Source organism: Halorubrum miltondacostae (assembly GCF_041379815.1).
In the GTDB taxonomy this organism is placed as follows: Archaea; Halobacteriota; Halobacteria; order Halobacteriales; family Haloferacaceae; genus Halorubrum; species Halorubrum miltondacostae.
In genome coordinates this window covers 56000-111804 of the sequence record NZ_JBEDNY010000001.1, presented here as the reverse complement: position 1 = coordinate 111804, position 55805 = coordinate 56000, and the positions used below count along the sequence as shown (strand labels likewise).

Genomic DNA, 55805 nt, shown 5'->3' with positions numbered 1-55805 from the left:
GGGTCGCGGGCGTGGACGCCGATCCGGTCCTCGAGGTAGTCGTACTTGCGCCGGATCGTCTCCGCGACGCTCTCGTCGGTCGCGGGGTCGGTCTCCGCGGGCGCGTGGACGGGGAGGCCGTCGACGAGCCGGTAGACGTTCCCCAGCCCGTCGAGGTGGTCGAAGTGGATGTGCGTCACGAGGCCGGCGTCCGGCAGCGGGACGTCGGCCGCGAGGAACTGCTGTCTGAAGTCGGGGCTGAAGTCGACGAGCAGCGACTCGCCGGTGCGCTCGTTGGTGACGTGGACGGAGAAGCGCGACCGCGACACCCCGCGCTCGCGGGCCGCGACGCAGGTGTCGCAGTCGCAGCCGACCGTCGGCGTCCCCGTCGTGTCGCCCGTCCCGAGCAGGGTGACCCGCATGGAACGTCGTGCGCGGGCCACGGCCTTAGCGTCCGCGGTCGTGGCGGTCGGGACCGAGGGGGGTCGCCCCGCGGACGTCCGGGGACACACCCCCGACGTATAACCCCGAGCCGACCCGACCCGCACGCATGTACACCAGTCGCAGCCTCACCCTCGCGCGGCTTCCCTCCGGCGTGCCGATCCGGACGACCGTCCACGCGTACGGCGAGGGCGAACTCGTCGACGGCGACGACGGCCCCGAGCTCGACGCCCCCGACGACGCCCCCGTGATCTACGCGCAGGCGGCCCAGCACGGCCGAGAGGTGAACGGGACCGCGGTCCTCCGGCGGCTCCACGACCGGCTCGTCGGCGACGAGGCGGCGGACGGGGGCGAATCCGGTCCGACGGCCGCCGACCTCGCCGGGACGCTCGTGACGGTGCCGGTCGCCGACCCGCTCACCTTCGACCGCGTCTCGTACACGACGCCGGAGTCGCTCGACTCGCGCCAGCCGAACATGAACCGTTGCTGGCCCGGCGACCCGGAGGGGTCGCTCCACGAGCGGATGGCCGCCCGGCTCTGGGCGTTCGCGAGCGAGGCGGACGCCGTCGTCGACCTCCACACCGGCTCGCCGTCGATGGCGACGCACGCGGTGTACATGCGCGGCGACGAGGACTGTCGCGGGCTCGCGGAGGCGTTCGGCACCGACCTCCTGCTCGCGGAGGCGGCCGGAGACGACGCCGACACCGAGTGGGACGAGCGTGGGTTCGCCGGGAAGTTCCGCGTCGCCGCCACCCGCGAGGGCATCCCGACGATCACGCCCGAGCTCGCCCACAGCCGGGAGGTCGTCCCGGCAGCAGTCGAGACCGGCGTGGCCGGGATGGTCGGCGCGCTGCGATACGAGGGCCTCCTCGACGGCGAGCCCGAGCCGTGGGGCGGCGTCGTCGCGCGGAACCACCTCGGGCGGGTGACCGCGGCCGATTCCGGGCTGTTCGTCCCCGATCCCGACCTCGGCGTCGGCGACCGGGTGACGGACGGCGAGCGCGTCGGCGAGGTGTTCGACCCGACGACGTTCGAGACGCTTCAAATCGCGCGCGTCGACCGCGACGGTATCGCGTACTCCGTCGCGCGTGAGTCGACCGTCACCGCGGGCGCGACGCTCGTCGGCGTCGCGGAGCGGATCGACGGGGAGTGAGAAGCGGCGGAAGCCGGCGCGCGGTGCGAGCCTACGGTCGCCGGACGCGGATCTGTCCGTCGGCGCCGACCGTGACGAACAGCCGGCTGCGGACCTCGCGGCCGTGGACCGCGTCGCCCGCGCGGTCGCCGATCGCTTTCATCAGCTCGGGGGCGGTCTGGTTCACCTTGACGCCCGCCTCGTCGCAGGCGTCGTACACCCGCTTCGGGGCGTCATAGAGGTCGGTTCCAGCCTCGATCTCGACGCGGACCGGCGCGGACAGCGCCTCCGCGAACGCGACCGTCTCGCGGGCGCGCTCGACGTTGTCGCGCGCACTCGCCTCGACACTGGAGACATTGGCGCGGGAGGTGCCGAGCCGGTCGGCGATGTCCGACTGTCGGAGCCCGCGCTCGCGGAGCGCCAACACCTCGGCCTGCCGGCGCGTGAGCACGCTCTTGTCGGCGTCGAACCCGGCCCCTTCGAGGATCGAGTCGGCGTCGACGTCGGCCGGCTCCGGCTGCTCGTCGTCTGCCACCATGTGGGCACCGACGGGCCGGTCGGTCAAAAAACGGCGGTTTCGGGAACGAGCGTCCGTGGAGTCGGTCGGCGGAGAATCGCGCGACGGATCGACGGCGTCCGGACTGTCCGTGGGGCGGGGCTCCCCCGAGACGCCGTTACTTGCCCCAGAAGTTCTCGCGGCTGCCGAGCCGTTCGCGGTCCGGGCGGTCGCGGCGACTGCGCCCCTCGTCGTCCTCCTCCTCGTCGTCTCCCTCAGCCTCGGCGTCCGCGTCGTCGTCGGACTCCTCGGCGTCCGGGTCGTCGGGGAGGCGCTCGATCACGTCTTGGGCCGTCGCGTGACTGGACTTCACGCGGTGGATCTTTACCTCGGCGCGCGCCGGGGGGAGGAGCCCGTCGACGAGGACGATGAACCCGTCGTCGGTGCGGCCAACGCCGGCACCGCTCTCGTGGATGTCGTCGACCTCGACGACGACCGCCTCGCCGGGCTGGACCGGCTGCTGTTTCAGCTCGTAGATCGGCATGTCGTAGTGGTTACACCACTCCGCGCCGCCTTTGTTGCCGTAGTGTTGACACCCCATCCCCTGGATCCGTTCGTCGAAGCTGGGGCAGTCGTCGGCGAGTGGACAGTCCGCCATACCGTAGGGGAGACCGGCCGCTGTTGTAAACGTTTTCGACTCTCAGACCGAAGTTCGGGAAAAACGTCGCCTCACGCGGGCGAACGGCGGCTGTTTCGGTGGGAGGGCTGACGGCGCAAGCGGCGGCGGCAGCGACGCTCGGCGGCGCGGGCGGCGGCCTCAGAGGAACTCCCGGACCTCGGAGTACCACATTTCGTGGTGGTCGACGGCGTCGAGTCCGTCCGCGACGTCGACCGCGATGGCGTGCCAGCAGCGCTCGTCGGGGTCGTCGGCGTCGAGGTTGTACGTCGCGTCCGCGCAGGTACACTCCCCGTCCTCGACCACGTACTCGTCCTCGTGGCCGACGACGACGGTGAAGTCGCGGTAGCGCTTCACGCGCCCCTCGCCGACGGCCTCGATCGCGCGCTGGCCGCGGTCGCCGTGGGCCTCGACGATGGCCGCGGCGATCGGGCCGGTCAGCTCGCCGGCCTCGGCGATCGCCGACCGCCAGTCGTCGACCGGTTCCATATCCTCTCGTTCTCGGGCGGTCGGTTAAACAGCGTCGGTCAGATCGGCCCGACCGACGTCGCGCTCGCCCCGCTCCGACTCGGGTGCGGCCCTACGCGGCCGCGTCGAACTCGAACCGCGCGCCGCCGTCGCTCCCCTCCGCCACGGAGACCGTCCAGCCGCCCGACGGTCACCGCGACGGTCCGCCCGCCGTGTTCGACCGCGTTCCGGAAGAGGTTCTCGAAGAGCTGCGTCAGACGCCCCGGATCGCCGGTAACCGTCGGGACGCCGTCGGCGACCGCGAGCGCCTGGTGTTCGCGCCGCTCCGCCTCCCGCTCCGTCACGTCCTGGAACACGCCGCGAAGCGCCGCGTCGCCGCGCCGCGCGTCTTCGACGTGCTCTCCCCACGCTCGGACGTCGCGCAGCTCGCCGTCCGCCCGCTCGATCCGGAGGTCGAGGTCGTACCGCTCTCTGTCCTCCACCGCGGTCTCGACCGCGTCGGTGATCGTCGCGCGGTCGTCCGGGTGGTAGAACTCGATCGCGTGGTCGATCGACGGCTCGTACCCCGCGTCGACGCCGTGGATCCGGCGCGTCCCGTCCGACCACGTGAGCTCCTCTCGCGACGGGAAGTACTCCCAGACGCCGATGTCCGCGATGTCCTGGACGCGGTCGAAGAGGAACTCCTGGCGCTCCAGTTCGGCGCGGTCTCGCGCCCGGGAGAGCTCGGCGCTCACGAGCTCGGCCAACAGTTCGACGAACGTCTCTTCGAGCGGCCCGAACGGGGCCACCCGCGTCGTCGGGCTCGAGAAGTTGACCGTCCCGTAGCGGGCGTCGTCGACGACGAGCGGCACGCCGATGTACGACTCGAGTCCGAGGTCGCGGTACGCGGGGCGGGTCGCCTTCCCGGCGCCGCCCGCGTCGGCGAACGAGCAGACGGAGTCGGACCCGACCACGTCCGCGCAGTACGTCGTCTCGAGGTCGAACCGGTCGCCGGCCTCGATGTCGGCGTCCGGCGCGTGAACCGCTTCGACGGTGTAGTCGTCGTCGCGGACCCGCGAGACGATACCGATCTCGAGCCCGAGCGTTCGACAGCCGACTCGGAGGAGGTCCCGGAGGCGGGCCGCGGCCGAGATGTCGTTTTTTCCCATGACGGTCTGGAGCTCCCGGAGCGCGTCTCGTTCCCGTTCCAGCTGGCGTTTCACCCCGTTCTGTTCAGTCACGTCGCGGGCGACGACGAGCACCTGATTGGTCGATCGGCGCTGAAACGGCGTCAGCCGAATGTCGAACGTCCGCTGGCCGTCTCCGACGGCGACGTCCAGCTGGAGGTCGGCGTCGTAGAACCCGGCGGTCCCACCGTCGCTCTCCATCTCGTCGAGCGTCAGGTCGACCGTCTCGGAGAACGCGCCGGCGTCCGACTCGCTGACGCGGTCGCCGACGAGGTCGGAGAGCCGCTCCCCCGTGAGGTCCGCCGACCGATCGTCCGACAGCAGTCGGCCCGCGGCCGCGTTTGCGAAGACGACGGACCGGTCCTCGTCGACGACCGTCACCGCGTCGTGGACGTTCTCCAGTACCGCTTCGCTGCGCTCCAGTTCCAGCTCGCGCTCCCGCTCGTCAGTGATCTCCCGCGAGAAGACGGTGAGGCCGTCCTCGTCCGGGAACGCCCGCACTTCGACCCAGTAGTCGAACAGCTCACCGAGTCGCTGTTCGAACGACGCCGGTTCGCCGGTGGCCATCGCCGTGCGATACCGCTCTTCGAGCTCCGTCCCCACGATCCACGGGAACGCCTCCCAGATCGTGTTCCCGACGATGCGCTCCGGGTCGCAGTCGACCCGCTCGGCCATCGTGTCGTTCAGGTACTCCACGCGCCAGTCGTCGTCGACCGCGTAGATCGCGTCGGTGGCGCGTTCGAGCGTCCGCTAGAAGCGGTCCGACAGCCGCTAGGCGGCCGCCTGCTTGCGCGCCGCGTCGACCAGCGTTCGGATCCGCCCGGCGAGCAGTTCGAAGCTGTCCTGGGTCCCGTGGATCGGGATGTAGTCCGACACGCCGGCCTGGGTCGCCTCGCTGGCGACCCGTTCGCTACCCCGCCCGGTAAAGAGGACCGTCGGCAGGTCGGGGCGCTCGGTCTCGACCCGCGAGACGAGGTCGATCCCGGTCCCCTCCGGCAGCGAGTACGAGGTGACGAGGCAGTCGGCGGAGCCCTCGATCGCCCGATCGAGGGCGGCCCGCGCGTCGCCGACGGTCGTCACCGTGACTCGCGGGGCGATTCGTTCGAGTTTCGCCCGGGCCAGTTCGGCGAAGTCGGCGTCGCCGTTCACGTACAGCACGCGAATCCGCTCCGGGTGTTCGTCGCTCGGGTGTTTCATTACGGCCCCTCGGCGGCGCGGTTGTATCAATCGTTCCCACCGATTATTTCCAGTGATAGAGCCACCGAGAGAGCCGTGAGAGACGTGTTCGTCACCGAGGAGGCGCGCGAAGCGACTCGCGGGGATGGGAGTCCGACTACTCCAACACGATCAGCACGTCGCCCATGTCGACGCTGTCGCCCTCGCCGACGTGGACGCCCGCGACGGTGCCGCCGCGCTCGGCGACCACGTCGTTCTCCATCTTCATCGCCTCGAGGACGCAGACCACGTCGCCAGCGGCGACCTCGTCGCCCTCCGCGACGTCGACCGAGAGGATCGTCCCCTGCATCTCCGCGTCGATGGACTCGCCGCCCTCCGCGACATCGACCGAGCCGTCGCCGCCGTCGTCGGTCGCCTGCGGCGGGCGCTCTTGACCGCCGCCGCTCCCGCCACTTTCGGGGACCGGGATCGCGGGCGCGCCGCGCTCCTCAAGCTCCACGTCGAAGCGCTTGCCGTTCACCTCGACGGTGAACTCGCGTTCGGTCACCTCCTCGTCGTCGTCCGCGGCGCCGACCGTCTCGGAGCCCCAGCGCTCCTGCGCGTCGGCGACGAGGTCCCGGTCGAGCTCCTCGTCGAGGTACTTCGTCGTGTGCGTCCCGTCGACGAAGCGCTCGTCGTCGAGCATGAGCCGGTGGAACGGGACGATGGTGACGACGCCGTCGATGTCGTACTCCGCGAGCGCACGCTTCGAGCGCGCGAGGCAGGTCTCGCGGTCGCCGGCACGCACGATCAGCTTGGCGATCATCGAGTCGTAGTCGGTGACCAGCTCGTCGCCCTGCCGGAGCGCGTCGTCGACGCGGACGCCGATCCCGCCCGGCGGGTCGTACGTCTCCAGCGACCCCTCGTTGGCCGGCTGGAACTCGTTGGCGGCGTTCTCGGCGTTGATCCGGAACTCGATGGCGTGGCCCTCCAGCTCGACGTCGCCTTGCGACACCGAGAGGCCCTCGCCGCTGGCGACCCGGAGCTGCTCTTGGACGATGTCGATCCCCGTCAGCTCCTCCGTGACTGTGTGTTCGACTTGGATCCGCGTGTTCACTTCGAGGAAGTAGAACGGCGTGTCGGGGCCGAGCGGTTCGGCCGGGTCGCGGTCGGGGTCCTCCTCGACGAGGAACTCGACCGTCCCGGCATTTGTGTAGTCGGCGGCGGCGACGCCCCGGCGGGCGGCCTCGCCGATCTTCTCGCGCAGCTCGTCGGAGAGCGCGGGCGAGGGGCCCTCCTCGATCACCTTCTGGTGGCGGCGCTGGAGCGAGCAGTCGCGCTCGCCGAGGTGGACCACGTCGCCCTCGGTCACCGACCCGTCCGGGTCGTCCGCGACGATCTGGACCTCCACGTGGCGGGGGGTCTGGAGGTAGCGTTCGAGGTACACCGAGTCGTTCGAGAAGTACGCCTCGCCCTCTCGCTTCGCCGATTCGAGGGCCTCCTCGGCCTCGTCGGCGCTCTCGACGACCTTCATCCCGCGACCGCCGCCGCCGCCCTCGGCCTTGATCGCGACGGGGTAGCCGTACTCGTCGCCGAACTCCGTGACGGCCTCGACGTCGGTCACGGGCTCCGTCGTCCCAGGGACGATGGGCACGTCGGCGTCGTCCATCACGCGACGCGCGTGGGTCTTCTCGCCGAGCCGCTCCATCGCGTCGCTTGCGGGGCCGACCCACGTGATCCCGTCGGCCGCCTCGACGCGGGCCGCGAAGTCGGCGTTCTCGGCGAGGAACCCGTAGCCGGGGTGTATCGCGTCGGCCCCTGCCGACCGCGCCGCCTCGACGACCGCCTCGCCGTCGAGGTACGAGTCCGCCGCGCGGGCGGGCCCGACGTTGTACGCCTCGTCCGCGTACCGGACGTGGCCGCCGTGTTTGTCGGCGTCGCTGTAGACGGCGACGGTGTCGACGCCGAGTTCCTCACAGGCGCGCATCACGCGGACCGCGATCTCGCCGCGGTTCGCCACGAGAACCTTATCGAACATTCCTGTCGGTTCTTCCACCAACTGCTACCAAACTCTGTCGGTCCGTGCCGGGACGATTAAGGGGACCGCGGGTACCACGTTGAGGCATGCTCGACGCGGGAAACCCGTACGTGCTGCCGTCGGTCCTCGTCGGCGCCGCCGTCTACCTCGGGCTGACGGTCGCCACCGACGCATCGCTCCCGATCCGGGTCGGCGCGCTCCTCGCGTTCGTGGCCGTCGTCCCGGTGATCCTCAACCGCCTGCTCGGCGACCGCGGCGGGTCGGCGGGCCTCGCCGACGGCGACGACCCGGCCGGCGCGACCGCGGGCGAGGAGGCCGCCGACGAGGAGACCCGCTGAGCGACCGCGAGAGCGGTTACCATAGGTATATATGTCAGCGAACGAAGCATCGAACGCGCCCTGCGGTGGGGCCGGGTCGACGGTGCGACGGGTCGCCGCCGCGCAGTCGGGGGAATGTACGCGACCGGACGCCCCGGCGTCCGGGGATTCGGTTCGACGTGTCGACCGCCCGATGAGCGGCGAGTCTCGCTCGCGAGCGTCGCCGGCGTCCGCCGCACCGGGTCAGAACCGGTCGCTGCGACCGGCGGCGGTCCACGGGTCCGCGGGCGCGTCGGCGTGGACGCGCACTCGACGGCGGTGGAGTCGATCGATCCGGCCGGCGAGCGCCCAGCGGTCCTCGTCGCGGCCGTCGTCCGCGTCGCCCGCCGCGGCCGCGGCGGCGAGTTCGCCGTCTCGAAGGTGCGCCGCGACCGCGGCGGCGATGGCGGCCGCCTCGTCGTCGCGCGCGTCGTCGGGAATTGAGAGGCCGGCGAGCGCGGCCGCCGGGTCGGCGACCGCCGCGTCGTCGGCCGGTCCCTCGCCGACCGCGTCGTCGTCGACCGCCATCAGATCGGGATGTTGCCGTGCTTCTTCGCGGGTTGGTCCGAACGCTTCCCCTTCAGCATCTTCAAGTCCTCGACGAGGCGGGCGCGCGTCTCCGTCGGCTCGATGACGTCGTCGACGAAGCCGCGGTCCGCGGCGGTGTAGGGGTTCGCGAACTCCTCGCGATACTCGTCGATGAGCTCCTGCCTACGTGCGTCGGGGTCGTCCGCCTTGGCCAGCTCCTCGCGGTAGAGGACGTTGACCGCGCCCTTCGGCCCCATCACCGCGATCTCGGCGGTGGGCCACGCGTAGTTGACGTCGCCGCCGATGTGTTTCGACGACATCACACAGTAGGCGCCGCCGTACGCCTTCCGGGTGATGACGGTGAGCAGCGGGACGGTCGCCTCAGAGAAGGCGTACAGCAGCTTCGCGCCGTGCCGGATGATCCCGTTGTGCTCCTGGTCGGTGCCGGGCATGAAGCCGGGCACGTCCTCGAACGTGACGATGGGGATGTTGAACGCGTCGCAGAAGCGGACGAACCGCGCCCCCTTCTGACTCGACTCGATGTCGAGGGTGCCGGCGTTCACGCGGGGGTTGTTCGCGACGACGCCGACGGAGTGGCCGTCGAGCCGGGCGAAGCCGACGACGATGTTCTTCGCGAAGTTCTCCTGGACCTCGAAGAAGGAGCCCTCGTCGGTGACGCTACCGATGACGTCTTTCATGTCGTACGGCTTCCGGGGGGCGTCGGGGACGATCTCCGCGAGCTCATCGTCGGCGCGTTCGGGGTCGTCCCACGGCTCGACGCGCGGCGGGTCCTCCACGTTGTTCGCGGGGAGGTACGAGAGCAGCCGCGCGATGTCGTCTAAGGCGTCCTCCTCGCTCTCCTCGGCGAAGTGCGCGACGCCCGAGGTCGACGAGTGGGTGACCGCGCCGCCCAGCTCCTCGAAGCTCACCTCCTCGCCGGTGACCGTCTCGATGACGTCCGGCCCGGTGATGAACATGTGCGAGGTGTCCTTCACCATGAAGGTGAAGTCCGTGATGGCGGGCGAGTACACCGCGCCGCCGGCGCACGGCCCCATGATCGCCGAGATCTGGGGGATCACGCCCGACGCCTCCGTGTTGCGCCGGAAGATCTCCGCGAAGCCGCCGAGCGAGGCGACCCCCTCCTGGATCCGCGCGCCCGCGGAGTCGTTGAGGCCGACGACGGGCGCCCCGACGTCCATCGCCTTGTCCATCACCTTACACACCTTCTCGGCGAACACCTCGCCGAGCGACCCGCCGAAGACGGTGAAGTCGTGCGCGAAGACGAACGTCTTCCGACCGTTCACCTCGCCGTAGCCGGTCACCACGCCGTCGCCCGGGATCTGCTTCTCCTCCATCCCGAACGTGTGGTTGCGGTGGGTGCGGAACCGGTCGAACTCGTGGAAGGTCCCGTCGTCGAGGAAGTAGTCGATCCGCTCGCGGGCGGTCATTTTCCCCTTGTCGTGTTGCGACTGGATCCGATCTTCACCGCCGCCCTTTGCCGCCCGCTCGCGGCGCTCGCGGAGGTCTTCGATGCGGTCGTCCATCGTCACGGCGGACCACCCTGCGTCATTACCTCGTGGGTCGGCGAGCGCCGTCAAAAGGGTTCCCCTATGCGACGTTTCGCCGTTCGACGACTGTCGAATCTCGGTCCGGCGGCCCGGCGACGCGGGTATGAGCGCGTGACCGCCGGCGAGCGGCCCTGTCTCGGTTTCACACGGCGGCGAGCGCTTCGACGCTTTTAAACCTCCGATGAACCACTCTCCGATGAGACAGGCTTCGCCTGTTTCACTGACCCGTAGGAGCGACCTGCGTACTACGGAGGTGAAAATGGCAGACACAATACAAGAGGCCGTAACCCTCGCACTCGACGATGCGCCCGAGCGGAACTTCCGCGAGACCGTGGACATCGCGATCAACCTGCGAGATCTCGACCTCAACGATCCGTCGAACCGTATCGACGAGTCCGTCGTGCTGCCGGCTGGAACGGGGCAGGAGACACAGATCGTCGTCTTCGCGGAGGGCGAAACCGCCGTCCGCGCAGAGGACGTCGCTGACGAAGTGCTCGACAGCGACGACCTCGAAGACTTAGGAGACGACGACGACCGCGCAAAGGACCTCGCCGACGAGACCGACTTCTTCGTCGCGGAGGCCAACATCATGCAGGACATCGGTCGGTACCTCGGTACCGTCCTCGGTCCGCGCGGGAAGATGCCTACCCCACTACAGCCGGACGACGACGTCGTCGACACAGTCAACCGGATGAAGAACACGGTGCAGCTCCGGTCGCGCGACCGGCGCACGTTCCACACCCGCGTCGGTGCCGAGGACATGGGTGCGGACGATATCTCGGACAACATCGACGTCATCATCCGGCGGCTCGAAGCGAACCTCGAGAAGGGCCCGCTCAACATCGACGGGATCTACGTGAAGACCACGATGGGTCCCGCCAGGGAGGTGCCCGTATGAGCTCGGTCCGGAAGACCGAGACGATCCCCGAGTGGAAGCGCGAGGAGGTCGACGAGCTCGTCGAGTTCATCGACTCGTACGCGTCCGTCGGGATCGTCGGCGTCGCCGGCATCCCGAGCCGACAGCTCCAGGCCATGCGCCGGGAGCTTCACGGCTCGGCCGGCGTCCGCATGAGCCGCAACACGCTCACGACCCGAGCGCTCGAGGAGGTCGGCGACGGCGTCGAGGCGCTGACGGAGTACGTCAACGGCCAGGTGGCGCTCGTCGGCACCAACGACAACCCGTTCGGCCTCTTCAAACAGCTCGAAGCCTCGAAGACCCCCGCCCCGATCAACGAGGGCGAGGTGGCCCCCAACGACATCGTGATCCCCGAGGGCGACACCGGCGTCGACCCGGGACCGTTCGTCGGCGAGCTCCAGACGGTCGGCGCGTCCGCCCGCATCATGGACGGCTCGATCAAGGTGACCGAGGACTCGACCGTCCTAACGGAGGGCGAGGTCGTCGACAACGACCTCGCGAACGTCCTCGTCGAGCTCGGCATCGAGCCCAAGGAGGTCGGTCTGGACCTGCGGGCCGTCTACTCCGAGGGCGTCCTGTTCGAGCCGGAAGAGCTCGAACTCGACGTCGACGAGTACCAGGCGGACATTCAGTCCGCCGCGGCCGCCGCGCGCAACCTCTCCGTCAACGCCGCGTACCCGACGGCCGCCACCGCCGGCACCCTTCTCGCGAAGGCGTCCGGCGAGGCGAAGTCCGTCGGACTGTTCGCGGAGATCGAGAGTCCGGACGTCGTGCCCGACCTGATCGGGAAGGCCGACGCCCAGCTGCGCGCGCTCGCGGCGCAGATCGACGACGAGGAGGCGCTCCCCGAGGAGCTCCAAGGCGTCGAGGCCGCGCCGGCGACTGAGCCGGCGACCGACGACGCCGACGAGGAGGAACAGGCTGACGAAGAGACGGAAGACGCCGAGGAGGCCGACGCCGACGACGCCGACGACGACGACGGCGACGACGGCGGCGACGGTCTCGGCGCGATGTTCGGATAATACGAGGTACACACCAATGGAATACGTTTACGCTGCGCTCATCCTGAACGAGACTGGCGAAGAGATCAACGAAGACAACGTCACCGGCGTGCTGGAAGCCGCCGGCGTCGACGTCGAGGAGTCCCGCGTCAAGGCGCTCGTCGCCGCGCTGGAGGACGTCGACATCGAGGAGGCCATCGAGACGGCCGCCGCGGCCCCGGCCGCCGGCGCGTCCGCCGGTGGCGCCGCCGACGCCGACGCGGCCGCCGACGAGGCGGACGACGAGGAGGAAGAGGAGGAGGCCGAGGCCGCCGACGAGGCGGACGACGACGACGAGGAGGACGGCGACGGCGGCGAGGGCCTCGGCGAGCTCTTCGGCTAACGCCGGACCGCCCGCGCCCCCAACCGCGTCGACCGACGCTCGACCACGAATTTTTTTCGACCCGCTATCCGAAGTGATAACGCCGTCCGCGAGTTTATGTGTCAATCGTGGGAACCGAGGACCGATGAAGATCGTCGACGGCGACAAGGCGGAGTGCGATCGCTGCGAGTCGGTGTTCCCGCTCGAAGACGTCTTGCTGCTCGAGAAGGAGACCAATCGCGACTACGAGCGGGTGCTGTGCGAGGAGTGCGTCGGGGTCGTAGGCGTCCCGCAGGGGTACACGCTCCGCCGAGACGTCACCTTCCTCGCGCGGTGAGCCGCGAGGCGCCAGCCTCGATCCGAACGAAAACGGGCGGCCGGGACTGGTAACCGCACCGCCGACCCGTCCGAAACCGGGCGTCTGGCGTCTCGCGGCCGCCCGAATCCGGGGGGGTGCCGCCTTCATCGAAGTCCTTTTTTAGTGGCGACGGAAAATCGCAGGCATGGAAATCGACGCGGAACTCCGTCGGCAGATCACCGTCTCGCTGGCGGCGGCCGCGGTGTTCATCGTCGGGTTGATCGGGATCGGCGTCACCTTCGGCGGGTCGACGGTCCTCCCGCAGGCCGGGGCGATCGCCCTTATCGCGCTGCTCGCCGGGTTCGTCCTGCTGATGGCCGGCGTCGGGACGTTCCTGATGCGCGCGGACGACGAGTCGTAGTCGGCCGGACCGTCTCGCGGCTGTTACTTCTGCCGCCCCGTCGCGTTCACGCCTCTCCCGTCCCGTCCGCCTCTCTCCCGTCCCGCCAGTCCGTCACCTCGTCGGCGGCCGCCACCCGCTTCTCGTAGTAGGAGAGCGGGTCGGCCGCGACCTGCATGTGGTCGTCTTCGTTGTGGCAGATCCCGTAGTTCGCGAGCGTCTCGCAGGTCGGCGGCGGGTACTGGGTCCCTCGGTCGTCGGTCAGGAACTCGGTCTGGTAGCGGATCCCCTCGGCGTCGAGGCTCGTGTCGGCGCAGAACGCCACCACCTCGTCGGGCGTCATCCCGATGCCGACGAGGAACGCCATCAGCGCGAACGACTCGGCGGCGGAGAGCGTCACGTCGCGCTCGGCCTTCTCGATCAGGTTGGTCATACACGGCGGGAACAGCGCGGGGGCGACGACGTCCGGCGGCTCGGTGTACGTCCGCTCGGAGAGCAGCCGCCGGAGGTCGGCCACGCGCGGTTCGAGCGCCTCGGCGAGCGACTCCCCGAGGTCCTCGAACGGGAGCCCCTCGGCGACGCGCGCCTCGACGGCGGCCTCCAGCGCCGCGAGCAGCTCCTCGCGGGAGACGCGCACCGCGCCGTCGGCGAGCACGCGGTTGACGAGCCGCCACGAGTCCCCCCACTCGGGCGCGGTCAGCCGGAGGTACGGGCCGACGTCGATCCGGTAGCCGTCCGGGTCGCGGCCGGTCCCGCCCGTGCCGGCGGCGACGCCGCCCCGAGCGCCCGCCGGCGCGGTCGCGTCGGGACGCACGGCGTCGGCGAGGTCGAACTCGGCGAGCAGGTCGTCGAGCGCGACCGTCGCCGACGACACCGACCGCAGCTCGTCGTCGGCCTCGAGGTCGCGGCGGACCCGCTCCATGGCGGTCGCGGCCTCGGCCGCGGCGTACTTCTCAATGGCGGGGTCGGAGTCGAGCAGCGAGACGAGGATCCGCGCGATGGGGTACGAGAGCAGCTCGGCCTGTACGTCGTACGCGGACTCGCCGGGGAACCCGCCGCTCTCGGAGGCGACCGTCCCTTCGAGGAGCGCGCGCTCGACGCGCTCGCGGGCGCGCTCGACGGCGGGGGCGTCGGCCGCGACGAGGTCGGGCAGCGACACCCCGGCCGACGCGACCGCCTCGCGGGCGCTCGCGAAGAACGGGTACTTGGCGTCGAGCGCGTCCATGTCGGCCAGACGTAGTGAAGGCCGGCGAATAAGCGGTGCGGTCCGCGGTCGGGCGAGCGGGCCGCGGGCGAGTCGCGACCTACTCCTCGGGCTCTTCGACGGCCGCGCCCGGCGCGTTGGACTTGACGCTGCGGAGCCCCTGTTTCGCCTTCTGTTTGGAGGCGTACCCCTGCCCGCCGTCGGCGATGATGTTGCCGTTGTCGTGGCGGAGCCGCCAGCGGTACTCGTCCGCCTTGTCGCGGAACAGCTCGAACGTCGCGTCGCTGCCGCCGTCGTCGGGCGCCTCCTCGTCGCGCGAGACGTCGACGACGTGCGCGCCCGGCGCGTTCCGCTGGACGCTCTCGATCCCCGAGCTGGCGTCGCGCTTGTCCGTGTATCCCTCACTGCCGTCGGCGATGATGTTGCCGTTGTCGTGGCGGAGCCGCCAGCGGTACTCGTCCGCGCTGTCGGCGTACAGCTCGAACGTCGCCTTGCTCGCGGCCGCGGTCTCGTCGACCTCGGTCGCTTCCTCCGGCCATTCCATCTCGACCTCGAAGTGGACCGTCCCGTCCTCGCGCTCGAGCTCGACCTCGACGTCGCCGGTCCCGGCCGCGTCGACGGTCACCGTCCCCTCGTCGTCGACCGGCACCGGCTCGCCGCGTCCCAGCGCCCGGGCGATCCGCCGGAGGTAGGTCGCCAGGCCCTGTCGGCTCCGCGACTGCGTCGACTCGTGGATGGTCTTCCCTGACATACAGGTATCGGTCACCACCGCGAAACAAAAGCGTATGCCCGAACCAGGGGGGCGCGCCGGCGAGTCCGGCGCTAGGCCTCGGCGGCCGACGCTTCCGGGGTGTCCGACTTTTCCGTGCCGTCCGACTCGTCCGCGGCGGTCGACCGCTCCGCGACAATGGTCTCGCCCGCGCGGACGCTGTCGCCCTCGGTGACGAGCAGCTCCTCGCGAGTCACGTCTGCGGGCAGCACCACATCCGCGCGCGAGCCGAACGAGACGTGGCCGACGCGGTCGCCGCGCTCGACCCGGTCGCCCGCCTCGACCGACGGGTGGATCCGGCGGGCGAACCAGCCGGCGATGACGAGCAGCTCGTAGTCGCCGAAGTCGATCGCGACCTGCTCGTTGCGGTCCGACTCCTTGTCGAACGCGGGGCGGTTCGCGCCCGGGCGGTGCCGGACCTCGCGGACCTCTCCCGCGATCGGCGCGCGGTTGACGTGGACGTCGGTGACGTTCATGAACACGCCGACGCGGAGCCGCGACCCCTCCTCGCGCACGACGGAGACAGTGCCGTCGGCCGGGGAGACGACCGTCCCCTCGACGTCCGGCGGGTCGCGGTCCGGGTCGCGGTGGAACCAGAGGATCCCGACGGCGAGCGCGACGAGCGCGACGCCGACCGGCGGCAGGAGGGGCAGCGCGACGGCCCCCGCGAGCGCCGGGACGAGCGCGAGGTCCCAGGCGGCGTCGACCACCGGGAACGGGAGGAGCCGGGAGAGCGGCGGCGCGCGGCTCACGGGGCCACCTCCGCGTCGCGCAGTTCGGGCGAGAGCTCGGTTCGCCCCGCCGCCCACGCCGCGAGCAGGTGAACGAGGTGGGTCGCGTCGTCGAGCCCGTCCGAGAGGTCGAGGTCGGCCTCGCCCGCGAGGGCGTGGAGCCGCGCCAGGTCGTCGCCGCCGTACTCGGAGCCGGCGCGCGCGACGCGGAGCGCCTCGCGGAGCAGCTCCTGCCCGTCGTACCCTTCGTCGAGGAGGTCGTCGAGCGTCGAGCGCGCGCCCTTCAGGTCGCCGTCGCGGGCGGCGGCGAGCGCCTCGCGGAGCGCGTCGTCGTCGCCCACGTCGCCGAGCGTCTCGTAGGCGGTCGACATCGTGATCGCGTCGCCCTCGACCGCGGTCGCCTGCGCCGAGAGGGTCGCCTCGCGGAGGTCGCCGCCCGCCGCGCTGGCGACGAACTCCAGCCCGTCGCCGTCGTACTCGACGCCCTCGCGGTCGCAGATCGTCTCGAGGACGTCGATCGTCTCGTCCGTGGTCGGGGAGCGCACGCGGACCGGGAAGCAGCGCGACCGGATCGGGGCGATGAGCTTCGAGGGCTGGCGGGTCGCGATCACGAACTGCGTGGTCCGGTGGTGCTTCTCCATCACGCGGCGCAGCGCCTGCTGGAAGTCCTCGCGGATCGCCTCCGCGTTGTCCAACAGGACCGTCTTGTACTCGCCGGACATCGGCGCGTACGACGCGGACTCCTTCAGCACGCGGTTTATCATGTCCCGCTTCGCCATCCGGCTCCGGCCCTCGAGGAACCCCTCGAAGCGCGGGTCGGTGCGGATCTCCTTCTTCGTCCGGCCGAAGAAGTCGGCGACGTTGACCTCGATCAGGTCGGCGTCCGGGTCGGCGTGCGACGCGTCGGCGAGCGCCCGCGCCGCCGCCGTCTTCCCGACCCCCGGCGGCCCCTGAACGACGAGGTTCATCGGCTCGTCGACGGCCCGGCGCAGGCGGTCGCGGGCCTCGTCCTGCCGGATCTCGTCGAGATCGGGCGCGTGCGTGTCTATCCAGAGCGGTCCCTGCATTACCGAGGAATCGGGGCCGCGCGCTCAAGAATCGGTCGGTCGCGGCGGCGGCGGTCCGACCCCCCTACCGTCGCCGCGCGCGCTCGACGGCGCGGCCCCAGAGGTACGCGGCCACGAGGAGGCCGTAGGCGAGGACGAACGTCCCGAACAGCGGCCCGGCGCGCGAGACGGTGAACAGCGCGCCGGCGATGCCGACGGTGACGACGAGCGCGGTGAAGCCGAGCGTCCACCCGAAAAAGTAGGCCGCGTGCCCGGCGACCGGGCGGAGGGCGCCGGGGGAGAACGCTCGGCGGAGCGATCCCTCGCGCCCGTACGCGGTCAACGCGATGGGAGCGAGGTACGTGCCGAGGATCCCGAGGAAGAGGACGGCCGTCGAGCCGGCGAGGATGCGACCGACCGGCGCGTTCGCCCCGGGCTCAAGCGAGACGACGCCGTACAGCGTCACGAGGAGGGCGGCGAACGGAACGCCGAGGTACGCCAGCGAGACGACCGCTCCCCCGACCGACCGTCGGGCGAGCGTCCGCGGCTCGGCGAGGAACGGGGGCATCGAGTCACCGCGCTCGGTGGCGGCCAGCACGCGGACGAGGTACCCGACGACCGGCACCGCCGGGAGCACGGGGACGACGACCGACAGCGCGAGCAGCAGCCAGACGGCCAGCAGTGGCCGCTCCGCGGCGTCGCCGGCGATCGGGTAGGTGACGGCGGCGGTCGAGGGGCGCATGGGTACGCTCACCGCCCGGACCGTAGTATGCTCGTCGGTCCGTCGGCGGTCGGGCGAAATCCAGATGCGGCGGTACGACCCCGCGGCGGCCGGAGAAGCGTACTTCAGAAATTGTTCTAAAAGAATGAGTAAGTATATATGGCAAAGATCCATTGTACATCGTGAAGTACCATGACAGACCAAGACAAGCGGTTGTCGCGGCGACACTTCGTCGGAGCGACGGGGGCAGCGACGCTCGCAGGACTCGCTGGCTGTTCCGGCGGCGGTGACGGCGGCGACGGGAGTGACGGGGGCGACGGCGGCGGAAACACGCTGGAAGTCCTCCACGCGTGGACCGGCGGCGACGGCGCTACCGCGGCGGAGGCGCTCGTCTCCGCATTTGAGGAGGAGCACCCCGACGTCGACCACGAGTTCAACCCGATCGGCGGCGGCGGGAACCAGAATCTTGACGCGGTCGTCGCGAACCGGCTCCAGAACGGCGACCCGCCGAGTTCCTTCGCCAACTGGCCCGGCCCGAACCTCCAGCGGTACGAGGGCGTGCTGGGCGAGGCTGGCAGCGTCTGGGAGTCGGAAGGCTTCGAGGACGTGATGGTGCAGGAGGCGGTCGACCTCCACCAGTACGACGGCGCGTACCGGGGCGTCCCGCTCGGGTCGCACCGGCTGAACTGCCTGTTCTACAACACCTCGGTCGTCGAGGAGGCGGGGATCGACCCCGACTCGCTGACGAGCGTCTCGGCGCTGATCGACGCGCTGGAGACGGTCGACAGCGAGACCGACGCGATTCCGATGACCCACGGCGCGAGCGGCACCTGGACCACGACCCAGCTGTTCGCCTCGACGATGCTCGGCCAAGAAGGGTTCGACGCGTACATGAGCTTCATCGACGGGAGCCCGGACGAGGCAGCGGTCCGCGCGACCTTCGAGTCGCTCGCCGAGATCCTCGGGAATTACATCAACGACGACGCCTCCTCGATCGGACTCACCGAGTCCAACCAGAACATCATCGAGGGGAACGCGGCGTTCATCCACCAGGGGAACTGGGCGGCCGGCGCCTACCGGAACGCCGAGGACTTCAACTACGACGAGGACTGGGGCTTCAAGACGTACCCCGGCTCGGAGGGCATGTACATGCTCCACTTCGACTCGTTCCTCTACCCCTCGGACAACCCGAGCCCCGAGGCGACGGAGACGTTCCTCTCGTTCGTCGGGAGCGAGGCCGCGCAGGTCGCGTTCAACCAGTATAAGGGTTCGATCCCCACGCGCACCGACGTGGACATGAGCCAGTTCGGTCCGTACCTCCAGGAGACGCAGCAAGACTTCGCCGAGGCCGACCAGCGGCCGCCGAACCTCCAGCACGGGCTGGGCGTCCCCTCGGAGACCATGACGGCGCTGAACGACGTCATCTCCAGCGAGTTCTCCGGACCGTACAACGTCGACGGCGCCACGGAAGGCTTCGTCGACGCGGTCTCTAACTGACTCCGGTCCACGATGCGACCGGATTTTAGCGGTTTCGGCGCACGAAGAACCATATGACACGAAATACTGACACCGGCGACGGCAGTGGCGACGCGGTCACGGACGGCGGCGTCGCCGAGGAGGGGCAGCGCTCCGGCTTCAGCCCGGTCGCCGCGCTGAACGAGCGGTTCGGCAGCGACTTCGTGGAGTCGTCGCAGTTCTGGCTGCCGCCGTTCCTGCTGGTCGGCCTGTTCGTCTACGGGGCGATCATCTGGAACCTCCTCATCTCGCTGACTGACTTCACCGGATTCGGGACGCCCGACTACGGCGACCTAGACTTCCAGATGTACAGCCGGGCGTTGGCCGACAGCGGATTCGTCGACGCCGCGATCAACACCTTCATCCTGCTCGTCGGGTTCACCTTAGTGACTCTGGCGCTCGGGCTCGGATTGGCGATCCTGATCGACCGCAACATCCGGTTCGAGAACACGTTCCGGACGATCTACCTGCTGCCGATGAGCCTCTCGTTCGTCGTCACCGCCCAGTTCTGGGCGTGGATGTTCAACTTCAACAACGGGGTCATCAACATCGTGATCACGTCGCTCGGCCTCGGCCGAGTCGACTGGATCGGCAACCCGGACATCGTCCTCTGGGCCGTGATGTTCGCGCTGATGTGGCAGTTCGCCGGGTACGCGATGGTCGTCTTCCTCGCGGGCCTGCGGGCGATCCCGAACGAACACTACGAGGCGGCGAAGGTGGACGGGGCCTCGACGGTCAGGATGTACTGGCGCGTGATCATCCCCCAGCTGAAGGGGTCGACGATCAGCGCCTCGGTCGTCCTGATGGTGTTCGCGCTGAAGGCGTTCGACTTCCTCTACTCGCTCGTCGGCGGCTACCGGCCGCCGAACGGGGCGGACATCCTCGCGACGAAGATGGTGCGCGAGGCGTACGCAAACCTGAACTGGGCGTACGCGTCCGCGGTCGCCATCACCCTGTTCCTGATGACGCTCGGCATCGTCGGTCCGTACCTCTACTACCAGTACAATCGAGGGAACCTATGAGCAACGACGCACGAACCGACGGCGGTACGGTAACGGAGGCGGACCCCGGCGCGTCCGCTGGACTACTCGCGGGTCTCGACGGGTACCGGGTCCTCCTGTACCTCGGGCTGCTCGGGATGTTGACGTTCTTCCTGATCCCGATCGAATCGGGGCTCGTCACGTCGTTCAAGACGCCCGGCGGCGTGAGCGGGTCGCTTCCTTTCGCGCCGCCCACGGGCGGTACGTTCACCTTCGCGAAGTGGCAGGCGGCGTTCGACGCGCTCGGGCGCGGGCTCATCAACAGCGCGCTGTACGCGATCCCCGCGACCGTCATCTCGGCGCTCCTCGGGAGCTTCGCGGCCTACGGGATCACGCAGTCGGACTGGAAGCAGAAGTACAAGGCGCCGGTCCTCGCGCTGTTCGTCGCCGGGATATTCATTCCGTACCAGGCCGTGCTCGTGCCGCTCTCGCAGTTCTGGTCGATGGTCCCGCTCCAGGAGTGGTTAGGGTTCCTGTGGGCGCTCGGGATCAACAACGACTACGCCAGCGTCGTCGAACTGGTCGTCACCCACGTGGCGTACGGCCTGCCGATCTGTACCGTCCTGTTCAGGTCGTACTACAAGAACATGAGCGAGGAGATGATCGAGGCGGCGCGGCTGGACGGCGCGTCCATCCGCCGGATCTACCGCCGCATCGTGCTCCCGCTCTCGGGACCGATGTTCGCGGTGGTCCTGATCTATCAGTTCACGCAGATCTGGAACGACCTCCTGTTCACCCTCGTGCTGGTCCAGACGGAGTCCAGCGCGGCCGCGCCGATCGTGTTGATCCTCGCGGGACTGGGAACGTCGCTCGAAGGCCAAGACTTCGCGCTCCGCATGGCGGGCGCGTTCATCGCCGCCCTCCCGACGCTCGCGGTGTACATCGCGTTCGGCGAGGAGTTCGCCGAGGGGGTGGCGACGTGACCGCCATCGCTCGCCAGCAGCAATCTATGACTCGACAGCACTCACGCAGCCGATCGGACGTATCGCTCTCGAACGACCGCGCAGCGCCGTGGGGGCGATAGCATGGGGACGCTCGAACTCGACGGCGTGACGAAGGTGTTCCCCGACGGCGACGGCGGGGTCGTCGCCGTCGACGACGTGGACATCGAGATGCGCGACGGCGAGTTCCTCGTCGTCGTCGGCCCATCGGGCTGCGGGAAGTCGACGACGCTCCGGATGGTCGCGGGGCTGGAGACGATCTCCGACGGGGAGATCCGCCTCGCGGGCCAGCGGGTCAACGACGTGAAGCCGCAACACCGGGACATCGCGATGGTGTTCCAGTCGTACGCGCTGTACCCTCACATGACCGTGAAGGGGAACATGGCGTTCGGCTTAGAGGAGTCGACGGACCTCTCCGACGAGGAGATCGAGACGCGCGTCGCCGACGCCGCGGAGACGATGGGCATCGCCGAGTTGCTCGACCGGAAGCCCGCCGACCTCTCCGGCGGCCAGCGACAGCGGGTGGCGCTCGGGCGGGCGATCGTCCGCGACCCCGAGGTGTTCCTCATGGACGAGCCGCTCAGCAACCTCGATGCCAAGCTCCGGTCGGAGATGCGGACGGAGCTCCAGCGCCTCCAGGACGAGCTCGAGGTGACGACGATGTACGTCACGCACGACCAGACCGAGGCGATGACGATGGGCGACCGGATCGCGATCCTCAACGCCGGCGAGCTCCAGCAGGTCGCGACGCCGCTGGAGTGTTACCACGAGCCGGCGAACCGGTTCGTCGCCGGGTTTATCGGCGACCCGTCGATGAACTTCTTCCCCGTCGAGCGGGACGACGAGACCCTCGTCGCAGACGTGTTCGACTACCCGCTCTCGGCGTCGACGCTCGACGACGTGGGCGCGGTGACGGACCTCACCCTCGGCGTCCGCCCGGAAGACATCTCGCTGGCCGGCGACTCGGCCGGCGATCACACCTTCTCGACAGTCGTCGAGGTCGTCGAGCCGATGGGCGATGAGAACACCGTCTACCTCCGGTTCGCGGACGCGCCGGAGGGCGAGACGTTCATCGCCACCGTCGGCGGGCTCCAACAGGTGTCGGCCGGCGATGAGATCACCGTCGAGATCCCCGAAGAGACGATCCACCTCTTCGACGGGGTCTCCGGAGAGGCGGTCCACAACCGCGAGATCGACGAGTAACGCACCGAAACCGCGTTTCGAGCGATCGAGCGGAGCGACTACTCGTTTTCACTCCCGCAGTCGCTCGACCTCGCGGCGGACCCCCTCGCGGACCCTGTCCGCGACGTCTTCTGCGGGGTCGTCGACCGTCTCTGCGTCCTCCGTCTCCAACAGCCGGTCGAGCTTGCGTTCGAACTCCCGCTCGTCGATCTCGCCGTTCGCGTAGCGCTCGCGGAGGGCGTCGAGCGCGGGGTCGCCGGTCGCGTGCGCGCCCTCGTCGCCGTCGTCCTCGGGGACGGGCTTGGTGAGGACGTGGAGGACGGGGAGCGCGATGAAGAGGCCGAAGAACCACACGAGCGGGAGCCACCACCAGATGCCGGTGAGGAGGGGCGCGGCGACGCCGGCGCCGACGACGCAGAGGGCGAACACCCGCCGCCAGCGGTGGCGGAGGTTCCACGCGACCCGGCGAGCGAGTCCGGTCATGGTCGGGGCGACGCCGGCGACGCTGAAAGCGGTTTCGTCGCCCGGCGCGGCGACCGCGCGGCGGCGTCAGTCGCGGTCGATCACGAGCCGATCCCCGGGGTCGACGCCGTGGCGGTCGCTCCAGCCGCGGGGGACTTCGAGGACGTACTTCCCGGTCCCCTCGTAGCGCGTGAGCGAGCCCGACTCCGGCGCGGCCTCGTGGACCGTCGTGACGGTCCCGGAGGCGTCGACGAAGACGATGTCGATGGGGAACGCCATGTCGCGCATCACGTAGGCGCGCTCCGCGGCGTCGTCGTGGACGAACAGCATCCCCTCGCCCGCGTCGAGGTCGTCGGTCGCGGAGAGCCCGACGTACTGCTTCAGGAGGCCGTCGGCGACGCGGGCGTCGACCGTCGCGAGCGACTCGCCGGTGTCGCCGTCGACGGCCTCGACCGTGGCGGTGTCGTAGCTGGTGATCAGGAGCGCGGGGTTGGTCGCGGCGACGGCGACACCGGCGAGGAGGACGAGCGCGAGCGCGGCCGCGACCCCGACGAGACGGCGGTTCACGGTCGATCTTCGCGCCGGAGAAAGAAACCGTTTTCCGCTCCCGGCGGGTTCAGGCGGGTGAGGGCTCGTGGTCTAGCTGGTTATGACGCGGCCTTTACAAGGCTGAGATCGGCGGTTCGAACCCGCCCGAGCCCATATCTGGGACGAACGAAGTGAGTCACAGAAATGTATGCGAGGGCGGTCGAGCCCTGAAAGACGCAGCGTCGAGCGGAGCGAGACGACTGTCTTTCTTTGGTTCGAACCCGCCCGAGCCCACTGCCTGCGGCGAGCAACTCCGCGAGCCGCGGGTGCGGAGCGGCGCGGTTCGAACCAGGGAGCGGGAAGTGAGCGAGCGTCGCGAGCGAACGGGAGCGACTGAGGTTCGAACCCGCCCGAGCCCACTGCCTGCGGCGAGCAACTCCGCGAGCCGCAGGTGCGGAGCGGCGCTCAGAGGTCGTCGGTGTCGAACTTCAACAGGCCGGCCAGCGGCGGCGCGAGCGTCCAGAACACCAGCATCGCGGCCGCGGAGAGCTGCTGGTTCGCGCTGTCGCCGGTGAACAGCTGTTCGCCGAGGAAGGCGTTCGACAGCGCCTCGACGGCCGTCGTGGGGTTCGAGACGCGGAGGAACACCCGGACCTGCGTCGCCGACAGCGGGAGGGCGTCGACGACGGGGCCGGCGGCTCCGACCAGGCGACCGGTGACCGCCCCCCACAGCAGGACGAAGAGGACGTATATCGCGACGCCGCCGATGAGCGCGCGGCGCTGGGTCGACGACGCCGCCGAGCAGCCCACGGCGATGGCGACGAACACGACGCCGAGGGCGGCCGCGAAGACGGTGTAGCCGAGGAACGCGCCGGCGTTGAACGCGACGGGCGCGGCGATCAACACGAGCGCGGGCAGCAGGAAGCCGGCGAACACCGCGAGCGCGAGCGCCGCGCCGCGGCCGACGACCTTGCCGAAGACGACGTCGGCCCGCGAGTGCGGGAGCGACAGGAGCAGCTTCAGCGACCCGGATTCGCGCTCGCCGCTCACCGCGTTGTAGCCGACGACGACCCCGACAAGCGGGACGAGCGTCGTGACGAGGAACGGGCCGATGAAGACGCTCAACAGCACTTCCGTGGCGAACTGCTCGCTCTGTCCGGTGGGGCGGACGGCGTAGGCGAACGCGGCGACGAGCAGCGAGAACAGCGCCACCAAGGCGATCATGCCTCGCGACTGGACCGTCTCTTGGAAGTCCTTTCGGGCGATCGCGGCGATGCTCATCGATCCACCTCCTCGGCGGCCGGGCCGTCGTCCGCCGGACCGGCGTCGGTGGGTTCGCCGTCGGTCGGTTCGCCGTCGGTCGACGCGGACGCGGCGCCACCGGTGTCGCGCGTCGCCGCGTCGCCCTCGGTGTAGGCCAAGAAGAGGTCCTCCAGCGAGGCCTCGCGGGTGTGGAAGTCGGCGACCGCGACGCCGGCCTCCTCCAGCGTCGCGATGACCTCGGTCTTCGCGTCGCTGTCGCAGTTCACCACCAGCTCGTCGCCGTCGCGGGTGACGCCCGAGACGCCGTCGAGCGCGCGGACCGCCGCCACCGCGTCGTCGTCGGCGCCGGCGGCCGCGACTTCAAGCGTCTCTTCGCCGCCGACGGCCTCGCGGAGCCCCTCGACGGAGTCTTCGGCCACCAGTTCACCGTCGCGGAGGATCCCGACGCGGTCGCAGACGGCGTCGACCTGTTCGAGGATGTGCGAGGAGAAGAAGACGGTCGCGCCGCGCTCGGCCTCCGCGCGGACGATCTCGCGCATCTCCTTCGCCCCGGCCGGGTCGAGCCCGGAGGACGGCTCGTCGAGGATCAGCAGGTCGGGGTCGTCGACGAGCGCCATCGCGAGCGCGAGCCGCTGGCGCATCCCCTTCGAGTACTCTCCGGCGTCCCGGTCCGCGGCGTCGGCGAGCCCGACGCGCGCCAGCAGCGCGTCGGGGTCGTCGGCGGCGTCCTTCGACTCGACGGCGAACTCGACGTGTTTCCGCCCGGAGAGGCGCTCGTACACGGAGAAGCCGTCGGGGAGCACGCCGGTCCGGCGGCGGATCGCGACCCCGTCCGCCGCCACGTCGGCGCCGAGCACGCGGACGGTCCCCGCGGTCGGGCGGACGAGATCTAAGAGCATGTTGATCGTCGTCGACTTGCCCGCGCCGTTCGGGCCGAGGAACCCGTACACCTCGCCGTCTTCGACGGTGAGATCGAGGTCGCGAACGGCCGTGACGTCGCCGAACTTCTTGGTCACGCCCCGCAGTTCGATCGCGGTCATATCATTCGGTTCCGTCGTAAGTTGATAAATGGTTGCGGGTCGTCGCGGAGCGCGGCCGACGACGAGCGTGTTCCCGTCGCCTCAGTCGTCGGTCGGCGGCCAGTCGACGCCGCGGTCGGCGAGCAGGGCGGCGAAGTCGTCCTCGTCGACGACGGGCACGCCCTCCGCGTCGGCGTCGTCGCGCTTCGATCGTCCGGGACTCTCGCCGGCGACGAGGTAGTCGGTGTTCCCGGAGACGCTCGACGTCGCCGAGGCGCCGTGCGCCTCGACGTGCGCCTGGGCCTCGCTCCGCGGGACGGAAAGCGATCCCGTGAACACGAAGGTGAGCCCGTCGAGCGCGTCGGCCGGGCCGTCGCCCGCGTCGGTCTCGAACGGCTCGGGGTCGACGCCGCGCTCGCGGAGCCCCTCGATCGCGGCGCGGTTCTCCTCGCGGTCGAAGAACGCGCGGATCGACCCGGCGACCTCGGGGCCGACGTCGTCGATCTCGCGGAGGGCCGCCTCGTCGGCGTCGAGGAGGGCGTCGAGCGTCTCGAAGTGCGCGGCGAGCGCCCGGGCGGTCGTCGCGCCGACGTCCGGGATCCCGAGCCCGGCGAGGAAGTCGTCGAGCGGCGGGTCGCGGGTCGCGTCGAGCTCGGCGATCAGGTTCGCCGCGCTCGTCTCGCCCCACCCCTCCAGTTCCGCCAGCTCGGCGGCGGTCAGGTCGTACAGGTCCGGGAGCGACTCCACGAGGCCGGCCTCGCGGAGCTGTTCGACCCGCTCCGGCCCGAGCCCCTCCACGTCGAGCGCGTCGCGGCGCGCCCAGTGTTCGACCGCCCGCTCCAGCTGGGCCGGGCAGCCGAGCCCGCCGGTACAGAACGCGAGCGGGCCGTCGCGCTCGACCGCCGCCCCGCAGACCGGGCAGGCGTCGGGGAACGCGTAGGTCCCTTCGCTCCGCTTCTCGACGACCTCGGGGACGTAGGGGATCACGTCGCCCGCGCGGTAGATCCGGACGCGGTCGCCGACGTTCACGCCGAGCGCCTCGATCTCGGCGGGGTTGTGGAGCGTCGCGCGCGCGACGGTGACGCCGCCGACGTCGACGGGGTCGAGCTCGGCGACGGGGGTGAGCCGCCCGGTGCGACCCACCTGGACCGTGACGCCCTCGACCGCGGTCGTCGCGGTCCGCGGCGGGAACTTGTGCGCGAACGCCCAGCGCGGCGCGCGCGACGTGCTCCCGAGCGCCTCGCGGTGCGCTTGCGCGTCGACCTTGATCACGACGCCGTCGACCGCGTAGTTCAGGTCGTCGCGGGCGGCGAGGATCTCGTCGCGATAGTCGATCGCGGCCTCGACGTCGTCGACGATCTCTACCCGGTCGTTCCGCCGGAGGCCGAGCGATTCGAACGCGTCGAGCGCGTCGCGGTGGCGCGCGGGGCGCTCGGGGCCGCCGTCGCCCGCCTCCCACGCCAGCACGTCGAAGAAGAAGACGTCGAGGGGACGCTCGGCGACGACCGCGGGGTCCAGCTGGCGGAGCGTTCCGGCCGCGGCGTTGCGGGGGTTCGCGAACGGCTCTTCGCCGCGCTCGATCAGCGCCTCGTTGTACGCCTCGAAGGCGTCGCGGGGCATGTACACCTCCCCGCGGACCGCGAGCCGGTCCGGGTGGTCGTCGCCGCGGAGTCTGGCCGGGACCGAGCCGATCGTGCGGACCTGCTCGGTCACGTCGTCGCCCTCGCGCCCGTCGCCGCGGGTGGCCGCGCAGACGTACGCGCCGTCCTCGTACACCACCTCGATCGACAGGCCGTCGAACTTCGGCTCGCAGACGTACGCGAGGTCGTCGGGGTCGAACGCCGAGAGGTCGCCCGATTCCGCCGCGTCCGCCAGCCCGCCGCGGACGCGCTCGTCGAACTCGCGGACCGCCTCGGCGTCGGTGTCGTTCTCGATCGAGCGCATCGGCGCGACGTGCGCGACGGTCTCCAGCTCGTCGAGCGGTTCGCCGCCGACGCGCCGCGTCGGGGAGTCCTCGGTCGGGAGGTCGAAGGCGTCTTCGAGGTCCCGAAGCCGGGCGAAGAGCCGGTCGTACGCCTCGTCGGAGACGAGGGGGTCGGCCGCGACGTAGTACCGGTGGTCGTGTTCGCGGACGGCCGCCCGGAGCAGGGCGGCCTGTTCGGCGGCCTCGTCCTCGGAGAGGTCGGCGACCGGATCGAAGTCGGTCGGCGGGGCTTCGACGTAGGGGTTCGCGTCCGGATCCGCGTACCGGGTCGACGAGGTCGTCATCGATGGATAGTGAGGCGGCTCGGAGTAAAAATGACCGTTCCGCGCGTCGCGGGCGGCGCGTCTCGGTTCGGTGCGAGGAGCGCGGTCGACCGCGGTCAGGCGACGCGATCGCCGCCAGCGAACACCGCGTCCGGCGCCTGCCACGCCTCCACGTCCTCTGTCGGGTCGGCGTCGAGGACGACGAGGTCGGCCCGGTACCCCTCGGCGACGCGCCCCACGTCGTCGAGCCCGAGCAGGTCCGCGGCGTTGACGGTGGCGGCCTCCAGCGCTCGCTCCGGCGAGAGGCCGTAGTCGACCATGTGCGCCATCTCCTGCGGGATCTCCTCGAAGAAATTGAACGGCGTGCCCGCGTCGGTCCCCATCGCGATCGGGACGTCCGCGTCGAGCGCGTGGTCCCACGCGTCGTCGAAGCGCTCGGCGGCGTCTTCCGCCTTCGTGACGGCGTCCTCGGGGATGCCGGCCTCGACGCCGTTGTCGACGATGCCGCGGAGCGCGCTCGCGGTCGGCACCCAGTAGGTGCCGCGGTCGGCCATCATTTCGGCGGCCTCGCGGTCCATGAACGTCCCGTGTTCGATACTGGAGATGCCGGCCTCGACGGCGTTCTTGATCCCGACCTCGCCGTGGGCGTGGGCCGCGGTCGGGGTGTCGGTCGGCGCGGCGGCGTCAGTGAACGCGGCGAGCTCCTCGGGGGTGAGCTCGGGCGCGCCCGTCACCGCGCCCTCGGTGAGCACGCCGCCGGTCGCCATACACTTGAGCACGTCCGCGCCGGCCTTCAGCTGCTCGCGGGCCGCCTTCCGCACCTCCGCGGGGCCGTCGGCCTCGCGCCCGAACCAGTTGCCGTGGCCGCCGGTCATGATCACGTTGCGGCCGCAGGCGACCACGCGCGGCCCGTCGATGTCGCCCGCGGCGACCGCCTCGCCGGCGTCGAGCGCGAGCGTCCCGCGGCTGCCGAGGTCGCGCACGGTCGTGACGCCCGCCTCGACCGCGGCCGCGAGGTTGCTCGCCGCCCGGTAGCTCGCCGTGTAGTCGCTGTCGGAGACCGCCGTCGAGACGTCCGGCCGCCCGTCCATCATCATGTGGACGTGCGCGTCGATCAGCCCGGGCGCGACGACCCGCCCGTCGACGTCGACCTCGGTGGCCTCGCCAGCGTCACGCTTCGCGGCCGCGTCCTCGACCGCTCCCGAGTCGCCCACCGCGATGATCTCTCCGTCCGCGACGGCCACGTCGGCCTCGCGGGTCCCCGCGGCGTCCGCCACGCGACCGCCTCGCAGTACGTACATGCCACTATCAGTGACCGTCAGGGTCCTAAACGCTCGGGTCGCGGTAGTCCGGCGGTCAGTCGGGCGTGGTTCTTCGACTCAGGTCGCCGCCAGCAGCTTCAGCCGCAGGTCGCGCTCGTCGACCTCGTACTTGAACGCCGGGTGGCCGTCGACCAACACGTACGGGACGCGCTCGCCGTACTCCTCGGCCAGCTCCGGGTCGGTGTCGACGTCGACCTCGTCGATGTCGACCGTCACGCCGTCGAGGTCGGCGGCGACCGACTCGATCGTCTCGCGGGCGACGACGCACAGCGAGCAGTCCTCGCGGGTGTAGAGGGTGACCGGGACGGTCGCGGGGCCGTCGTCGCCGTCGGTCGAGGTGGACCCGCTCACTGGTCCGCTTCACCGTCGCCGGTCAGCTCCTCGGCGACCGTCGCGGCGTCCAACAGTTCGGGGTCGACCGCGAGGTCGGCGACGGTCGCGACGAACTCCGGCAGGGACCGGCTCGCGTACGTCACGATCTGAACCTCCGGGTTCCGCTCCTTCGCGACCGGGATGCCGGTCGCCTCCTCGACATCGGTGAGGACGAAGTACGCGGCGTCGGCGATGCCGGCCTCGGCGAGCGCGTCGGCGGTGACGAGCCCCTCGATGCGGCTGATCGCGACGCCGCACGCGGCGAGCTCCTCGCCGAGCCCGTGCTCGTCGGGACCGGCGACGACGGCGAGTGGCTGGTCCGTCATCACTCGTACTCGATCGTCGCGGGCGGCTTGTGGGTCACGTCGTAGACGACCCGCGCCACGGTCTCGTTCTCGCCGGTGATCCGGCTCTGGATCCGCTGGAGCGTCCCCCAGTCGAGCTCCTGCGCGCGCGCGGTCATCCCGTCGCGGCTCTCGACGGAGCGCACGGCGACCACCCAGCCGTGGACGCGGTTGTCGCCCTTGACGCCGGTCGCCTTACCGAGGACCGCGGCGAACGCCTGCCACGGGTCGTACTCCTCTAGCTCCTCCTCGACGACGTGGGTCGCCTCGCGGGCGACGTCGGCCTTCTCGGGCGTGACCTCGCCGACGATCCGGACGGCGAGCCCGGGGCCGGGGAACGGCATGCGCTCGGAGATGATCTCCTCTAAGCCGAGCTCGCGGGCGACCTCGCGCACCTCGTCCTTGTAGAGGTCGCGCACCGGCTCGACGATCCCCTCGAAGTCGACGACCTCGGGGAGCCCGCCGACGTTGTGGTGCGACTTGATGTTCCCCTCCGACTCGATGCGGTCGGGGTAGATCGTCCCCTGGACGAGGTAGTCGGCGTCGACGTCGCGCGCGACCGTCTCGAACTCTTCGATGAACCCCTCACCGATGACGTGGCGCTTCTCCTCCGGGTCGGTGACGCCCGCGAGCCGCTCGAAGAAGCGGTCCTGCGCCTCGATGACGCGCAGCGACTCCATGAAATCGAACGTGTCGCGAATCTCGTCGGTCTCTCCCTTCCGCATCAGCCCCGTGTCGACGTAGACGGGGGTGAGCTGGTCGCCGACCGCCTCGTAGGCGAGCGTCGCTGCGACCGAGGAGTCGACCCCGCCGGAGAGGGCGATCACGGCGTTCGCGTCGCCGATCGCCTCCCGGATCTCCGCTTTCGCCTCCGCGATAAATTCCTCCGTCTCGACCATCTATAGCCTCACGTCCGCGTTCCGCTCGGTTGTGTCCGTCGATCCCAGCGCCGCCTCGACGAGCGAGACGAACGGCGGGCTCGCGCGGTCCGGCCGCGACCGGAACTCGGGGTGCGCCTGCGTCCCGAAGAAGAACGGGTGGTCGGGGCGTTCGAGGATCTCCATGCGGTTGTCGGCGCGCCCGGAGAACGTCAGCCCGTCGGCCTCCAGGTCGTCGATGTACTCGGGGTTCACCTCGTAGCGGTGGCGGTGGCGCTCGGTACAGGAGTCGGCGTCGTACACCCGCGCCGCGAGCGTGTCGGGCTCGATGTCGGTCTCGTGTGCGCCGAGCCGCATCGTCCCGCCCATGTCCTCCGTCTCGTACTGCTCGGGGAGTAGGTCGATGACGGGATAGGGCGTGTCGGGGGCGATCTCGGCGGAGTGGGCTCCGTCGAGTCCGAGGATGTTGCGCGCGTGCTCGACGACGGCCATCTGGAAGCCCAGGCAGAGTCCGAGGAACGGCACGTCGTTCTCGCGGGCGTAGCGGATCGCCTCAATCTTCCCGTCGGTCCCGCGAGAGCCGAAGCCGCCGGGAACGACGACCGCGTCCGCCTCGGCGAGGCGTTGCTCGTGTTCCTCGCGGGTCTCGTCGGCGTCGACCCACAGCACGTTCACCTCGGTGCCGGTCTGGATGCCGGCGTGTTTCAGCGCCTCGTGGATCGACATGTAGGCGTCTTCGAGCGCGTACTTGCCGACGAGGGCCACGTCGATCTCCTCGTCGCGGTCGCGGGTGACCAGGTCGCGCCACTCCGTCGAGCGCTCGGCCTTCGGCAGCGCCTCGTCGGCGAGGCCGAGCCGCTCCATCACGTACTCGTCTAACCCCTCGTCTTCGACCATCAGCGGGACGTGGTAGATGTCCTCGACGTCCGGGTTCGAGAAGACGGCGTCCGTGGGGACGTCACAAAAGAGGGCGATCTTCTCTTTCGTCTCGGAGTCGAGCCGGTCCTCCGAGCGCCCGACGAGGATGTCGGGCTGGAGGCCGATCGAGCGCAGCTCCTTCACCGAGTGCTGTGTCGGCTTCGTCTTCTGCTCGCCGTTCTTCGAGTACGGGACGAGCGTGACGTGGGTGAAGAGGATGTCCTCGTCGTCCTCCTCGTGGGCGAACTGGCGGAGGGCCTCGAGGAACGGCATCGACTCGATGTCGCCGACCGTCCCGCCGATCTCGACGAGACAGACGTCGCTCCCCTCGGCGGCCTCGCGGATGCGGCGCTTGATGTCGTCGGTGACGTGCGGGATGATCTGGACGGTCTTGCCGAGGTAGTCGCCGGCGCGCTCGCGCTCGATGACGTGTTGGTACGTCTTCCCCGTGGTGACGTTGTGGTCGAACGTCATGTCGGTACCGAGGAAGCGCTCGTAGTTGCCCAAGTCGAGGTCGACCTCGCCCCCGTCCTTGAGGACGTACACCTCGCCGTGCTCGTACGGGTTCATCGTCCCAGCGTCGACGTTGAGGTAGGGGTCCACCTTGACGGCGGTGACGTCGAAGCCCGCGTTGGCGAGAAGGCGCCCGGTGCTGGCGGCGGTGATGCCCTTGCCCAGCCCGGACATCACTCCGCCCGTGACGAACACGAACTTCCGACCCATCGAGGGGTCGTACCCCGTGTCGGGATCTGCTGGCATATCGACCGTCCGGCAGGCCGGGGCAAAACCGTTTCGGACCCTCCGTTTCGGGTGGACGTTCGTGTCGTTTCGGCGCGAGTCGGGCCGCCGCAGAGACCCGCGCGATTGCGGAGAGGTGGTCGGGGCCCTCCGGTCGACCACTTATTCATCGGTCGCCGAGCCCGGATCGGCGACGAACGCCGTCGAAGTCCCGGGGATGAGGCGAATTTATGCTCGCTTCGCTCGCACCCCACGTCGTTCGCGACTCCCTCGCGCGTGCTGGCTTCGCGGCGCCCTCGGCGGCCGCTCGCAGGTACGCGCCACCGCAGAGGTGTAGATAGCCGCCGCTGGTCGCGTTCGAGTGAAGTTTTGCGAGGGAAGAGCGCTCCGAGAGCGTCTTCCGCATCACGGGGGGTGACCCCGGCGATGCGAGGGGAGGGATTTGAACCCACGGACCTCTACAGGAGCGGAGCTTGAATCCGCCGCCGTTTCCGGGCTTGGCTACCCTCGCATGCGGACTGGCGTTAGATTGGCCTCCCCTTTATCCCGTCGGTTCCGCACCGACCAGCGTCGCCCGAAAGCCCCCCTCGGAGGACTCGTCGATCTCGAGCGTCCAGCCGTGCGCGGCCGCGACGCGCTCGACGATGGCGAGCCCGATCCCGGTGCCGCCGCCACGAGAGACGCCGAAGTCGACCAGTTCGGCCGTCGGGTCCGCCCCGTCGAGGAGCCCCGCGTCGTCCGGGAGTCCGGGTCCGTCGTCGGCCACGTACAGCCCGCGGTCGTCGACGCCGAGGCGGACCGTCGGGGCGTCGCCGCCGTGGTCGAAGGCGTTGCCGATCAGGTTCCCGACCGCGCGCCGGAGCAGGGTCGAGTCGCCGGTGACCGGGCCGGGGTCGTCGACGACGAGTTCGGCGTCGGCCGGCAGGTCGCCGAGGTCGCCCGATTCGAGGCAGTCGTCGGCGAGGGCGGCGAGGTCGACCGGCTCGTCCGCGGTCTCGATCGCGTCCGGGTCGCGGGCCATCACCAGCGCCTGGTCGATCATCGACTCGATCCGGCCGAACGCGCTCTCGGCGGCGGCGAGCCCCTCCACGTCGCCGGTCTCGCGGGCGAGGTCGACGTAGCCGCGGGCGACCGAGAGGGGGTTCCGGAGGTCGTGCGAGAGGAAGCCGGCGAGCCGTTCGAGCCGCTCGTTGAGCCGCTCCAGCTCGCGCTCGCGCTCGACGCGGTCCGTGACGTCGCGGATGACGCCGACTGCGCCGACGACCGCGTCGCCGCGCTCGATCGGCGTCAGGCGGGTCTCGGTCGTCACCTCGCTGCCGTCCGCCAGCGTCGTCGTGAGCTGGACGCGCGCGTCGGCGGCCTCGCCGGCGAGGACGCGCTCGGCGGCCTCCCGGTAGCGCTCGCCCGCCTCGGCGCTCCAGTATCCCTCCGCGACGATCCGCTCCGGGTGTTTCCCGTGGAGGACCGCCTCGTCGAAGCCGGTCACCTCGCGGAGGCGGTCGTTGACGAACACGCGGTTCCGGTCGGCGTCAAGAACGTACGCGCCGTCGCCGAGGGCGTTGACGATCGACTCGGCGTGATGGATCGGGGTCGGCTCGGGCGCAGGTTCCATGGAAGCGGTAGGAGCTGAGCGGTGAAGTGTCTCTCGGGTGCCGGCGGCGGTCGGCCCGCCGCCTCACCCGGCGATCATCGCGACGCCGACGACCGCGAGGACGGCCGCGACGAGCCGGAGCCGGAAGTGTCGCTCCCCGAGCAGCATGCCCCCGAGGACGACCGCGACGATGGCCTGCGTGTTGATCACCGGCGAGGCGACGCTCGCGGGCAGCGTCGCGAACGCGACCGTCGTCAGGTGCTCGCCCAGCGCGACGAGCGCGCCGGCCGCGAGGAACTTCGGGAGGTCTCGCCGGGTGGCCTCGAACGAGCTCCGCAGCGCCGCGGGGAGGAGGACGACCGCGACACCGGCGAGCAGCAGCGGCACCCAGAGCGTGCCGGGGATCGCGAGCTCCTGGAGTGCGACCCGCTTGCCCACGTCGGCGACCGCGTAGCAGGCTGCGCTCGCGAGCGCCAACTGCGCCGGCCGGGAGCGCGCGGCCCGCGCGAACGGCGCGAAGAAGTCGCCCGGCTCGTAGTTCGCGACGTACACCGCGAGGGTGGTGACGACCACGCCGGCGACCTGGATCGGCGACAGCACTTGTCCGAGCAGTCCGACCTCCAGCGGGAGGACGAACATCGGGACGACCTTGTTGATCGGCGCGACGTACGACACCGCGCCGTCCGCGATGGCGCGTAAGAAGAGGACGAAGGCCGCGGCCGTCGCGAGGGTCGTGACTGCGACGACGGTGAACCGCCGCGGGACGACGAGCCCGGCCAGCCCGGCCGCGGCGTCGCCGAAGCCGACCGTGAGGCTGGTCGCCCCGAGGAACCAGCCGAGCGCCGCGGCATTGATCGCCACCGTCAGCGCGGCGGGCGGATACGCGGCGAAGGCGCGCTTGAGGACGAAGAGGTACGCGCCCCAGACCACGGCGGCGGCGAGCGCGAAGAGGAGTCCGGCGTCCATTTGGTAGCCCGGAGCGTGACCGGGGGAAAGAAGGGTTCGATCCGTCCGCGGACCGTCGTCGCCGCCGGCGCCGCGAAACGGTTAGGTCGCTGCCGCGTGAACGGCGCGCACATGGACGACCACACCCGCGATCCGGGCGTCGCCCCGCCCCTCGGGAACCCGACCGGGTGGCACGCGGGCGAGGACCCTGACGCGGCGTCAGGAGCGGCGGAGTCGTCGTCGGACGACGGGGAGGAGTCGGCCGGCGGCCCACCGGACGCGCGGTTGGTCGGCGGCTACTGGGAGCACGCGACGCTCCGGCGCGCGACCGAACACGGCGTCCGACTGTTCAACGACGGCGCGTACCACGAGAGCCACGACTGCTTCGAGGACGAGTGGTATAACTACGGGCGCGGGACGGCCGAGAGCGCCTTCCTCCACGGGATGGTTCAGGTCGCCGCCGGCGCGTACAAGCGCGTCGACTTTGAGAACGATGCGGGGATGCGGTCGCTGTTCGAGACGGCGCTCCAGTACCTCGACGGGATCCCGAGCGACTTCTACGGGGTCGACGTCGACGACGTGCGGGAGACGCTCCGGGCCGCGCTCGGCGACCCGGCCGCGATCGACGGGTGGCAGATCACCCTCGACGGCGCGTGCCCCCCGGCGTACCCCGCCGACTACGAGTACGCGGAGCGCGTCGACGAGGAGCACTGAGCCGGGCGGCGCCGACCGCGGAGCGCCGGGAGTCGAGCGCTCGTCGCGGATCCGAACCCGCCGCCACGGGTTCGGTCTCCGATCCGAACGCCACTTATCCGCCGCCCGCCAGGGTGTGGTATGGAGATCCACGATCTGGGCGACGGGGAGCCCGAGGTCGCCGTCGTCGGCGCGATCCACGGCGACGAGCCCTGCGGCGCCCGCGCCGTCGAGCGCCTGCTCGACGCGGACCTCGACCCCGAGCGGCCGGTGCGGTTGGTCGTCGCCAACGAGGCGGCGCTCGACGCCGGCGAGCGCTACCTCGACGCCGACCTCAATCGCGCGTTCCCCGGCAACCCCGACGCGGAGGCCCACGAGGTGCGGCTCGCGGCCGAACTGGTCGAGGCGTTGGAGGGGTGTACGACGTTCGCGATCCACTCGACGCAGTCGTACGCGGAGCCGTTCGCCGTCATCGACTCGATGGACGAGGTGACCCGCGCGGTTGCGCCGCACCTCCCCGTCGACGCCGTGATCCAGACGGACGCGTTCACCGAGGGGCGGCTCATCGAACACCCGCACACGCTCGAAGTCGAGGCCGGGCTCCAGGGCTCCGAGGCGGCCGCCGACAACGCCTACTGGCTCGCCCGCGCGTTCCTCGCCGCGACAGGCGCTATCTCCGCGCCCGGCGCCGACGACGTGCTCGACGCCGGCGGCCGCGAGGACGTCTCGGTGTTCCGGCTCCGCGAGCGGATCCCGAAGCCCGACGCGGAGGCGTACGAGGTGTTCGCGCGCAACTTCGAGCGCGTCGAGCCCGGCGAGCGGTTCGCGGCCGCCGACGGCGAACCCCTCCTCGCCGACGAGGCCTTCTACCCCGTGCTGCTGTCGTCGAACGGCTACCGCGACCAGTTCGGCTACGTCGCCGACCGCGTCGGCACGCTGGAGTAGTCGGCCCGCCGCGGGGGACGCGACCGGAACCGTGTCCTACTCGACGAGTTCGATCGTGTCGTCACCGTTCGGGACCGCGCAGATGAACGCGCCAGGCTCGTCGCGCTCGTTGCGGTACCAGTGCTCGACGCCCGCGGGGATCAGGAGGGCGTCGCCGGCCGACACGGTGTGTTCCTCGTCACCGATCCCGACGACGTACTCGCCGGCGAGGACGTATTGCTCGTGTTCGACCGCGTTAGTGTGGCGGGGGACCGCGGCGTCCGGCGCGAGTTCGAACCGGCGCATCGCGAAGTTGGGCGCGCCGTCAAACTCGTCGAGGAGGACGCCCTTTGAGAGCCCCTCGGCGGCCTCGACGGGCTCGTAGGTGACCTCGTCGTCGCGCTTCACGACCGACTCCGGATCGCTTGTGTCGCTCATGTGCGCCCCGACGCGGGGCGTGTACTTAATCGATCACCGACCCGACCGCGTCACGTAACCGCCCCGACCCCGTTACTTAACCGGTCACCGGCCGAATCCGATGGCATGCGTGGAATCAAGGTCGGGACCGCGTTCGGCATTCCGATCAGGCTCAACTGGACGTTCCTGATCGTCTTACCGCTCTTCGCGTACCTCATCGGGTCGCAGGTCGGGATGATCGCGGAGGTCATGAACGAGGTCGCCGGCCTCGGGATCGACGCGGGCGCGGTCGCCGCCGGCAACACGCCGTGGCTGCTCGGGCTGTCGGCCGCGGTCGGGCTGTTCGTCGGCGTGTTGCTCCACGAGTTCGGTCACTCGCTCGTCGCCATGCGGTACGGCTACGAGATCGAGTCGATCACGCTGTGGCTGCTCGGCGGCCTCGCAAACTTCGCCGAGTTCCCCGAGAACTGGCGACACGAGTTCTGGATCGCGATCGCCGGCCCGCTCGTCAGCGTCGCGGTCGGGGTCGCCTGCTACGGGGTCGTCCTCGTCGCCGCGGGCGGCTCGAACGCCGTCCTCTTCGTCTTCGGCTACCTCGCGCTGTTGAACGTCGTGCTCGCCGTCTTCAACATGCTGCCCGCGTTCCCGATGGACGGCGGGCGGGTCCTACGGGCGCTCCTCGCGCGGAACCAGCCGCACGCGCAGGCGACCCAGCGGGCCGCCTCCGTGGGGAAGGTGTTCGCGTTCCTGATGGGGGTCGTCGGCCTGTTCAGCTTCCAGCTGCTGCTCATCGTGCTCGCCTTCTTCGTCTACATCGCCGCCTCTGGCGAGGCCCAGCAGACGACCCTGAAGGCCACCTTCGAGGGCGTCACCGTCACCGACGTGATGACGCCCCGCGAACAGCTCCATACGGTGACGGAGGACACCTCCGTCACCGACCTGATGAGCCGGATGTTCGAGGAGCGCCACACGGGGTACCCCGTCCTCGACGGCGACGAGCTCGTCGGGATGGTCACCCTCGAGGACGCCCGGTCGGTCCGCGAGGTGGAGCGCGACGCCTACCGCGTCGACGACGTGATGGCGACCGACCTCGTCGCCGTCGACCCGACCGCCGACGCCCTGACCGCGCTCCAGACCATGCAAGAGCACGGCGTCGGGCGGCTCCCCGTGGTCGGCGGGGACGGCGAGCTCGTCGGCCTCATCTCCCGGTCGGACCTGATGACCGCGTTCAACATCATCCAGACGGGCGGGACGCCGGGGGTTATCAGCGGCCGGCGACAGCAGGCCGGCGACGAGCCCCGAATCCTCTGACCGCTCGCCCGCTCGGCGGCAGTCAGTGGCTCCCGCGGCGTGGGGTATATACGCGGCAACGACCTACCTCGGTATGTGACAACCCGGACCATCCGCGCCCGCGACCGGCCGGTGTTCGGCGTCGACGTCCACAGCGGGGACGTCCGCGGCGACAGCCCCTCCTACGCGCTCGTCATTCTAGATCCCGTCGACGAAGACGATCCGGACGCGCCGGACGCCGACGGGCCGATGGCCCGGATCACCCGCGACGTGGTCTCCTTCCGGAAGCTCTGCCGGCTGATCGACGACCGCGAGCCACTCTACGTCGCCACCGACAACGCCTACGAGCTGGCGGCGGACAAAGGCGAGCTCGTCAACTTCCTCCGGTCGCTGCCCGACGGCACCCGGCTCGTCCAGGTGACCGGCGCGGAGCGCCCGGAACCGCTCTCGCGGGTCGCCTCCCGGCACGGCATCCCCTACGGCAAGAAGCCGATGAAGGAGGCCGAGGCGTCGGCGCGGCTCGCCGCCGCGAACGTCGGTCACGAGGTGACCGCCTTCACCGACGAGACGACCGTGAAGGTGTCTCGCGGGCGCTCGACCGGGAAGGGCGGGTGGAGCCAGGACCGGTACACGCGTCGGATCCACGGCAACGTCCGCAAGCGGACCAGGCAGGTCCAGTCGAAGCTGAACGACGCGAACCTCGACTTCGAGCGCGACGTGACCGAGAAGTACGGCGGCTACGCGAACGCGACGTTCGTCGTCGAGGCCCGCCCCGAGGACATCCCGGTGTCGAACTCGCGGGCCGGCGACGTGCGCGTCGATGTCGAGCGGGAGCGCCGCGACGGGATCGAGTACGAGCCGCTGGTGAAGCGGCGCGACCGCGTCATCGTCGGGATCGACCCCGGGACGACCACCGCGGCCGCGGTCGTCGGCCTCGACGGCACGGTCCACGCGCTGTACTCCTCCCGGACCGGCGACACCGCCGAGGTGACCGAGTGGATCGTCGAGCAGGGGCGGCCGATCATCGTCGCCGCCGACGTCGAGCCGATGCCGGAGACGGTCGAGAAGTTCCGGCGCTCGTTCGACGCCGCCGGGTGGCGGCCCACGACCGACCTCCCGGTCGACGAGAAGCTCCACCGCACCCGCGAGGCGAGCTACGCGAACGACCACGAGCGCGACGCGCTGGCGGCCGCGCTGTACGCCTACGACGACCACGAGGACCAGTTCGAGCGGATCGCAGCGAAGACGCCTCCGCGGCTCGATCGCGGGGCGGTGATCGCCGGCGTCGTCGCGGGCGGCTCGTCGGTCGAGGCCGTCATCGATGACCTGAGCGAGGACGACGGCGGGGGCGGGGAGGACGACGACGCGGACGAGGCGGATCCCACCGAGCCCGACCGGACCGAGGAGGAGGAGACGATCCGGCGGCTCCGGGAGCGCGTCGACCGGCTGGAGTCGCACGCCGAGTCGCTCGAGGACGACCTCGACGAGCGCGACGATCGGATCGCGGAGCTGGAAGGGGAGCTGGAGGAGTCGAAACGCGAGGAGCGCATCGAGGCGCGCACGCGGCGGGCGGTCTCCCGACTCGAACGCGAGACGGACCGCTTAGAGCGCGAGCGCGACGAGGCCCAGGAGCGCGTCGCCGACCTCGAACGCAAGGTGGAGACGCTGAAGGAGCTGTGGCGGCTCGATCACTCGAACTTCGGCGACGTGGCCGAGGGGCGGGGGCTCGTGAGCGTGAAGGTGGTCGAGCAGTTCACGCTCGACGCGCTCGACGCCGCGGACGACGCCTACGGGCTCGTCGCCGGCGACGTGGTCTACCTCCGGGACGCGTCGGGCGCCGGCCGCCGGACCGCGCAGCGGCTCGCGGAGGCGGAGCCGCGGGCCGTGATCCGCGGCGAGGGGAACCTCTCGGACGTCGCCGACGAGGTGCTGTTCGAGCGCGCGGTCCCGGTGGTGCCCGCCGACGCCGTGCCGGTCCGCGAGGTGGACGAGCTGGCGGTCGCGAGCGAGGAGGACCTCGCCGCTGCCGTCGAGGAGTGGGAGGAGCGCGCCGAAGAGCGCCGGCGCGACGAGAAGGCCGAGCGGATCGACCGGATCATCTCCGAGCACCGGGCGGGGCGGACGCTGCCCGAGACGGAGGAGTGACCGCACTCGGCTGCGGCCGGGGACAGAGGGAACGCGGTCGACGGCCGCGCTGGCGGCGCTCCGCGTGAGTCGTCGGCACGCATCCAGAAGTCATATGTCCGGGAACGCACACTCGAAGGTATGGACGCTTACGAGCTGATCACCCGGAACGCGGCCGAGGTGGTCACCGAGTCGGAGATCGAGGCGCTGGCCGACGACCCCGAAGGGAAGCGGGCGTACGTCGGCTACGAGCCCTCGGGCGTGCTCCACATCGGTCACATGCTCACCGCGAACAAGCTCATCGACCTCCAAGAGGCGGGCTTCGAGGTCACGGTCCTCCTCGCGGACGTACACGCCTACCTCAACGACAAGGGGTCGTTCGAGGAGATCCGCCACACCGCAGAGCGGATGCGCGACCAGTTCATCGCCTACGGGCTCGACGAGTCGAACACGCAGTTCGTGCTCGGCTCGGACTTCCAGCTCGACGACGACTACACGCTCGACCTCCACGCCTTAGAGCTCGAGACGACGCTGGCGCGCGCCGAGCGGGCGATGGCCGAGATCAGCTCGGGCGACTCGGTGAAGGTGTCGCAGGCCGTCTACCCGCTGATGCAGGCGCTCGATATCCCGTACCTCGGCGTCGACCTCGCGGTCGGCGGGATGGAGCAGCGGAAGGTCCACATGCTCGCTCGCGACGTGCTCCCGAGCATCGACCGCGAGCCGCCGACGAGCCTCCACACGCCGCTGATCGCCGACCTCGGCACCGGCCGCGGGAAGATGTCCTCCAGCGAGGGCGTCACCATCTCGATGGAGGACTCCCGCGAGGACATCGAGTCGAAGGTGAACGACGCCTACTGTCCGCCGACGGCGGACCCGGAGCCGACCGACGACGGCGTGGAACGCGAGAACCCCGTCCTCCAAGTGTTCGAGTACCACGTGTTCCCGCGGTTCGACTCGGTCACCGTCGAGCGCCCCGAGGAGTACGGCGGCGACCTCGTGTACGACGCCTACGACGACTTGGAGGGCGACCTGGAGTCCGGCGAGCTCCACCCCGCGGACGCGAAGGACGCGCTCGCGGAGTACCTCGACCGCCTCATCGCGCCGGGCCGTCAGCAGCTCGCGGAGTAGACCGCGCGGCCCGCGGTCAGCCGTCGGTTTCTCCCGCAGTCTTCGCCCTGTCTTCAGTGGCGTGTCCCTCGACCTCGCAGGTCCCGTCCAGACAGCCCAGTCCGGCCGCCGTCTCGAAGACGGGGAGCCCGCAGTCGCACTCGTCGACGACGACGCCCGCGGGAAGGGAGAAGGTGGTCTCGCAGTCAGGGTAGTTCTCGCAGCCGAGGTAGACGCGGCCGGGTGCGGAACGGACGCGGAGGTCGCCCCCGCAGTCGGGGCACTCCCAGACGGTGTCGAACCGGTCGCTGACGGCCGCCTCCATCGGGTCGCACGCGGGGTCGAGACAGAGGTGGAACGGCTCGCCGCGCTCGACGCGGATCTTCGGGAGCCCGCAGTCGTCGCACGTCGCGTCCGTGACGCTCGCGCCGGCCGGGAGCCCCCGGCGCGTCTCGCAGTCGAGACAGACCACGTCGCCGCGCGACCGCACGAGCGGGCCGCCGTCGTCGGGGCAGGTGCCGACCGGGACGCCCGCCTCGGTGACGGGCAGCGCCCGGCTCGCGGTCGCCGCCTCGGCGACGATGCGGAGCCGCCGGGAGCCGTCGCGGGCGGTGACAGTGAACCCGTCGCCGTCGCCCTCGACGACGACGCTCTCGGGCCGGGTGAGCCACGCGACGGGCTGGTAGCCGTCGGCGTCGTGGACGAGCGTCGTGTCGTCGGGTCAAACAGGCAACCTACTAGTACACAACGCAAATGCCATTATATCTGATTGTCACCGGTAACAAGATTACGCTCGCTGAGAGCGCATCGGTCTATTCAAATCCCGTTGACGGTAAACTAAACCTAGTGAGAAAAGAGATCAGATTCATATTTTAGACATCTCAGTACGTTATTAATATAAGTAAAGAATATTATATTTATATATAGAGAAACAGCGTCTATGTTCGCGTCTGCTTTTTTATGCCAAATAGCAATGCTTCTGTTCAGACGTAATAACCGGGTTACAACCTGGTTTAGAACCGGATGGCACACAACATGACTTCTGGGGGATGAACTGGTAGCCCCGAAGAACTATGTTCATACTGTCAGAGACTTATGTGATAATGGAATCTGTATTAACCAGCCACTACATCGACGGAGAGTGGAGAGAAGGCACACCTGAGATAGATGTCCAGAACCCAGCCACCCAAGAGACGATCGCGACGATTCCAAACGCTGATCAGGAGCTTGTACAGGAAGCGTTGTTAGCAGCTAAGTCCGCACAGGACAGTTGGGGGACAACGCCTGGAGCAGATCGCGCAGCTGTCATTCGAGATATTGGTGACACTCTGGAGGCCAATGTGGGTGATATCGGTGATATTCTCATGGCCGAACAGGGGAAACCGAAATCCACGGCCGACGGCGAAGTAGAAGGCACCCTCACACTCGCTGACTATGCCGCTGGCTGGGGTCGCCGAATTGAAGGGGATATTGTTCCAAGCGACAATCGTAACGAACAGATCCACCTACAGCGCCATCCAATGGGGGTTATTACAGCTATTATCCCTTGGAACTACCCTATTGCTGTGCTGATGCGGAAAATCCTGCCAGCGCTCATTGCAGGTAACGCAGTCGTTGTTAAACCAAGTTCAACTACGCCACTATCCACCATTCGTGTATTCGAGTTGATCGACGACAAGCTTGACCTCCCAGATGGGTTATTGAATCTCGTACTTGGCGGAAGTGAGGTTGGCGATGCGCTTGTTAGATCGCCAGAGACAGATATGGTAACAATGACCGGGTCAACGCGCGTGGGGAAGCAAATCGCAAAAGCTGCTGCGGAGAACTTGACACCAGTTTCACTCGAACTCGGTGGGAAAGCGCCGGCAATCGTCGCTGCAGATGCTGACATCGACGCCGCCGTTGAGGACATTCTGACTGCTCGTATTACGAACGCCGGTCAAGTGTGTACGTGCGCAGAGCGTGTGTTCGTCCACGAGAATATCGCAGCGGAGTTCTCAGAGAAATATGTCGATGCAACTGAGAATATTGAACTCGGTCCCCCTGAGAAGAACCCAGATATGGGGCCGCAAGTCACACAAGGCGAACTCGACTGGACCCAATCCTCGGTGGACGCGGCCGTTGATGCCGGCGCGACGATTTTAACTGGTGGGAGCCAACCCACCGGATCGGATTTCTCGACTGGATTCTGGTACGAGCCAACAGTGCTCGGTGATGTCAATCCAGATATGGATATCGTCGAAAAAGAGGTGTTCGGGCCGGTTACACCGATTGTCACCGTAGAATCGGTCGACCAAGCTGTTGAGTATGCTAATAAATCACGATACGGTCTCTCATCGTACGTCTTCACCGAAAACTATCAGACTGCCATGCGGACGGTTGAAGATCTAGATTACGGCGAGACATATGTGAACAGAACTCTTGGCGAAGCTTGGCAAGGCCATCACATCGGATGGAACGAGTCAGGCATGGGCGGAGATGACGGCAAGTACGGCGTGCTGAAATATACACAGATAAAGAGCGTCTATTACGATTATAGCTAAATGTTGAGGATTCTATATTAATTGCTGCTTTGACTTACAACGATTATTCCATATCAAAGCACTTGGGATTAATATTGGGTTAAGCAGTTGGGGATACGCCTTAGAATTCCGTGACGACCTCCATACCGAGCGTATCGTAGTCATCCATTGACCTAAGTTGATCAGAAACATCAGACAATCTTACCTCGTCTGTGACGAGATCAACTGGCGAAAGCTTACCGCCGGCAATCATCCGGAATAACTCTGGGTATCTATTTGGTGGCATTCCCTTGACACCAACGAACTCCAATTCCGTATTCACCATCTTGTCGACAGGGAGCCCTATCTCGCCAGCTTCCTCATCGGTGGTCATGCCGATCTGGACATGCTGCCCCTGTTCGGCAAGACAGTCGATAGAGTTGCGACACGTTTCAGCAATCCCAAGCGCGTCAACAGAGATATCAGCGCCACCGTTTGTGATGTCTCGGATTGCTTTTGATACGTCTTGATCGCCAGCATTGACTGTCGCCGTTGCACCAACTTCCTTAGCGAGTGCTAGGGCGTCCTCATTGAGGTCGACTGCGACAACGTTCGCACCAAGTGCGGCACCGATGTTGACGACAGAGAGGCCGATACCCCCACAACCGTGAACTGCGAGCCAGTCGCCTGCGCAAACATTTACTTTGTGAGCAAGGCCGTGGAAGGCCGTCGCGAATCGACACCCGAGACCAGCCATCTCAACAGAGGACATGCCATCGGGGAGGTGGACCGCGTTGAAATCAGCTTTTGGAATTGTGAATTCAGAAGCAAACGCCCCCGGGAGGTCACGAGCGAATCCGAGACTAAGGCCATCAGTACAGAGGTGTGACTTGCCGGACCAGCAGTTGTCGCAGCAGCCACAGGCGATATTAAATGGGATCCCGACTTGATCTCCGATGCTGTAATTTTCAACCTCATCACCGACTGCTATGACAGTGCCGGCTGGCTCGTGCCCGAGAATATGACCGTCTGTTGGAACCGACGGCCAGTGGCCCTTCCACGCGTGCCAGTCGCTTCGACAGATGCCACAAGCGTCAGTTTCCACGGCGATACCGGTAGGTGACGGTGTAGCTTCTTCAACATCTCTCAGGTCGAGTGGTGTATCGTACTCTGTGAGGACTGCTGCGGTGCGCATGGTCCACGATTCAATGAGTATCGTATTTAAGATTGCCCGGAACATCTACGGGTGCCGTCCGATGACATACAATTACGTCTAGTCAGTTGTCCATCTTAATCGGGTAAAATGCCTGAATTTCGGCACCTCACTGTATCTGAACGATTTCTGTTGACACGTGTCTAATCAAACGAAAGTCTATAACATATAAACGGGTGGCCATATACGCCCAAATTACTATGCCACGTTCTTTCATGGTACACAATCGGATGTCATCAATAGACACAGACACGGACCGACGCTCGCTTCTACGGCTCAGCGCGACACTAGGAACGCTCGGTATCACCGGGCTCGCTGGGTGTGCCGGTGGGAATGAGGGTAGTGGCGGAGAGAATAGTGGTGACGCTGGTATCCAGTCTAATGACCAGCAGGATGAACCGGCTGACGAGCTTCCAGCAGGTGGTACATTCCGAATTGGAGCCGCACAAGGTATTCAGACGTTGTCGCCTTTCCAAGGGTTCCTCGCTGACTACCTGATTGCCGAGACGATGTACGACCGGTTGACTAGTGTCGACCAAGAGTTGGCAGTTCAACCGAATTTAGCTCAAGAGTGGGAAGCAAACGAGGATTACACCGAATATACGTTCATGCTCGTGGAGGGAGCAACTTTCTCCAATATGGACGGACAGGAGGTCACTGCTAGTGATGTAAAGGCAACGTATGACTACCTTACCTCTGACGCGTTCAGTGGCTCAGCATCCAGTATCAGTGGTGTTGAATCGGTAGAAGTGGTCGACGAAACAACGGTCACTATTTCGCTTACCGATACTGATGTCGAATTCCCGAAACGGATGTCTGAGACTGGGGGTGCGTTTTTCATTGTCCCGGCAGACGTTCTCGAGGAGGATCCAACACAGCTAGAGGAGACGGATTACGGTAGCGGCCCGCTAGTACTCGAAGAGTGGAATCAGCAGAACAATATCAGTTTTACTACAGCTGAAGATTATCACATTTCCGGCGTCAATGGCGAACCACTGCCATACTTCGACACATTAGAGTGGAACATTCTTGAAGACGAAATTCAACGCGCGAACGCACTTGCGGACGGTAGCGTCGATGCCGTCAGCCGGACAGCACCGAACGTCGCTGAACGAGTCCAAAACGATGCCACACTTGTCAAACGGACATCGGGCCTACAGTTCCCGATCATTCTGAATACGACTGTCGACCCACTTGATAACCCCGACGTGCGAAAGGCGATTAAATACGCACTTGACCGTGAAGAGATGCTTACAGCAGTTTCACCAGATGGGAGTCTCGGTCACCACTCCGGTATAACGCCTGTTCACAACTATTACCATGACGATCTTGATGTCGGTGACACCTTCGGGACGACTGCAGACACCGAGATGGCTCAAGAGCACTTGGAAACCGCCGGTTACGGCGACGGGATCGAGATGCAGACGTTCCACTACGACGACGGAGTGCCGTCGAAAGAAGTCATCGCTCAGCTCTTCCAGCGGCAGATGTCTGAAGTTGGTATTGAGTTTGAAATTAATCGGTTAACTGAAGAGACGTGGTTGTCGGAGTACTTCAACACAGATGGTGTCTGGTACGTTGGGAACTACTCTACTCGCGTGCTTGGGGAATCGGTCCCGCAACTGGCGCTGCGCTCAGACGGCATCTGGAACGAGGCTAGGTGGAGTAACGAGAACTTCGACGAGGCGTTCCAACGCGCTGTCACTGCTACTGACACGGAAACAAAGGCCGAAGCCCTCAGAGAATGCCAAGAAATCAACCATCGTGAAGGAGCATGGGTTGGGACTTTCCACCCTGATCTATACGGTGGATACAAGGATTACGTTGGGAACTATGAACTCTACCCCACCTATGTCAAAGACTTCGTCTCTCAATGTGCTGTTGACAAATGAGATAATTGAACAAACCTCAACATGAATTATCTTTACCTCGTGAAGCGGACGGCGGTCGCGATCGTTTCAGTGGTCATCGTTGCGTCGGTCGTCTTTGGTGTGACCACATTGCTGCCTGGTAGCGCCGCCAATATTGTCCTTGGTACCGAGGCAACTGAAGAAACTGTTCAGCAGGTCAACGCGGACCTCGGGCTGGATCGACCGTTGACAGTCCAGTATATTGACTTTGTCGGCGGCGTCTTTGTCGGCGACTTTGGGAATAGCTTGATCTCTGGACAGCCTGTTTCAGAGATGATCTGGAACAGGCTGATTCGAACACTTCAGTTGTCGACTGTTGCGATGGTGATTTCGATTATTACTGCCATCCCACTAGGCATTATCGCCGCAGCGAAGCGAAATACCATCACCGATCATCTGGTGACAACTGGGTCGTACATTGGCCTGAGTATTCCATCCTTCGTGAGCGCGACACTACTTTTATTATTCCTAACGTCCCCGCCTCTTGATCTGTTTCCGAGGGGAGGCTACGTTCCGCTGAAAGAGGGTTTGATACCGTGGTTTCATCATCTTCTGTTGCCGGCAATTGCGATGAACACGGTCATCCTCGCGTACGTGTTGCGACAAACTCGTTCATCAATGGTAGATACACTAGAGTCTGATTACATCCGCACAGCGCGGCTCAAGGGTGTCGCAGAGCGCAGCGTCCTGTTTAGACACGGACTACGCAATGGTCTGTTGCCGACTGTGACGGTGTTGGCTTTGAATTTTGGCTGGATGATGGGGAGTGTTGTCATCATTGAGGAGATTTTTGCGTTCCCCGGTATGGGAGAATTCATCGTACGAGGGATCGAGAACCGAGATCTACCGGTTATCCAAGCCGGGATTTTGGTTCCGACAATTGGGTTTATTCTGGCGAACTTCACCGCAGACATCGTCTACACCCTACTCGACCCACGCATCAGCTTAGGTGATCAATAAATGGCGACAGACACACCATCATCGACCGAATCGAGTAGATTCGAGGTTCCACCGATCGTCTGGAGCCTTTTATCAAACCGACGAATACTCGTCGGTCTTACAATACTGGTGCCAATCGTGGCAGTTGCCATCCTTGGGGAAACCGTTGCGCCTTATGACCCCACGACACAGCATGTCGCTGACCGTTATGCCGAACCTGGTGGTCAGTTCCTGCTTGGGACCGACCACCTCGGACGTGATCTGCTCTCACGGATAATTCTTGGCGGTCGGACGAGCCTGCTCTTAGGATTTGGTGCGACTGGCTTAGCGTTGGCTCTCGGTGTGCCTATTGGACTCACCGCCGGCTACACGAAAGGGCGCGTCGATGAGATTCTCATGCGTACGATGGATATCGTCATGAGTGTGCCGACTCTATTGTTGGGCCTACTCATCCTAGTTATACTGCCGTCGGACATCATTAATGTCGTGTTCGCAATCGGCGTCGTTTATGCGCCGCGTATTGCTCGTGTGACCCGGTCGGCAACGCTCTCGGTCAGCGAAGAGGAATACGTGATGGCAGCGAAGACCCGAGGAGAATCACGTCCTTACATTCTGTTCCGCGAAATACTCCCGAATATTACCGGGCCAATTGTCGTTGAGGGGTCGGTGCGAGTCGGATACGCTATTATGATTGGGACCTCTCTCTCGTTCCTCGGTTTGGGTTCAGGACCACCGAATCCAGACTGGGGATTTATGATCTCAACTGCGAGAGACCACGTCTTTCAGACGCCGTGGTTCCTTATCTGGCCGAGCCTCGCCCTTCTGCTGACTGTGATGTCAACCAATCTTATCGGCGACGGGCTCCGTGATGTCCTCGACCCGCGGGAAACAGGTGATCACCAATGAGTATGGAAACAAAGTCACGACGCAGCGAACAAGAACAGCTTCTGCGTGTCGATTCTCTTGATGTGAAATTTGAGGTCACAGAGGGAACGATCCACGCACTCCGCAACGTTTCGCTTGAGCTCGGTAAAGGAGAGATTGTAGGTATCGCCGGTGAAAGTGGGAGTGGCAAGAGTACTCTCGCACTTGCTATTGTCCGGTATCTCGACACGAATGGATGGGTTGACGGCGGGTCAATCACATTCCAAGGAAGCGATTTACTCTCAGCGTCACGAACAGAATTACAATCTATTCGCGGAAAACGCATCGCACATGTCGCGCAGAACCCGGCGCGGGCGCTGAATCCCAGCATGACTATCGGTGCTCAGATTCGGGAGACGATCGAACTACATCAGGACATCAGTGGGAGATCAGAAGCTACGCGCCGTGTCCAAGAGGTTCTCGCACAAGTGAATCTGCCCAACCCAGAAGTAATCGCCGACCGGTACCCCCACGAGTTGTCGGGTGGCCAACAGCAGCGCGCCTTACTGGCTATTGGGCTATCATGTAATCCAGACCTTCTCATCCTTGATGAACCCACAACTGGTCTGGATGTCACAACGCAAGCAAAATTCTTAGATCTGGTTAGTAATCTCAAGTCTGAATACGACGCAGGCATTCTTCTTATCACACACAATCTTGGGGTCATTTCTGATATTGCTGACCGGGTCAACATCCTGTACGCGGGGGAAATGCTAGAGAGTGGTCCTGTTGACGAAGTATTCGCATCGCCAGCGAATCCATACACGCAGGCTCTCTTGGCGACGACGCCAGAAATTGGAAGCGATAAGCAGGTCAAGCCGATTCCTGGTAGAATTCCGGAGCTTGATGCGGTTCCTGACGGCTGTATCTTCGCAAACCGATGCGGGTTCGCCACAGAAGAATGCCACACAACAGATGTTGATATGGAAACGGTAGATACCGTCGGGGACCACAGATCGCGGTGTCTCCACTGGGAAGACGTCGTAGACAACCCCATCGATGTTCCCGAGGAATCAAGTCCAGACCGGACCCCAGGAGACACAATCCTGAGAATTAACGACCTCAGCAAGTATTATGACGAAGGTAACTTCCTAAAGAATCTTGTTACCGATCATAAGCCAGTGAAGGCAGTTGATGGTGTCTCGTTAGACATCCGCGAAGGTGAAGCGGTTGGGCTAGTCGGTGAGAGCGGTTGCGGAAAGAGCACGCTTGGTCGCACCTTGTTGAAACTTCATGAGGTTACCAATGGCAACATAGAGTACAATAATAAGAAAATAGACTCCCTGTCAAAGCGCGAACTTAACGAATTCAGGTCGGAGTGCCAGATGATCTTTCAGGATCCAGAAGCGAGCCTGAATCCAAATCGAACTGTTCGAGAGATTCTTGAGCGGCCGTTGAAGCTCTTTACAGATCGCTCCAGTTCGAAGCGGCGAGAGCGGGCTGTAGAATTACTTGAACAAGTAAATCTCGGCACGGATATTATCGATAAAAAGCCTCACGAACTCTCGGGTGGTCAGCAACAGCGCATTGCTATTGCACGAGCGTTCGCGGCAAATCCATCTCTCATCGTGTTGGACGAACCAGTATCGTCACTGGACGTGAGCGTACAGGCGAGTATCCTCAACCTACTTGAGGAGCTTTGTGAGGAGTATAACACCTCGTACCTTCTCATTAGCCACGATCTCAGCGTCATTGAGTCAATCTGTGACCGGGTCGCGGTTATGTATCTTGGAGAGATTATCGAGACTGGGGCAACTAATCAAATATTCGAGCCACCTCACCATCCCTACACACGAGCGCTACTCTCTAGTGTGCCAACCCTCGATCCAAACGACGAGAAAGCACGCATTCACTTGGAGGGAGACGTACCTGCTGCTCGGGATCCACCGAGCGGCTGCTCGTTCCACACACGTTGTCCTCAGAAAATTGGGGAGGTTTGCGCGACCGATGATCCAGAATTGAAGGAATCTGAAGACGGACACTGTATCAGCTGCCACTTGAGCGACGAGGAGATGAGCTCTCCATCAGATAGCGGTTTGGACCCAAATTAATATTTTGTTTTGTTAAAACTGTATCCGAATTTTTCTGTTGAATCCGCAAAAGACATCGAGATCAAGTATCTATATAATTCGTCCAGCAACGCTGTCGAGAAGATGTTCAAAATGCTGTGTTGAATAGCGACCTCTGAGCCGTGGTGAGGCGATACCGATCTTGAGACCACTAGCGTCAACCGCCAACAAACCGACTCAAATTTTGACCCCCTCGGTCAACACCGCTATTCAACAGAGCAGTTCAAAAGGACTCTGAGGGAGAGGAGGTAGGAGACACCGAGAGGAGCCGATCCACTACCTCAACATCAGTGGACGGAGTGGTCAATACTTCAGCCATCATTATCCTCCTGCTGTCATCGGGCTCACCAGAGCAGCAAAGATGGTAATCGAGACCGCGGTTTTACGAGATGTCTAGGCTCTCAATGCGGTCCCAATCAAGATCAACCCCCAGCCCTGGACCATCCGGTGGGGCGACCTCACCGTCTTCCGCGACGATCGGATTAGCCAGCAAGAAGTCGCGCGCTTCCGGTGTCCACCCTGGCGGGTCGATGGGGTACTCACACCAACTGGCGTCAGTAGCAGCGAGCATATGGAGGTTAGCGACGAAGCCGAGACCGTCATTCCACGTATGTGGCGCGAACTCCAAACCGTTTGTGTCGGCCATCGCAGCAACCTTTTTTCCACCGCTGATACCGGTTGCTAGTACAGCGTCAGGTTGAAGAACATCTAGCGAACCTTGCTTGATGAATTCCCGAAATTGATGGACACCATTATTGAATTCCCCACCTGCAATCGGGACATCTGTCCGCTCGCGCAAGCGAGAGAGCCCCTCGTAGTTCCGGCGGTCAAGTGGTTCTTCGAGCCACGCGACGTTTCCAATATCCTCTAGCTCTCGGGCTACGGACAGTGCTTCTCTGAACGACCAGGGCTCGACATCAACCATCGGCACGCTCCAGCCCATATTCGCATCCATCATCAGCGTGAGGTCGGGGAATTCAGAACGGACTTCACGTGCCACTTCAAGATCAGGTGTAGGGTCCTCACCGTGGCAGCGGAGTTTGACTGCCTCAAAGCCCTCGTTTACACGGTCACGGACATAGTCGAGACGGTCTTCAACGCCCTGCCGTTCGCCAGTTGAGGCGTACGCCGGAATCGGGTCCGAGCTGCCGCCAAGCAGTTCGTAGATTGGTTTGCCCGCTTCTTTTCCTTTGATGTCCCACAGAGCTACTTCAAAGTGCCATGGCCGCGGTCCCCAGAGGTTGAGCGGATCCATCTTCTCAACGAGTCTTTCGACCTCGCGAGGATCCTCACCGACAAGAAACATCTCAGCGAGCTCCAGATAGTCCATCCGGCCAGCAAACCCGGAAGCTGTCGTGACTCCCGAAATACCGGCATCTGTTTCAAGTTCAAAGAGAAGCACTTCATGTTCGGTCTGTTCGAACCCCGGCTTCCAAGCGGGACGGAATGGGTCAGACATCTCGTATCGGAGGTGGTACTGGTTAATTTCTGTAATCTCCATCCGTATATCGTCCTGCTCAGGCCATCTTGTTAAGCGTTCACCAACACATGTTCGCAGCAGAAACGGGGTTTGAACACAGGGACATGTTCAGCAGAACCACAATGATGAGTGGGTCCATGTACATTGTGATGGCAACACAAACTGAGCCGAATGCTTACGGCCTCGTCATCAACGGCGACTCTGTTACGACAGTAGCCGGAGAGTATTTTGAGACGGTTAATCCCGCAACAGAAAAGTCGTTCGCCCGTGTCGCGCGGGGACGTGAGGCAGACATCGACCGTGCTGTAACTGCCGCAACAGACGCTTTTGACGACTGGTCATCGACGCCGCCTGAGGAACGCGGACGCCTGCTCAACGCGGTCGCTAAGGAGATTCGTTCGGAGAAAGAACATCTCGCACAGTTAGAGACCCGGGACAACGGAAAGCCGCTATCGCATGCACGCAACGATGTGGAAACGTGCGCGCGATACTTTGAGTACTATGCAGGAGTGGCCGACAAAGTACACGGCGACTCGATTCCGCTAACCGATGAGTACGTTGATTACACTGTTCGCGAGCCACTGGGGGTGACCGCACAGATCATTCCGTGGAATCTGCCGAGTAATATTTTTGGACGATCAGTTGCACCTGCGCTGGCGACAGGAAACACGGCCGTCGTCAAGCCGGCTGAGCAGACGCCGGTAACTGCTGTTGAGATTGCGAAAATTGCGAGTAAGGTTGGTGTCCCTGACGGCGTTCTTAACGTCGTACCGGGGTATGGGGACGAGGCCGGAGCACCGCTCTCGTCACACCCAGACGTCGATGGCGTGAGCTTCACCGGGTCGGTCCCGACCGGTATTGAGGTTGGGAAATCCGCGATCGAGAACGTCACAAATGTTCATCTTGAACTTGGTGGAAAGAGCCCGAACGTAGTCTGGCCGGACGCGCATCTCGACAGCGCCATCGACAGTACGATGACGGGAATCTTCGCAAACGCTGGACAGGTCTGCTCTGCTGGATCCCGACTTATTATTCATGAAGATATCAAGGATGAGTTCCTAAATGAGCTCGTAGAGCGTATCGAGCAGATGGATATTGGTGCGGGCGGGACTGACCCTGATATGGGGCCGCTTGTCTCCGAAGAACATTTCAAAAAAGTTATACACTATCTCGACCTAGGTCATGAAGAAGCTGGGGACCCGCTGGTCGGCGGCAAAGCCGTTGAGCGTGACGGTTACTTTGTCGAGCCAACAGTATTCGACAATGTAGACAATAACATGCGTATCGCACAAGAAGAGATATTCGGTCCGGTTCTCTCTGTTATTACTTTCAGTACAGAGGCAGAGGCAATAGAAGTCGCCAATGATGTCGATTATGGGTTAGTCGCCGGTATCCACACCCAAGATATGGGACGGGCACATCGGTTCGCCCGAGATGTACACGCTGGGCAGGTATACGTAAACGAATGGTTCGCAGGTGGCGAAGAAACACCCTTCGGTGGTTTCAAGCAAAGCGGGTTTGGTCGTGAGAAGGGACTAGCTGCTGTGGACGCGTACACGCAGGTCAAGAACGTCTGTATGGACATTACTCCCAAATAGCTAACGAGGCTGGACTACCGGGGGATTTTTTCCATGATCTCTGTCTAGACCGTCACGCACGATGATGTGATATAAAAATGTGATACTATGTTTGCCTCAAAATGTATTGAATATGGTCTCAAGTCATAGTATGGATGAGCGTTGAAATTGCCAAGCAGTACTTTGAACTGATGGATAGTGTGGAAGCTGGAGTCGACGATATCATAGAACTATACGGCGATAATCCGGTAGTTCACTCGTCACGAGCGGGCGTAGTTCAGGGACGAGAGAACATCCGCGAATTCTATGAGGATAATTCAGACTTCTTCACAGGTGGTCAACATCATATGACAAGTTATCACCAGGATGGCAATACCGTCATCTGCGAGGGATATCTCGATGGGGAAACGGCGGTCGGTCGAGAAGCTAACGGAGTGCCACTCTGTGATGTCATGGAATTCAATGAGGACGACGAGATTGTTGCTTTCCGCGCATACCTCGACTACGAAGGCTATGTCGACGAGGTACCTGACTCAGTGCCAAATGTTCACGCGGAGGCAGAATGAGTCATGAGTCAACGGTAATGGATACTGACGTTGAGACTGGTCGACTTGTCTACCTCAACGGTCCACGAGATATAGAGTTTCAGAGTTATGAAGTACCGAACCCGGAGCCAAACGCCGTTGTGACAGAGGTGGTCCGGTCGAATGTGTGCGGTTCGGAGCTACACGTTTGGAAAGGCGACCATCCTCTGCAAGACTGCGTCCTTGGGCACGAAGCGCTGTGCCGAATTAAGCAACTTGGTGACAAAGTTGAAACTGACAGCGCCGGGAACCCTGTTACAGAGGGTGACCTAGTGGCCCCAGTATACTTCCAAACTTGCCAGTCGTGCGACTACTGTCGACGTGGGGAGTTTTATGCTTGTGAAAATGACTATGAGCATACCGGAAAATCACCTGATATTTGGCCTCACTTCCACGCGCCGTGGGCGACACACTACTACATTTACCCAGACAATCACTTCTACAAGATTCCTAAAGAGCTTGAGGACCATCTAAATGTGGCTGCTGCTGCGAACTGCGCACTGTCGCAAGTTTTGTTCGGTATCAGTGAGATTGGTGTCGAATATAATGACACCGTCGTGATTCAGGGTGCGGGTGGACTCGGACTGAACGCGACTGTGGTTGCCAACGAGCATGGTGCGGAGACAATCGTCATCGACGGTGTTGACAGGCGTCTTGAACAAGCGAAGGCATTTGGAGCTGACCATGTGATTGATTTTCGCGAACAGAAAACAGTGGAAGCACGAAGGAACCGCGTCAAACAGATTACGGACGGTGTTGGGGCTGATGTCGGGATCGAAGTAGCAGGTGTTCCGGAGGCATTTGTGGAAGGTATTGAACTTGTCCGGAAGGGGGGTCAATATCTCACAATGGGGAACGTCAGGCCAGGTCACGAGGCAGACTTTGATCCAGGGCGTCTGACTAGAAAATCTATTGATATCACCACCGTTGTAGAGTATGATCCGTGGGTACTGTTTGACGCTTTAGAGTTCCTCGCGGCCACAATCGATGATTACCCTTATGATCAACTTATCGATGCTGAGTTTGAGTTGGATGACATTGAGGAGGCACTAGAAGCCTCGGAGAATCGTGATATAACACGCGCGACAATCATTCCATAACTGCGGCTGCCTCCAAGGTATTTAATCTCTGTATATCCCTAGGCAGATGTACTATGCTCACGGCAAAACTGAGCGTCACGTACGAAGATGACTGGACAAGTAGCTTATCTACCTACGATGTGTCCGGTGAGTTCCTCGCATCAACGTTCCGCGACCGACGATACTTCGGACTATTTGCTCTTGAAGCGGCCGAAAGCG

The 55805-nt window shown here is 65.9% G+C and carries 52 protein-coding genes, 2 tRNA genes and 2 pseudogenes (2 of these 56 running past the window's edge); 26 read left to right on the top strand and 30 right to left on the bottom strand.

Annotated elements, in window-relative coordinates; genetic code table 11:
* Positions 1–401, bottom strand: the start of a protein-coding gene (locus ABNG04_RS00565; protein ID WP_371159122.1) for an MBL fold metallo-hydrolase. Its footprint begins 427 nt before the window's first position; only the first 401 of its 828 coding nucleotides appear in the window; it begins with the start codon at positions 399–401; the stop codon falls past the left edge of the window.
* A 128-nt stretch (positions 402–529) separates the two neighbouring features.
* Here ABNG04_RS00565 and ABNG04_RS00560 point away from each other — a divergent pair, with 128 nt between their 5' ends.
* Entirely contained in the window at positions 530–1573 is a 1044-nt protein-coding gene (locus tag ABNG04_RS00560; protein WP_371159120.1) for a succinylglutamate desuccinylase/aspartoacylase family protein, read from the top strand.
* A gap of 31 nt (positions 1574–1604) precedes the next feature.
* Here ABNG04_RS00560 and ABNG04_RS00555 read toward each other — a convergent pair whose 3' ends face one another.
* The 5 genes and pseudogenes from ABNG04_RS00555 to ABNG04_RS00535 all read right to left on the bottom strand — a co-directional run bounded on the left by ABNG04_RS00555 (position 1605) and on the right by ABNG04_RS00535 (position 7551).
* On the bottom strand, positions 1605–2090 hold the full coding sequence (locus ABNG04_RS00555; protein WP_371159118.1) for a Tfx family DNA-binding protein: 486 nt from the start codon (positions 2088–2090) through the stop codon (positions 1605–1607).
* A 136-nt stretch (positions 2091–2226) separates the two neighbouring features.
* Positions 2227–2706: a TRAM domain-containing protein gene (locus ABNG04_RS00550; protein ID WP_371159117.1), complete on the bottom strand. Its 480-nt coding sequence runs from the start codon at positions 2704–2706 to the stop codon at positions 2227–2229.
* A gap of 159 nt (positions 2707–2865) precedes the next feature.
* Positions 2866–3213, bottom strand: coding sequence for a hypothetical protein (locus ABNG04_RS00545; RefSeq protein ID WP_371159115.1), 348 nt, complete (start codon positions 3211–3213; stop codon positions 2866–2868).
* Between the two features lie 278 nt (positions 3214–3491).
* Positions 3492–5555 (bottom strand): annotated as a pseudogene (locus ABNG04_RS00540) (PAS domain-containing protein); the annotation flags it as partial.
* A gap of 136 nt (positions 5556–5691) precedes the next feature.
* A complete protein-coding gene (locus ABNG04_RS00535) occupies positions 5692–7551 on the bottom strand; it encodes an acetyl-CoA carboxylase biotin carboxylase subunit (RefSeq protein WP_371159113.1) in 1860 nt (619 codons plus the stop codon).
* A gap of 86 nt (positions 7552–7637) precedes the next feature.
* Between ABNG04_RS00535 and ABNG04_RS00530 the strand changes: the two genes are divergently transcribed.
* Positions 7638–7889 carry a DUF7987 family protein gene (locus tag ABNG04_RS00530; RefSeq protein WP_371159111.1) on the top strand — a complete coding sequence of 84 codons (252 nt, stop codon included), beginning with the start codon at positions 7638–7640 and terminating at the stop codon, positions 7887–7889.
* Positions 7890–8111: 222 nt separating this feature from the next.
* Here the strand turns inward: ABNG04_RS00530 and ABNG04_RS00525 are convergent, their stop codons facing one another.
* Positions 8112–8435: a DUF8022 family protein gene (locus ABNG04_RS00525; protein WP_371159109.1), complete on the bottom strand. Its 324-nt coding sequence runs from the start codon at positions 8433–8435 to the stop codon at positions 8112–8114.
* Positions 8435–9979 carry an acyl-CoA carboxylase subunit beta gene (locus ABNG04_RS00520; RefSeq protein WP_371159108.1) on the bottom strand — a complete coding sequence of 515 codons (1545 nt, stop codon included), beginning with the start codon at positions 9977–9979 and terminating at the stop codon, positions 8435–8437. Before ABNG04_RS00520 ends, ABNG04_RS00525 begins: the two co-directional genes overlap by 1 nt.
* Before the next feature lie 283 nt (positions 9980–10262).
* On the opposite strand from ABNG04_RS00520, the gene ABNG04_RS00515 reads away from it, so the two are divergent.
* The 5 genes from ABNG04_RS00515 to ABNG04_RS00495 all read left to right on the top strand — a co-directional run bounded on the left by ABNG04_RS00515 (position 10263) and on the right by ABNG04_RS00495 (position 13000).
* Positions 10263–10901 carry a 50S ribosomal protein L1 gene (locus tag ABNG04_RS00515; protein ID WP_371159106.1) on the top strand — a complete coding sequence of 213 codons (639 nt, stop codon included), beginning with the start codon at positions 10263–10265 and terminating at the stop codon, positions 10899–10901.
* The gene (locus ABNG04_RS00510) at positions 10898–11941 is read left to right on the top strand and encodes a 50S ribosomal protein L10 (RefSeq protein WP_371159104.1); all 1044 of its coding nucleotides are present in this window, start codon (positions 10898–10900) and stop codon (positions 11939–11941) included. Before ABNG04_RS00515 ends, ABNG04_RS00510 begins: the two co-directional genes overlap by 4 nt.
* 16 nt (positions 11942–11957) lie before the next feature.
* Entirely contained in the window at positions 11958–12302 is a 345-nt protein-coding gene (gene rpl12p / locus ABNG04_RS00505; RefSeq protein ID WP_371159102.1) for a 50S ribosomal protein P1, read from the top strand.
* A 124-nt stretch (positions 12303–12426) separates the two neighbouring features.
* Positions 12427–12618 carry a hypothetical protein gene (locus tag ABNG04_RS00500; RefSeq protein WP_371159100.1) on the top strand — a complete coding sequence of 64 codons (192 nt, stop codon included), beginning with the start codon at positions 12427–12429 and terminating at the stop codon, positions 12616–12618.
* 166 nt (positions 12619–12784) lie between these two features.
* Positions 12785–13000 carry a DUF7472 family protein gene (locus ABNG04_RS00495; RefSeq protein WP_371159098.1) on the top strand — a complete coding sequence of 72 codons (216 nt, stop codon included), beginning with the start codon at positions 12785–12787 and terminating at the stop codon, positions 12998–13000.
* A gap of 46 nt (positions 13001–13046) precedes the next feature.
* Here the strand turns inward: ABNG04_RS00495 and ABNG04_RS00490 are convergent, their stop codons facing one another.
* The 5 genes from ABNG04_RS00490 to ABNG04_RS00470 form a co-directional block, all read right to left on the bottom strand.
* The gene (locus tag ABNG04_RS00490) at positions 13047–14204 is read right to left on the bottom strand and encodes a DNA primase (protein WP_371159097.1); all 1158 of its coding nucleotides are present in this window, start codon (positions 14202–14204) and stop codon (positions 13047–13049) included.
* Between the two features lie 79 nt (positions 14205–14283).
* Positions 14284–14934 (bottom strand): HVO_2922 family protein, encoded by a 651-nt coding sequence (locus tag ABNG04_RS00485; protein ID WP_371159095.1) that lies wholly within the window; start codon positions 14932–14934, stop codon positions 14284–14286.
* A 71-nt stretch (positions 14935–15005) separates the two neighbouring features.
* Entirely contained in the window at positions 15006–15704 is a 699-nt protein-coding gene (locus tag ABNG04_RS00480) for a protein sorting system archaetidylserine decarboxylase (protein ID WP_371159093.1), read from the bottom strand.
* Positions 15701–16750, bottom strand: a complete 1050-nt coding sequence (locus ABNG04_RS00475) for an AAA family ATPase (protein ID WP_371159091.1) — start codon at positions 16748–16750, stop codon at positions 15701–15703. Before ABNG04_RS00475 ends, ABNG04_RS00480 begins: the two co-directional genes overlap by 4 nt.
* 64 nt (positions 16751–16814) lie before the next feature.
* A complete protein-coding gene (locus ABNG04_RS00470) occupies positions 16815–17471 on the bottom strand; it encodes a DUF4013 domain-containing protein (protein WP_371159089.1) in 657 nt (218 codons plus the stop codon).
* A 171-nt stretch (positions 17472–17642) separates the two neighbouring features.
* On the opposite strand from ABNG04_RS00470, the gene ABNG04_RS00465 reads away from it, so the two are divergent.
* From ABNG04_RS00465 to ABNG04_RS00450, 4 genes are all read left to right on the top strand, one after another.
* Positions 17643–18947 (top strand): ABC transporter substrate-binding protein, encoded by a 1305-nt coding sequence (locus ABNG04_RS00465; protein WP_371159087.1) that lies wholly within the window; start codon positions 17643–17645, stop codon positions 18945–18947.
* 53 nt (positions 18948–19000) lie between these two features.
* Positions 19001–19987 carry a carbohydrate ABC transporter permease gene (locus ABNG04_RS00460; protein WP_371159085.1) on the top strand — a complete coding sequence of 329 codons (987 nt, stop codon included), beginning with the start codon at positions 19001–19003 and terminating at the stop codon, positions 19985–19987.
* On the top strand, positions 19984–20928 hold the full coding sequence (locus tag ABNG04_RS00455; protein ID WP_371159083.1) for a carbohydrate ABC transporter permease: 945 nt from the start codon (positions 19984–19986) through the stop codon (positions 20926–20928). Before ABNG04_RS00460 ends, ABNG04_RS00455 begins: the two co-directional genes overlap by 4 nt.
* 102 nt (positions 20929–21030) lie before the next feature.
* Complete coding sequence (locus ABNG04_RS00450) at positions 21031–22149, top strand: ABC transporter ATP-binding protein (RefSeq protein ID WP_371159081.1); 1119 nt, start codon at positions 21031–21033, stop codon at positions 22147–22149.
* Positions 22150–22197: 48 nt separating this feature from the next.
* Here ABNG04_RS00450 and ABNG04_RS00445 read toward each other — a convergent pair whose 3' ends face one another.
* Together ABNG04_RS00445 and ABNG04_RS00440 are read right to left on the bottom strand one after the other, a co-directional pair.
* Positions 22198–22611, bottom strand: coding sequence for an SHOCT domain-containing protein (locus tag ABNG04_RS00445; RefSeq protein ID WP_371159079.1), 414 nt, complete (start codon positions 22609–22611; stop codon positions 22198–22200).
* A 66-nt stretch (positions 22612–22677) separates the two neighbouring features.
* The gene (locus ABNG04_RS00440; RefSeq protein ID WP_371159077.1) at positions 22678–23157 is read right to left on the bottom strand and encodes a DUF192 domain-containing protein; all 480 of its coding nucleotides are present in this window, start codon (positions 23155–23157) and stop codon (positions 22678–22680) included.
* Positions 23158–23218: 61 nt separating this feature from the next.
* Here ABNG04_RS00440 and ABNG04_RS00435 point away from each other — a divergent pair.
* Positions 23219–23292, top strand: a tRNA-Val gene (locus tag ABNG04_RS00435).
* A 291-nt stretch (positions 23293–23583) separates the two neighbouring features.
* Here the strand turns inward: ABNG04_RS00435 and ABNG04_RS00430 are convergent.
* From ABNG04_RS00430 to ABNG04_RS00380, 11 genes are all read right to left on the bottom strand, one after another.
* Entirely contained in the window at positions 23584–24399 is an 816-nt protein-coding gene (locus ABNG04_RS00430) for an ABC transporter permease subunit (protein ID WP_371159075.1), read from the bottom strand.
* Positions 24396–25421, bottom strand: coding sequence for an ABC transporter ATP-binding protein (locus tag ABNG04_RS00425; RefSeq protein WP_371159073.1), 1026 nt, complete (start codon positions 25419–25421; stop codon positions 24396–24398). Before ABNG04_RS00425 ends, ABNG04_RS00430 begins: the two co-directional genes overlap by 4 nt.
* 81 nt (positions 25422–25502) lie before the next feature.
* The gene (gene ligA, locus ABNG04_RS00420; RefSeq protein WP_371159071.1) at positions 25503–27668 is read right to left on the bottom strand and encodes an NAD-dependent DNA ligase LigA; all 2166 of its coding nucleotides are present in this window, start codon (positions 27666–27668) and stop codon (positions 25503–25505) included.
* A 95-nt stretch (positions 27669–27763) separates the two neighbouring features.
* The gene (locus tag ABNG04_RS00415; RefSeq protein WP_371159069.1) at positions 27764–28948 is read right to left on the bottom strand and encodes a metal-dependent hydrolase family protein; all 1185 of its coding nucleotides are present in this window, start codon (positions 28946–28948) and stop codon (positions 27764–27766) included.
* A gap of 78 nt (positions 28949–29026) precedes the next feature.
* Positions 29027–29320, bottom strand: coding sequence for a glutaredoxin family protein (locus ABNG04_RS00410; RefSeq protein WP_371159067.1), 294 nt, complete (start codon positions 29318–29320; stop codon positions 29027–29029).
* Positions 29317–29667, bottom strand: a complete 351-nt coding sequence (locus ABNG04_RS00405) for a DUF7126 family protein (protein WP_371159065.1) — start codon at positions 29665–29667, stop codon at positions 29317–29319. The genes ABNG04_RS00410 and ABNG04_RS00405 overlap by 4 nt, the downstream gene beginning before the upstream one ends.
* Positions 29667–30584 carry a glutamine-hydrolyzing GMP synthase gene (guaA, locus tag ABNG04_RS00400; RefSeq protein ID WP_371159063.1) on the bottom strand — a complete coding sequence of 306 codons (918 nt, stop codon included), beginning with the start codon at positions 30582–30584 and terminating at the stop codon, positions 29667–29669. The genes ABNG04_RS00405 and guaA overlap by 1 nt, the downstream gene beginning before the upstream one ends.
* Entirely contained in the window at positions 30585–32240 is a 1656-nt protein-coding gene (gene pyrG, locus ABNG04_RS00395; RefSeq protein ID WP_371159061.1) for a CTP synthase, read from the bottom strand.
* A gap of 406 nt (positions 32241–32646) precedes the next feature.
* A tRNA-Leu gene (locus ABNG04_RS00390) sits at positions 32647–32730 on the bottom strand.
* Between the two features lie 30 nt (positions 32731–32760).
* Positions 32761–33831, bottom strand: coding sequence for a PAS domain-containing sensor histidine kinase (locus tag ABNG04_RS00385; RefSeq protein WP_371159059.1), 1071 nt, complete (start codon positions 33829–33831; stop codon positions 32761–32763).
* 63 nt (positions 33832–33894) lie between these two features.
* Entirely contained in the window at positions 33895–34776 is an 882-nt protein-coding gene (locus tag ABNG04_RS00380) for an EamA family transporter (protein ID WP_371159057.1), read from the bottom strand.
* Between the two features lie 111 nt (positions 34777–34887).
* Here ABNG04_RS00380 and ABNG04_RS00375 point away from each other — a divergent pair, with 111 nt between their 5' ends.
* Complete coding sequence (locus tag ABNG04_RS00375) at positions 34888–35469, top strand: DUF309 domain-containing protein (protein WP_371159055.1); 582 nt, start codon at positions 34888–34890, stop codon at positions 35467–35469.
* Positions 35470–35589: 120 nt separating this feature from the next.
* A complete protein-coding gene (locus ABNG04_RS00370; protein WP_371159054.1) occupies positions 35590–36393 on the top strand; it encodes a M14 family metallopeptidase in 804 nt (267 codons plus the stop codon).
* A gap of 36 nt (positions 36394–36429) precedes the next feature.
* Here the strand turns inward: ABNG04_RS00370 and ABNG04_RS00365 are convergent, their stop codons facing one another.
* On the bottom strand, positions 36430–36810 hold the full coding sequence (locus ABNG04_RS00365) for a cupin domain-containing protein (RefSeq protein WP_371159052.1): 381 nt from the start codon (positions 36808–36810) through the stop codon (positions 36430–36432).
* Positions 36811–36915: 105 nt separating this feature from the next.
* Here ABNG04_RS00365 and ABNG04_RS00360 point away from each other — a divergent pair, with 105 nt between their 5' ends.
* The 3 genes from ABNG04_RS00360 (at position 36916) to ABNG04_RS00350 (ending at position 41331) form a co-directional block, all read left to right on the top strand.
* A complete protein-coding gene (locus tag ABNG04_RS00360; protein WP_371159051.1) occupies positions 36916–38100 on the top strand; it encodes a CBS domain-containing protein in 1185 nt (394 codons plus the stop codon).
* Positions 38101–38175: 75 nt separating this feature from the next.
* On the top strand, positions 38176–40224 hold the full coding sequence (locus ABNG04_RS00355; protein ID WP_371159049.1) for a DUF460 domain-containing protein: 2049 nt from the start codon (positions 38176–38178) through the stop codon (positions 40222–40224).
* A 120-nt stretch (positions 40225–40344) separates the two neighbouring features.
* Positions 40345–41331 (top strand): tyrosine--tRNA ligase, encoded by a 987-nt coding sequence (locus ABNG04_RS00350; protein WP_371159047.1) that lies wholly within the window; start codon positions 40345–40347, stop codon positions 41329–41331.
* A gap of 16 nt (positions 41332–41347) precedes the next feature.
* Here ABNG04_RS00350 and ABNG04_RS00345 read toward each other — a convergent pair.
* Positions 41348–42031, bottom strand: a pseudogene (locus tag ABNG04_RS00345) (topoisomerase DNA-binding C4 zinc finger domain-containing protein); the annotation flags it as partial.
* Between the two features lie 382 nt (positions 42032–42413).
* Between ABNG04_RS00345 and aldA the strand changes: the two are divergent.
* On the top strand, positions 42414–43853 hold the full coding sequence (gene aldA, locus ABNG04_RS00340; protein ID WP_371159045.1) for an aldehyde dehydrogenase: 1440 nt from the start codon (positions 42414–42416) through the stop codon (positions 43851–43853).
* Between the two features lie 100 nt (positions 43854–43953).
* On the opposite strand, the gene ABNG04_RS00335 is transcribed toward aldA, so the two are convergent.
* On the bottom strand, positions 43954–45006 hold the full coding sequence (locus tag ABNG04_RS00335) for a zinc-binding dehydrogenase (RefSeq protein WP_371159043.1): 1053 nt from the start codon (positions 45004–45006) through the stop codon (positions 43954–43956).
* A gap of 248 nt (positions 45007–45254) precedes the next feature.
* Here ABNG04_RS00335 and ABNG04_RS00330 point away from each other — a divergent pair, with 248 nt between their 5' ends.
* The 4 genes from ABNG04_RS00330 to ABNG04_RS00315 are packed head-to-tail and all read left to right on the top strand — an operon-like array spanning position 45255 to position 50848.
* On the top strand, positions 45255–46916 hold the full coding sequence (locus tag ABNG04_RS00330; RefSeq protein WP_371159041.1) for an ABC transporter substrate-binding protein: 1662 nt from the start codon (positions 45255–45257) through the stop codon (positions 46914–46916).
* A 21-nt stretch (positions 46917–46937) separates the two neighbouring features.
* Positions 46938–47894: an ABC transporter permease gene (locus tag ABNG04_RS00325; RefSeq protein ID WP_371159040.1), complete on the top strand. Its 957-nt coding sequence runs from the start codon at positions 46938–46940 to the stop codon at positions 47892–47894.
* Positions 47895–48779: an ABC transporter permease gene (locus tag ABNG04_RS00320; RefSeq protein ID WP_371159038.1), complete on the top strand. Its 885-nt coding sequence runs from the start codon at positions 47895–47897 to the stop codon at positions 48777–48779.
* On the top strand, positions 48776–50848 hold the full coding sequence (locus ABNG04_RS00315; RefSeq protein ID WP_371159036.1) for a dipeptide ABC transporter ATP-binding protein: 2073 nt from the start codon (positions 48776–48778) through the stop codon (positions 50846–50848). The genes ABNG04_RS00320 and ABNG04_RS00315 overlap by 4 nt, the downstream gene beginning before the upstream one ends.
* Before the next feature lie 400 nt (positions 50849–51248).
* On the opposite strand, the gene ABNG04_RS00310 is transcribed toward ABNG04_RS00315, so the two are convergent.
* The gene (locus ABNG04_RS00310) at positions 51249–52367 is read right to left on the bottom strand and encodes a mandelate racemase/muconate lactonizing enzyme family protein (RefSeq protein WP_371159034.1); all 1119 of its coding nucleotides are present in this window, start codon (positions 52365–52367) and stop codon (positions 51249–51251) included.
* 128 nt (positions 52368–52495) lie between these two features.
* Here ABNG04_RS00310 and ABNG04_RS00305 point away from each other — a divergent pair, with 128 nt between their 5' ends.
* The 4 genes from ABNG04_RS00305 to ABNG04_RS00290 all read left to right on the top strand — a co-directional run.
* Complete coding sequence (locus ABNG04_RS00305) at positions 52496–53944, top strand: aldehyde dehydrogenase family protein (protein ID WP_371160736.1); 1449 nt, start codon at positions 52496–52498, stop codon at positions 53942–53944.
* A gap of 134 nt (positions 53945–54078) precedes the next feature.
* Complete coding sequence (locus tag ABNG04_RS00300; RefSeq protein ID WP_371159032.1) at positions 54079–54489, top strand: nuclear transport factor 2 family protein; 411 nt, start codon at positions 54079–54081, stop codon at positions 54487–54489.
* 17 nt (positions 54490–54506) lie between these two features.
* Entirely contained in the window at positions 54507–55607 is a 1101-nt protein-coding gene (locus ABNG04_RS00295; RefSeq protein ID WP_371159030.1) for a zinc-binding dehydrogenase, read from the top strand.
* Positions 55608–55660: 53 nt separating this feature from the next.
* Positions 55661–55805: the beginning of a helix-turn-helix domain-containing protein gene (locus ABNG04_RS00290; protein ID WP_371159028.1), read on the top strand. It continues 569 nt past the right edge of the window; 145 of the gene's 714 nt are visible here — the first part of the coding sequence; the start codon lies at positions 55661–55663; its stop codon lies off the right edge, out of view.

Bases quoted from the DNA above. Each gene is read 5' to 3' on its own strand.
- ABNG04_RS00560 (WP_371159120.1), top strand. From the start codon at position 530: ATGTACACCAGTCGCAGCCTCACCCTCGCGCGGCTTCCCTCCGGCGTG.
- ABNG04_RS00555 (WP_371159118.1), bottom strand. From the start codon at position 2,090: ATGGTGGCAGACGACGAGCAGCCGGAGCCGGCCGACGTCGACGCCGAC.
- ABNG04_RS00550 (WP_371159117.1), bottom strand. From the start codon at position 2,706: ATGGCGGACTGTCCACTCGCCGACGACTGCCCCAGCTTCGACGAACGG.
- ABNG04_RS00545 (WP_371159115.1), bottom strand. From the start codon at position 3,213: ATGGAACCGGTCGACGACTGGCGGTCGGCGATCGCCGAGGCCGGCGAG.
- ABNG04_RS00535 (WP_371159113.1), bottom strand. From the start codon at position 7,551: ATGTTCGATAAGGTTCTCGTGGCGAACCGCGGCGAGATCGCGGTCCGC.
- ABNG04_RS00530 (WP_371159111.1), top strand. From the start codon at position 7,638: ATGCTCGACGCGGGAAACCCGTACGTGCTGCCGTCGGTCCTCGTCGGC.
- ABNG04_RS00525 (WP_371159109.1), bottom strand. From the start codon at position 8,435: ATGGCGGTCGACGACGACGCGGTCGGCGAGGGACCGGCCGACGACGCG.
- ABNG04_RS00520 (WP_371159108.1), bottom strand. From the start codon at position 9,979: ATGGACGACCGCATCGAAGACCTCCGCGAGCGCCGCGAGCGGGCGGCA.
- ABNG04_RS00515 (WP_371159106.1), top strand. From the start codon at position 10,263: ATGGCAGACACAATACAAGAGGCCGTAACCCTCGCACTCGACGATGCG.
- ABNG04_RS00510 (WP_371159104.1), top strand. From the start codon at position 10,898: ATGAGCTCGGTCCGGAAGACCGAGACGATCCCCGAGTGGAAGCGCGAG.
- rpl12p (WP_371159102.1), top strand. From the start codon at position 11,958: ATGGAATACGTTTACGCTGCGCTCATCCTGAACGAGACTGGCGAAGAG.
- ABNG04_RS00500 (WP_371159100.1), top strand. From the start codon at position 12,427: ATGAAGATCGTCGACGGCGACAAGGCGGAGTGCGATCGCTGCGAGTCG.
- ABNG04_RS00495 (WP_371159098.1), top strand. From the start codon at position 12,785: ATGGAAATCGACGCGGAACTCCGTCGGCAGATCACCGTCTCGCTGGCG.
- ABNG04_RS00490 (WP_371159097.1), bottom strand. From the start codon at position 14,204: ATGGACGCGCTCGACGCCAAGTACCCGTTCTTCGCGAGCGCCCGCGAG.
- ABNG04_RS00485 (WP_371159095.1), bottom strand. From the start codon at position 14,934: ATGTCAGGGAAGACCATCCACGAGTCGACGCAGTCGCGGAGCCGACAG.
- ABNG04_RS00475 (WP_371159091.1), bottom strand. From the start codon at position 16,750: ATGCAGGGACCGCTCTGGATAGACACGCACGCGCCCGATCTCGACGAG.
- ABNG04_RS00470 (WP_371159089.1), bottom strand. From the start codon at position 17,471: ATGCGCCCCTCGACCGCCGCCGTCACCTACCCGATCGCCGGCGACGCC.
- ABNG04_RS00465 (WP_371159087.1), top strand. From the start codon at position 17,643: ATGACAGACCAAGACAAGCGGTTGTCGCGGCGACACTTCGTCGGAGCG.
- ABNG04_RS00460 (WP_371159085.1), top strand. From the start codon at position 19,001: ATGACACGAAATACTGACACCGGCGACGGCAGTGGCGACGCGGTCACG.
- ABNG04_RS00455 (WP_371159083.1), top strand. From the start codon at position 19,984: ATGAGCAACGACGCACGAACCGACGGCGGTACGGTAACGGAGGCGGAC.
- ABNG04_RS00450 (WP_371159081.1), top strand. From the start codon at position 21,031: ATGGGGACGCTCGAACTCGACGGCGTGACGAAGGTGTTCCCCGACGGC.
- ABNG04_RS00445 (WP_371159079.1), bottom strand. From the start codon at position 22,611: ATGACCGGACTCGCTCGCCGGGTCGCGTGGAACCTCCGCCACCGCTGG.
- ABNG04_RS00430 (WP_371159075.1), bottom strand. From the start codon at position 24,399: ATGAGCATCGCCGCGATCGCCCGAAAGGACTTCCAAGAGACGGTCCAG.
- ABNG04_RS00425 (WP_371159073.1), bottom strand. From the start codon at position 25,421: ATGACCGCGATCGAACTGCGGGGCGTGACCAAGAAGTTCGGCGACGTC.
- ligA (WP_371159071.1), bottom strand. From the start codon at position 27,668: ATGACGACCTCGTCGACCCGGTACGCGGATCCGGACGCGAACCCCTAC.
- ABNG04_RS00415 (WP_371159069.1), bottom strand. From the start codon at position 28,948: ATGTACGTACTGCGAGGCGGTCGCGTGGCGGACGCCGCGGGGACCCGC.
- ABNG04_RS00405 (WP_371159065.1), bottom strand. From the start codon at position 29,667: ATGACGGACCAGCCACTCGCCGTCGTCGCCGGTCCCGACGAGCACGGG.
- guaA (WP_371159063.1), bottom strand. From the start codon at position 30,584: ATGGTCGAGACGGAGGAATTTATCGCGGAGGCGAAAGCGGAGATCCGG.
- pyrG (WP_371159061.1), bottom strand. From the start codon at position 32,240: ATGCCAGCAGATCCCGACACGGGGTACGACCCCTCGATGGGTCGGAAG.
- ABNG04_RS00385 (WP_371159059.1), bottom strand. From the start codon at position 33,831: ATGGAACCTGCGCCCGAGCCGACCCCGATCCATCACGCCGAGTCGATC.
- ABNG04_RS00380 (WP_371159057.1), bottom strand. From the start codon at position 34,776: ATGGACGCCGGACTCCTCTTCGCGCTCGCCGCCGCCGTGGTCTGGGGC.
- ABNG04_RS00375 (WP_371159055.1), top strand. From the start codon at position 34,888: ATGGACGACCACACCCGCGATCCGGGCGTCGCCCCGCCCCTCGGGAAC.
- ABNG04_RS00370 (WP_371159054.1), top strand. From the start codon at position 35,590: ATGGAGATCCACGATCTGGGCGACGGGGAGCCCGAGGTCGCCGTCGTC.
- ABNG04_RS00365 (WP_371159052.1), bottom strand. From the start codon at position 36,810: ATGAGCGACACAAGCGATCCGGAGTCGGTCGTGAAGCGCGACGACGAG.
- ABNG04_RS00360 (WP_371159051.1), top strand. From the start codon at position 36,916: ATGCGTGGAATCAAGGTCGGGACCGCGTTCGGCATTCCGATCAGGCTC.
- ABNG04_RS00350 (WP_371159047.1), top strand. From the start codon at position 40,345: ATGGACGCTTACGAGCTGATCACCCGGAACGCGGCCGAGGTGGTCACC.
- aldA (WP_371159045.1), top strand. From the start codon at position 42,414: ATGGAATCTGTATTAACCAGCCACTACATCGACGGAGAGTGGAGAGAA.
- ABNG04_RS00335 (WP_371159043.1), bottom strand. From the start codon at position 45,006: ATGCGCACCGCAGCAGTCCTCACAGAGTACGATACACCACTCGACCTG.
- ABNG04_RS00330 (WP_371159041.1), top strand. From the start codon at position 45,255: ATGTCATCAATAGACACAGACACGGACCGACGCTCGCTTCTACGGCTC.
- ABNG04_RS00325 (WP_371159040.1), top strand. From the start codon at position 46,938: ATGAATTATCTTTACCTCGTGAAGCGGACGGCGGTCGCGATCGTTTCA.
- ABNG04_RS00320 (WP_371159038.1), top strand. From the start codon at position 47,895: ATGGCGACAGACACACCATCATCGACCGAATCGAGTAGATTCGAGGTT.
- ABNG04_RS00315 (WP_371159036.1), top strand. From the start codon at position 48,776: ATGAGTATGGAAACAAAGTCACGACGCAGCGAACAAGAACAGCTTCTG.
- ABNG04_RS00310 (WP_371159034.1), bottom strand. From the start codon at position 52,367: ATGGAGATTACAGAAATTAACCAGTACCACCTCCGATACGAGATGTCT.
- ABNG04_RS00305 (WP_371160736.1), top strand. From the start codon at position 52,496: ATGGCAACACAAACTGAGCCGAATGCTTACGGCCTCGTCATCAACGGC.
- ABNG04_RS00300 (WP_371159032.1), top strand. From the start codon at position 54,079: ATGAGCGTTGAAATTGCCAAGCAGTACTTTGAACTGATGGATAGTGTG.
- ABNG04_RS00295 (WP_371159030.1), top strand. From the start codon at position 54,507: ATGGATACTGACGTTGAGACTGGTCGACTTGTCTACCTCAACGGTCCA.